Genomic DNA, 57,671 nt, shown 5'->3' with positions numbered 1-57,671 from the left:
GCCGGCCAACCAGGTCGAAACCCAGCTACAGCGTCTGCACGCGGCCATTGCCGCCGCACGCACCGAGATGCAGCAACTGCGCGACCGGCTGCATGGCGCGCTGGCCCGCGAAGTGGGCGAATTCCTCGAACTGCACGCGCTGTTACTGGACGACCCGGAACTGCTGCAGGGGCTAGACGATTTGATCCGCACGCACCGCTACAGCGCCGACTATGCGCTGCGTGTGCAACGCGATCGCCTGGCGGCCGTGTTCGACGGCATGGAAGATGCCTACCTGCGCAGCCGCATGGACGATCTGGACCATGTGATCGGCCGCATTCATGCGTTTTTGCACAAGCGCGCGCCCGACCTCAAGGGCGTGGCCGGCGAGATCCTGGTGTGCGACAACGTGGCACCGTCGGAGCTGGCGCAGCTGCAGGCGCAAGGCGTGGTCGGCATCGTCACCACCGCCGGCAGTGCGCTCTCGCATAGCGCGATCCTGGCGCGCAGCCTGCACCTGCCCTTGGTGGTCGGCGTGGCCGACGCGGTGCAGCGGGTCAACGATGGCGACGTGCTGATCGTCGATGCCGGCTCCGGCCAGGTCATCGTCGACCCCACGCCCGAGCATCTACGCGACTACCGCGAGCGGCTGCGCACGCTGGCCAAGGAACAACGCGAACTGGGCCGGTTGCGCTCCAAGCCGACCCGCACGCGCGACAACGTCGACATCACCCTGCTGGCCAATGCCGAGTCGCTGGAAGACGTGGCCAAGGCGCATGCGCTGGGCGCGAGCGGGCTGGGGCTGTACCGCACCGAATTCCTGTTCCTGCAGCGCAACGAGCTGCCGGACGAAGACGAGCAGTTCCACACTTACCGCGACACCGTGCTGGGCATGAGCGGCCGGCCGGTGACCATCCGTACGCTGGATCTGGGCGCGGACAAGGCCGACCGCACCGGGCTCACCCTGAGCGATGAGGACAACCCGGCGCTGGGCCTGCGCGGGGTGCGCCTGTCGCTTGCCCGGCCTGCGGTGGCCCAGGCACAGCTGCGCGCGATCCTGCGCGCGTCCGGCTACGGCCCGGTGCGCATCCTGGTGCCGATGGTCAGCGGGCGCGAGGAAATCCTGTTGGTGCGCAAACAGCTGAAAAAGCTCACCGCGCAGCTGCGCGACGAAGGCCACGAGATCGCGGAGCACATTCCGCTCGGCGCGATGATCGAGGTGCCGGCGGCGGCATTGGCGCTGGACTGCTTCATCGACGACATCGACTTTTTGTCGATCGGCACCAACGACCTGGTGCAGTACCTGCTGGCGGTGGACCGCAACAACGAGGCGCTGGGCGAGCTGTATTCGCCGTTGCATCCGGCGGTGCTGCGATTGATTGCGCAGGTCATCGCCACCGGGCGGACGCACAACAAGCCGGTGGCCGTATGTGGCGAAATCGCCGGCGACCCGCGCTTCGTGGCGATGCTGCTTGCGTTGGGCCTCACCGAGTTCAGCCTGCATCCGGCCACCTTGCTGGAAGTACGCCGCGCGGTGCGCGACCTGCATCTGGGCCAGTTGCGCGTGCACGGCGAAAAACTGCTGCGCGCGCGCGACCGCAAGGGCATCGAAAAATGGCTGGCAAGCGTGGCGCAAGGCCTGCTGCACTGAGTTGCGCCACACCCGCGCCCGCAGCGCGCGGGCACCGCTGCACCTGCACTGTATGTTTCGTCACCGTGCGCAAGCGATAATGCCCTGCTGATCCAGCACCGCGGCCTCTGAAGAGACGCGTTCACTCCACCAGGGAGCCGCGCATGGCCGAAGCCGTCCGCCACGACAAGACCGCGCGCCAGCTACGCCTGCTGTCCGACGCGCTGGACAGCGGGCGTCTCGGGCCGGTGCGCCGGTTGGTCAATACGTTGGCGCCGGCGGAGATCGGCAACCTGCTGGAATCACTGCCGCCGGGCAAGCGCGAGGTGGTGTGGGGGCTGGTCGACCCGGAAGACGATGGCGAGGTGCTGCTGCATGTGGGCGATGAAGTACGCGAGAGCCTGCTCGCCGACATGGACCCGGACGAAATCGTCGCCGCGGTCGAAGACCTGGACATCGACGACCTGGCCAACCTGGTCGAGGACCTGCCCGATACCGTCATCGACGAAGTGCTCAAGTCGATGGACCGCGAGAACCGCGAGCGGCTGGAGCAGGTGCTTTCGTATCCGGAAGACACCGCCGGGCGCCTGATGAACCCGGACGTGGTGACGGTACGCGCCGACGTCAACGTGGACGTGGTGCTGCGCTACCTGCGCCTGCGCGGCGAACTGCCTGACCACACCGATCACCTGTACGTGGTGAGCCGGCGCCACCAGTATCTGGGCCGGGTGCCGTTGGCGGCGCTGGTCACCCATGAAGACAGCACGCCGGTCAATCGGCTGATCGACGACGAGCAGCCGGCGATCGATGTCGGCGATGGGTCGGATGAAGTGGCGCGCCGCTTCTCCGACCATGACTGGATCTCCGCCCCGGTGGTGGACGACAACAACATCCTGCTCGGCCGCATCACCATCGATGACGTGGTCGACATCATCCGCGAGCAGGCCGAGCACCAGGCGTTGAGCGCCGCCGGCCTGGACGAGGACGAAGACATGTTCAGCCCGGCGCGGCGCGCGTTCCGCCGCCGCCTGATCTGGCTGGGTATCAACCTGTGCACCGCGTTCCTGGCCTCCAGCGTGGTCAGCCAGTTCGAAGGCACCATCGAAAAACTGGTCGCGCTGGCGGCGTTGATGCCGATCGTGGCCGGCATGGGCGGCAATGCCGGCACCCAGGTGCTGGCACTGATGGTGCGCGGCCTGGCGCTGGGGCAGATCGGCTCGTCCAACGTGATGACCTTGCTCAAGAAGGAACTGACCGTGGCGCTGATCAACGGCATGGTGCTGGGCATCGGGCTGGGCGTGATTGTGCTGGTGTGGTTCCGCCAACCGATGCTGTCGCTGGTGATCGGCACCGCATTGACCTTGAACATGCTCACCGCCGCGTTTGGTGGCGTGCTGGTGCCGGTGACACTGAAGCGGCTGGGCTTCGACCCCGCGCTGGCGGGCGGCGTGATCCTGACCACGCTGACCGATGTGATGGGCTTTTTGAGCTTCCTCGGCCTGGCCACCTTGATCCTGTTGCGCTGAGCCAATGACGCGCGCCGCGCCCTCGCCGCAACGCGACATGCCGCGACACGCGTTGGCGGCGATACTGCAGGCCTGTCTTTGCCAGGGAGTGCTGCGTGATGCGTCGTTGTCTTTTGCTGGTGGTGCTCGCGCTGCTGCTGGCCGGCTGTTCCAGCTTGGTTGACCGGCACCAGGACACCCGCCGCGGTCACTTCGTGACGCGCTCGCTGGAGATCGAAGGCCGGCACTACCAGTACCAGGTGTTCGTGCCGGTGGGCACGTCGCCGCAACCGCGGCCGATCCTGCTGTTCCTGCATGGCTCGGGCGAGCGTGGCGACAATGGCCGTAACCAGGCCGAGGTGGGCGTTGGCCCCTACCTGAGCGAACACACCGCCGACTTTCCCGCGCTGGTGGTGTTGCCGCAGGTGCCGGACGACGAGGAATGGCTGGGGATCAATGCGCGCATGGCGATTGCAGCGCTGGATGCCACCAGTGCCGAGTTTTCCGCCGACCCGCAGCGCACCTATCTCACCGGTATTTCGATGGGCGGCTATGGCGCCTGGGAAATCGGCCTGATGCAGCCGCAGCGCTTTGCCGCCATCGTGCCGATCTGCGGCGCGCTCAAGGCCCCCCGCGATGAGCGCCGCACCTTGTACGTGAGCCTGGTGGCGCAAGAAGCCGACCCGTATACCGCGGCCGTCACGCGCCTGAAGCACGTGCCGATCTGGATGTTCCATGGCGCCAAGGACGAGGCGGTCCCGCCGCACGACGACCGCGCGCTGTACCGCGCCGCCAAGGGCGTGGGCGCCAACGTGCGTTACAGCGAATACCCCAACGGCAACCACAACGCCTGGGACGCCACCTACGCCGATCCGGCGATGTGGGACTGGATGTTCAAGCAGCGCCTGCGCTAGCCGGCTGGGAGACATCGACCTGGCGAACGATGGCGCAGCGGCGAGGCCGGCACTTCTGCGTGGCCTTGCTGCCTTGGCTGCAGCTGCGGTTGTAGCGCAACAGCTCGCGCTGTGGCCCACTGATCACCACAGCGGCAAGGCCGTATGGCGCTTTAGCGCTGCATGCAACCGCCCTGCCCTGGCAGGCTCGCAGCCCTGCCGTCGCTGCTCGTGCTCGCAGCGCGCTACGCGCACACGGCGCGCTGCGCTGCGCACGCCTGCAGCCTTCAGTGGTGATAGCCGGTCTCGGCGGTGATCTTGCCGCGGAACACCCGGTACGACCACACCGTGTAGCCCAGGATCAGCGGGAGCAGCAGCACTAGGCCGACCAGCGCAAACAGCTGCGAAGACGGTGGCGCGGCGGCCTGCCAGATCGTGTAGACCGGCGGCACCAGGTAGGGCCACATGCCCAGCACCAGCCCGAGGAAGCCGAGCACGAACAAGGCCATCGCCAGCAGGAACGGCGGCGTGTCCGGCTGGCCGGCGTCGGTGGCGCGCCACAACGCCACGCCAACCACCGCCACCAGCACCGGGATCGGCATCAGCCACAGGTAGTGCGCGCCTTCGAACCAGCGCTCCATCACGTGCGATTGCAGCGAGGGCAGCCACGCACTGACCAGGCCGATGAACACCAGCACCGTCAACGCGAGCGGCCGCGATAGCTGGCGCGCCAATTGCTGCACGTGGCCGTCGGTCTTGAGGATCAGCCAGGTGCTGCCGAGCAGTGCGTAACCAGCGACCAGCGCCGCGCCAGTGAGCATCGCGAACGGGCTGAACCAGCCCCAGATGCCGCCGACGTACCGGTCGTTCTCGATCGGCAGACCCTGTACCAACGCCCCCAGGATCACGCCCTGCGCAAAGGTCGCCAGGATCGAACCGGCGGCGAACGCGTTACTCCACAGCCGCCGCGAGCGATGCGCCTTGAAGCGGAATTCAAACGCCACGCCGCGAAACACCAGCGCCATCACCATCAGCAGCACCGGCAGATACAGCGCCGAGAGGATCACCGCATACGCCTTGGGAAACGCGGCGAGCAGCCCTGCCCCGCCCAGCACCAGCCAGGTTTCGTTACCGTCCCAGATCGGCGCGGCGGTGTTCATCATCAGGTCCAGCTGCGCTTCGTCCTTGCGAAACGGCGCCAGGATGCCGATGCCGAGCACGAAGCCATCCAGCACCACGTACATCAACACGCCAAAGCCGATCACCGCGAACCACGCCACCGGCAGGAAGGTCGTCATGTCCATCAGGCAGCTCCATCGATCGGTTCGTCGGCGGCCGACAGCGGCCGTGCGGGCGTGTGTTCGCCGTGATCCAGTTGCGGCGCATCGTGCGGGGTGGGCCCGAGCTTGCCGATCTTGACCAGGTACCAAATGCCCCAGCCGAACACGAAGGCGTAGCCGGCCACATACACCGCCAGCGAGATGGCGGTCATCAACGTCGACTGCGGGCCCACCGCATCGGCGGTGCGCAGCAACCCATACACCACGTACGGCTGCCGGCCCATCTCGGTCACGAACCAGCCCGACACCAGCGCGATGAAGCCGCTCGGCAGCATCCAGCGCCAGGTGGCCAGCAACCAGCGCCACTGCACCAGCTTGCCGCGCCACCAGGCAAACGCCGACACCCAGGCCACCAGCAGCATCAGGCTGCCCAGCCCGACCATGATGCGGAACGCGAAGAACACCGGCAGCACGGGCGGGCGATCGGCGGCCGGCACCGTGGTCAGCGGCGCGATGCGGCCGTCCAGGCGATGGGTGAGGATCAGACTGCCCAGCCGCGGAATGGCGATCTCGTAATCGTTGCGCTCTTTCGCCGCGTTGGGCACCGCGAACACCACCAGCGGGAAGCCCTCCCCCGGCGCTTCGTCATGCCAGTGCGCTTCCACCGCGGCGATCTTCATCGGCTGGTGCTCAAGCGTGTTCAGGCCATGCATGTCGCCAACAAAGATCTGCAGCGGCACGGTGATCGCCGAAAACGCCACCGCCAGCTTGAGCATGCGCAGGCCTGCCTCGCGGTGCACGCCACGATGCAGATACCACGCACCCACCGCGCCCACTACGAAGCACGTGGTGATGAACGAGCCCAGCGCCATGTGCGCCAACCGGTACGGGAACGACGGGTTGAAAATGATCTTCAGCCAGTCCACCGGATGCACGATGCCGTTGACCACCTCGTAGCCGGCCGGCGTCTGCAGCCAGCTGTTGGACGACAGGATCCAGAACGTGGAAAACAGCGTGCCCAGCGCCACCATGCAGGTGGCGAAGAAATGCAGGCGCTCGGAAATCCGGCCCCAGCCGAACATCATCACGCCCAGGAAGCTGGCTTCCAGAAAGAACGCGGTGAGCACTTCATAGCTGAGCAACGGGCCGATCACGCTGCCTGCAATGCGGCTCAGCTCCGGCCAGTTCGCACCGAACTGGAAGGCCATGACGATGCCGCTGACCACGCCCATGCCGAAGGACACGGCGAAGATCTTCTGCCAGAAGAAATACAGCTCGCGCCAGACCGGCAGGCGGGTGCGCAACCAGCGCCATTCCAGAAATGCCAACAGGCTGGACAAGCCGATGGTGAACGCGGGAAACAACACGTGGAACGCGATGACGAACCCGAACTGGATCCGTGACAACAGCAGGGCGTCCATGGAGAAAGCTCCAGGAAAGTGGGGATGACCGCCAGCGCGCAGGCTGCGGATCGATCGCCGAGGAATCCCTGTGGTGTGCGAGCAGATCCTTCGTGCGACAGGATCATGATAGGGACGCGTGCGCCCGTTCCCGATGCGACACGGCGTCGCACTGCGTCAACGTGTCGCGTCGCAATTGCGTTGAATCAAGGCATCTGGTTGCGTTGCGGCGCCGTACCGCGCGACTGCGAACGCGCGGCATCGCGCTATTGCGCAGGTAGCACGCGTCTGCCATTGACTGCCAACGCATACGGCCACGTGAGCGCCGTTCGCCACGCTGCTGCTAGCGGCGCACGTGGGCGCCGCTAGCAGCCAATACGGTTTAGCGCTTGCGCATCCGCCGCGCCAGCTCGCTGACCAGCGCGATGCCGGCGGTGAGCCCCACCATCGACAGGAACTGCGCGCGGGTGTCGGCCGAAAATGCCAGCAGCACGAAGATCACCGCCAGGATCGCCAACGCCAGCAGCGTCAGCACCGGGTAGCCACGCATGCGGAACGGCAAGGCGATGCCGGCGCGGTCGGCGCGCGCACGCAGGATCAACTGCGACAGCAACGAGATCGTCCACACCAGCAAACAGGTGGCACCGACGATATTCAGCAGCATCGGCAGCACCTTGCCGGGATACAGCAACTCCAGCACCGCGGCGGCAAAGCCGAACAACACGCTGGCGATCACCGCCACCAGCGGCACCTGCTGGCGGCTGGTGTTGCCCAGCCAACGCGGCGCTTCACCGCGCTGCGCCAGCGAGAAGATCATGCGCGAGGCACCATAGAGATTGGCATTGAGCGCCGACAACAACGCCACCACCGCCACCAGCGTGATGCCGGTTGCCGCACCAGGAATGCGCGCGACTTCCAGCACAGCGGCAAACGGCGAACTCAGTGCATCACTGGTCCACGGCACCACCGCGACGATGACGCTGATCGAGCCGATATAGAACACCAGAATGCGCCAGGCCACCGTGCGGATGGTGCGCGCCAGGCTGCGCCCGGGGTCGGCGGTTTCCGCTGCCGCCACCGCCACGATCTCGGTACCGCCGAAGGCGAACACCACCACCAGCAATGCGGTGCCGATGCCGGCCAGGCCCTTGGGCGCGAACCCGCCGTGCTGGGTGAAATTGGAGAGACCCGGCGAGGCCACGCCTGGCAGCAACCCGGCCAGCAGCGCAACGCCAATCATCAGGAAGATCAGGATCGCCACCACCTTGAGGATGGCGAACCAGAATTCGAACTCGCCGAAATTGCGCACGCCCAGCAGGTTGATCACGGTGAAGGTGGCCATGAACACCGACGCCAGCATCGGCACCGGCAAGGCCGGCCACACCGTGGCCAGCAGGCTTGCCGCGCCCACTGCTTCGGCGGCGATCACCACCACGATCTGCAGCCACCATAACCAGCCGACGGTTGCGCCGGCGGTGGGCCCCATGGCATCGGCCGCGTAGACCGAAAACGCGCCGCTGGCCGGCTTGGCCGCGGCCATTTCACCGAGCGCGTTCATCACGATGATCACCAGCGCGCCGGCGATCAGATAGGACACCAGCACGGCCGGGCCGGCCGCGTGGATGCCGACCCCCGAGCCCAGGAACAGGCCTGCGCCGATCGCCGTGCCCAGGCCCATCATCATCAATTGCCGGGGTTTGAGCGCATGACGCAGCGCAGGCGCAGCGGACGAAGCAGTCTCAGCAACAGGATGGGTCGGAAGCGGCATGGACAGGATCGACGATGACGGGAACGCGACACGATACCGCGTCGCGGGCTCCGCCGCGCCTCTTGACGGCGTCACCGCCAGGGCACTCCGGTCGCGAGCACTTTAGCGGCGCGCGCGGTGCAACGGCGGCCGCGCACGTCCAGGCCCTGCGCTGCCCGTGCGCTCCTTGCTGCCGCCGTGCGGACATCGCCACGGACACGAATGACACGCTGAAACACGCGCCTGGCAGGCGGCGACGGAACAGCCCGCGCATCATGCGGTGAGCACCGCGCGTCGTCCTCGCCCCCTCGCCCACGCCGCATCGCCCGCGGTTAGCGCCTCGCAGGCCCAGCGATGCCTGTGGGTGCAATAGGCCAATCGCTCGGCAAACGCTTGCAAAAAGAAACCCCGACCAAGGCCGGGGTTTCAGTCACACAGGGTGGCGCCGCGCCCTTATTCGGCCAGGTTCTTGCCCGCCCCTGCGGTGGCGATCACCTTGGCCTTGACCTGCGCGGCCGGCGTGACCGTGTAGATGTAGCCCAGCGATTCGGGGAACACCTTGGTGCTGATCCAGTTGGTGGCATTGGCGTAGGGCTTGCTGCCGTCGGGCGTGCCCCAGGTGATGCCGCTGCCGACGTAGTTGTTGATCAGGTCCCAGTAGCCGATCTCGCTGCTGTCGCGCGAGGTCACCGGGTTCTTGATGTTCTCGAAGTAATTGGACTCGATCTTGGCAATGCCGCCCATGCGTACATTGATGCCGGAGGTGGTGACGTTGTTGAAGTAGTTGTTGTAGATGTGGCTCAAGCCACGGCGCTGCAGCGGCACGCGCGATTCCACGTTCTCGAAGCGGTTGTGGTGGTAGGTGGTACGCGCGGCCGAGTTCTTGGTGTCGCTGTCGCTGTAACCGTTCAACGCCACCTTCTGGTAGTTGTAAACGTAGTTGTAGGACACGGTGACATGGTGCACGCCCTTCTTCATGTCGATGCCGCCATCGAAGGAGGCATCACCGGCGCCGGAGCACTTGGTGAGCGAGGCGAACACCGTGTTGTGGTCGACCCAGATCTTGGACGGCTCGCCACTGGAGTTGCCTTCCAGCGAAATCGAATCGGCATCTTCGCCGCCTTGCAACAGACCGATGGTCATGTTCTGGATGATCACGTTGTGCGCATTGCCCACCACGCGAATACCGAAGTTGGCAGCCGAACCGTTGGCACCCTTGATGGTGACATCGCTCTTGTTCTTGATCTGCACGGTCTTGGCGGGCAGCTTCCACTGCGCGCACACATCCTTGATGGTGCCGAAGTCGAACTTGCCGGTGTAGTTCAGCACCAGGCCGCCGCTGCCGGAGTAGCTATCGATGGCCGACTGCATCGCCTCGAACGTGGCCACATTCACCGGAACCTTGTTGCCGCCGCCGGTGGTGGCGGCACCGTAGCCGACCGGACCTGCGATCGCGCCCGCAGCGCAAGCGGACAGTGCAAGCGCGAGTGCGCCCTGAAGCGTTTTGCTAATCATGCAGCCTCTCCCAATGAAATTCGAAAACGCTGCATGGCGTCAGCGAGTGCATGACGACGGCAACGCGGTGCGTGGGGGCGTGCATTCTTCGCGCGTCTTGAAACAGAAAACAATTATCCAGTTGTGGAAATTTGACAGACCGCGGCATTCGCGCAGAGGGACACGCAAAAGAGACAGCAATGGACAGCGGAGACAGGACACCGTGCCACTGCGCTGCAACATGTCTTGTGCGTGTGATTGCTGCATGCTGCGATGGCATGCCGTTGCGCATGCGCGATTGCGCGATGCAGCGCGCTGCGCCGCAATGCAGTGAAGCGAGCGACACTTCAACGCGACGCGTAGCGGACGCGCTTGATCACCGCGCAGCAACTTCGCGTTGATGATTCAACGGATGAGTTTGGCGGGAAGTTCAGGCCTAATGCGTGGCTGCCGCATCAATCACGCGCACGTGCATCACCGCTAGGAGATCCATCGCGTCGTGTCTGCAAGCTCTTCCAAATCGATCATCGATACAGGCTGCAGATGCGCGACTGCAGCAGCAGCGCGATCGCCCAGAGTCTTATGGATGGCGCATGGGTCAATGCTGCGCACGCGATGATCGGCTGAGTCGGCCAAGCGAAAGCAACTACGGCTGAGCATGCGCGAGTGGCGCGAACACGCGCATCGGGTGGTGCTATCGAGCGCGGCAAATGCTGCGCACAATTATGGGGGATGCAATGCAACGTAGTGCGCAGCACTACCAGACAAGGCCGCAGCACGATGCGGTACGCATGCTCGGCACGACGGTGTGGGCTTGGCCGGCCGGACCGGCGGCGGCGATCAAGACGGGTCGAAGGCGCGCATGGCTCGATGCCGCAACGTGCAGGGAGGAACCAAGGCAGAGCTGCGCATCATTCCGGTGTCATGTGCGTGGCCATGAACACGCTGCCACGCGCGCGCAGGACGCTGGTGTGGCTCGGCACCCGATGGCGTCTGGCTACGAGCGGCTATCAAAACGGCTGCGGAGCCGCCACGCGGGCGCGGCCGGTGTTCGAAATCGGCATGTATCCCCACACACTCCGGTTCCTCCGCGCCGTCCGCACTCACCTGACGACTGCTCGCTACGTTTTGTGAGCCGCTCAAAGTGCTCAAACGCGCCAGTCTGCGGAACCGCGCGGTCGTCGGCATGTCTACCAAGGCCAGCAACCCGCAGCCCTGCAGCGTGACACCCCGCTCAGACGGCGCGATTGGCCAGCGCCGAGGTGCGGGTCAGTTGCCCGCCTGACCAAGGGCTGTGGTCGTCGAGGAAGTTGCCGACCAGGCGCATGCAGGGCTCGCGCTCTTCCACATGCGGCATGTGGCTGGAGTTGGGGAAGACATGCCAGCGCGCATCGGGAATCAACCGTGCGTAAGGCTCCACGGTTTCCGGTGTGGCTTCATCGTATTTGCCGGACAGCACCAGCGTCGGCGCGGTGATGCGGTGCAGGCGTTCGATGATGCTCCAGTTGCGCAGGCTGCCCACCACATGGAATTCGGTCGGGCCGTTCATCGCATGGTAGACGGTGGGATCGGCATCGATCGCGGCAAAGGTGCGCGCCACCTCCGCAGGCCAGGGCAGCACCCGGCACACGTGCTGCGCGTAGAACGCCTGCGTGGCGGCGCGGTAGGCGGGCGAATCCAGGGTGCCGGCAGCTTCATGTTCGTCCAGGGCGGCCTGTACGGGCTCGGGCAGGCGCGCGCGCAGGCGTAGCGCGGCGGCCCGCCACAAGCCCATCGATGCGGGCGAGTTGGCGATGACCAGTGCGCGCAGTCCTGCAGGGCGGCGCACCGCGTGCTCGGCGGCCAGCATGCCGCCCCACGACTGGCCCAGCAGCGCGTACTGGGCCAGCCCGAGATGGCTGATCAGCGCGTGCAGCTCATCCAGGAACAGGCCCACCGTCCAGAAGCTGGGGTCGGCATTGGGCAGATGGGTGGAATGCCCGTTGCCCAATTGGTCGTAGTGAATGACCGCGCGGCCGCTGCCGGCCAGATCGGTAAAGCTGTCGACGTAGTCGTGCGTGCAGCCCGGGCCGCCATGCAGCACGATCAGCGGGCACGCATCGCTGTGCAGGTCGCCGGTGATGCGGTACCAGGTGCGATAGCCGCGAAATTCGACGAAACCCTCGGTGCACTGCATGACCTGCGCCCACTTACGGCAATGAGAGCGGCGAGCCTACCCAGCGCAGCGGGTCGGGATAACTGGCAAATTTGCCAGGTTAGCCATGCATATAGGGGCATAACAGATCCGCGGACGCCGTCTGCGCTGCGAATGCCCGCGCCCTTGGTGCCTGGGTCAAATAGGTTGGTGCGTGCTTGGTCAGTTGCACTGATTGCCTGCACCAATCGCATTCACCACGGATTGTTTCAACTGGCGATGGAGACCGTGTGTCGTCAGCATCCACGTTAAGTGCGATGACACCGGTCGGCAATCGCGAAACGCGCGAATTGCGACACCGGCGTGTGTGCGAGGTGCCATGAGGCCGGCATGCGAACACCGGTCTGCCACCGCTCCCCGAACATGAACAACCATGCCCGCGCCAACGACGCGGCCGACAAACCCGACCAACCGAGTCTTCCTACAATTCCAGCAGCCGGTAATGCATGCCGCGCACCACCGCTTCCACGCGATTGCGTGCGCCCAGTTTGCGGGCTGCCGAATTCAGATGCAGGTTCACGGTGGCCGTGGAGCGGTTGAGCGTGGCGGCAATGCTCTTGGCAGTCATGCCCTTGGCCGAGTACTGCAGGCATTCGCGCTCGCGGCGGGTCAAGGCGATGTGGTGGCAGCGGCGTTCCTGCGGATCGAGCAACTCCTGCGCGCGTGCCTGGAAGGCGTGCGCCAGCAGCAGGAATGGCGGCAGCTGGGCTTCGGCCAGACGTGGGGCCTCGGCCTGGGTGGCATTGACCGCCGCGCTGAAGGTCGCAAACGCGCCGCCGGGCAGGTGCAGTGGCACGGTGACACCGGTGCCCATATCGCTGTCGCACAGGTAGCGGGTGACCTGCCGGTGCTGGTCGCCCACGTATTCCACGCCCTCGGTGCGACCCTCGGTGCGGTACGACCATACGAACGGCGTGGTGCGGCGGGTGGCGCGCTGCTGCACCGGGTCGTTCTGGTAATAGCCGTGTTCGCACCAGACGTTGTGCATGTCGTCGGGCGCATTGCGCTGCAGGAACACCGAGGGGGTGATCAACGCGCCCTCCATGCTCAGCGGCACCGGGGCGTAGTCGTACACCAGCGACTGGAATCCCAGCGCGCAGACATCGCGAAACACCCGGTCCAGGCAGGCATTGAGCGTCTCGCGGGCCTGGAGATCACGGCCCAGGCTGGCCAATGTGTCAAACATGGTGCATGTCCTTCGGTGCCGGCGACTGCCACTGGATGACATCCAGCATGGAAAACCTAGCATTTTTACCAATGGATGGGCTCGCCGGGCGCTTTATGTTCACAATGCCGGGCAACACCCGCCCCCACGGCACTGGACGCGCGCCAGCGCCGCCAGGCATCGCCCGGCCCTCCCCTCAGCGGATATCTGCATGACCGACACCCCAGGCCGCAACGACGCGGCCACGCTGGAACGCTTCGGCTACGCCCAGGAACTCAAGCGGCAGCTCAGCCTGAAGGACCTGCTGATCTATGGCCTGGTGTTCATGGTGCCGACCGCGCCGTTCTCGATCTTCGGTGGGGTGTTCGACATCAGCGCGGGAATGGTGCCGCTGACCTATCTGGTGGGCTTCGTGGCGATGCTGTTCACTGCCCTCAGCTATCAGCAGATGTCGCAGGCGTTTCCGGTAGCTGGTTCGGTGTATGCGTATGTGGGGCGCGGTTTGAGCGGCGGCATGGGATTTCTGGCCGGCTGGGCCATCCTGCTGGACTATCTACTGGTACCCACCCTGCTCTACGTTGTAGGCGCCAACGCCATGCACAACGTGCTGCCACAGGTGCCGCAGCCCGCGTGGATCGCCTTCTTCGTGGTGCTCAACACGGCGGTCAATCTGCGCGGCATCGAGACCACTGCGCGTGCCAACCGCTTCTTCCTGTATGCGCAGCTCATCGTGCTGGCGCTGTTCGTGGTGCTGGCGACATTGGCCATCCAGCGCGGCGTCAACGGCGCACAGTGGACCCTGCGCCCGTTCTACAACCCGCAGGCGTTTTCGCCGCAGTTGATCTTCAGTGCGCTGTCGGTGGCGGTGGTGTCGTTCCTGGGCTTCGATGCGATCTCCACGCTGTCGGAGGAAACCCGCGGCGGCAACCGGGTGGTCGGACGCGCGACATTGTTGGCGTTGGTGCTGGTGGCCGGCCTGTTCGTGCTGCAGACCTGGCTGGCGGCGTTGCTGCAGCCGCACTTGCAGCGTTACCCCAACGCGCAAGCGTCCAACGATGCGTTCTTCGAGATCGGGCGGCTGATTGCCGGGCCGTGGATGCAGATTGTGATTGCGCTGACGGTGGCCATCAGTGCGGCGATTGCCAATTCGTTGGTGGCACAGGCGGCCACCTCGCGGCTACTGTTCGCAATGGCACGCGACCGCCAATTGCCCGCGTTCCTGCGCTATATCCATCCGCGCACTGGCGTGCCGCAGCGGGCGATCCTGCTGGTGGCGGCCCTGAGCATGGTGCTGGGAGAAGTGTTCGTCGGGCAGATCGCGTTGCTGTCCTCGCTATGCAATGTGGGCGCGCTTACGGCCTTCGTGCTGCTGCATGTGGCGGTGCTTTGGCACTTTCGCGCGCATGGCCGCAAGGTACTGCACGGGCTGGTACCAGTGATCGGCATCGTGATCCTGGCCTACGTACTGATCAATGCCGACCTGCATGCGCAGCTGGGCGGCAGCGCCTGGATGGTGGTTGGACTGGCCGTACTGGCCTTCCTCAAGTTCAGCGGACGCTCGACCGAATTCCGCGCTACTGACGCGTTGTAAATTCAGTACCGCGTGCGTGCCTGCGCGTGGGGCGTGCGCGTGCATGCGTACACGCGGTGAGCGCAAGTCCACAACACTGTCGCGCCCCATCTTCGGCGTTGAATGCAGCGCATGGACTTCGCCATGCGTCTCCATGCGGATGCTGCACGCAATGCGTATAGATGACGCCATGCGTGCTGCTCAGTGCGGCGCGCGCGCGCCAGCGCCTGCAGATGCCGCTACCCAGTCCTGCAGCATGGCGCCACTCAATGTTGCGTCGCGCAATTGCATGCGTTCGCGTGCCGCGCTGCACTCAAGCATTCAACAGAGCACCGATAAGGACTGTCGTTTGAAGCGGCAACCATCGATACAACGCGCCAGATCGCACATTTTCGTGAAAGTCACTTCATGAAAGAGATTTTCAGCACATATTCAGCGTTGAACTTTCGCTAGTCTCGTGACGCGCCATCGATGGCGCACGCGGACCACGGCCCCCGCCGTTGCCCAGCGTTCCCTGACGAGAAGGACTATCCATGAATCGCAAGAATGCGTTGTATCTCGCGTTGTTCTCCGCACTTTCCGGCACGGCGCTGGCAGCGCCGCCGACCGAAATGGACGCCGCGCCGGTGACCACGGCGCCGCAAGCTGCCAAGTTGGGCGCCGCACAGCTGCAGTCGGCCAGCCTGCGTGGTGGCGTGCTGCCAACCCGTGTTGCGCAATTGGCTGCACCCGGCAGCAGCGAACTGGCGCGCGTGCGCGAGCGTCGTATTGCGCAGGTCAAGCACGGGCTGCCATTGCAGATCGGTTTCTCGCGCGCGGTGACGCAACCACTGGTCAATCTGTCCAAGCTGGATTGGCAGATGACCAGCGATGGCGGCCGCGTGGCAACGCTGACGCTCAGCTCTGCGCAGGCCGCTGCATTGCGCGCCTCGCTGGTGCTGCGGGGGGCCGGCGCAACGCCGGGTGATCCGTCCAAGGTGACGCTGCGCTTTGCCGGCGACGATGGCCGCGTGTTCGAGCAATCCGGTACCAGCTTCAGCACTAGTGGCAGTGACATCGGCTGGTCGCCGACGGTCAACGGCGACACCTTGCTGGTCGAGCTGTCGCTGCCGGCTGGGCAATACCCGCAGAACTTCAGCCTGTCGGTGCCGCAGTTGTCGCACCTGGACATCAGCCCCACCGCCAGCCCGCGCGACATGATGACCATTGCCATTGGCGAGAGCGATTCCTGCCAGAACGACGTCGTTTGCCGCGCCAACCCCACCGCTGGTTTCACCAGTGCGTCCAAGGCCGTGGCGCGCATGGTGTTCACCACCAGCCAGGGCTCGTTCCTGTGCACGGGCACCTTGCTCAACAACACCAACACGCCCAAGCGCAATCTGTTTTGGACCGCCGCACACTGCATCAGCACGCAGACGGTGGCCAATTCGCTGCAGACCTATTGGTTCTACGATGCGGCCAGTTGCAACGGCAATACCGTCAGTGCGCAGGCCACCACGTTGACCGGCGGTGCGTTCCTGCGCCACGCCAACACCACGCGTGACACCGCATTGCTGGAGCTCAAGACCGCACCGCCCAGCGGCGCGTTCTACGCGGCGTGGAATAGCGCAGCCATCGGGGCCACCGGCACGTCGATCGTTGGCATCCATCACCCCTCTGGCGACGTGAAGAAGTACTCGCTGGGCTCGGTCACAGGGCTGAACACCTCCATCGATGGCAAGACCCCGCTCTACCGCGTGGTCTGGAACGATGGTGTGACCGAGGGCGGCTCGTCAGGCTCGGCCTTGTTCACCGTCGCCAGTGGTGGCGCCTACCAGCTGCGGGGCGGTCTATATGGTGGGTATTCGTACTGCACCGCGCAGAGCGACCCGGATTATTACTCGCGGTTCTCTGATGTGTATTCCACCATCTCCAGCTTCCTGGGCCCGTAAGGCCTGATGGAGAGTCAAGCGACTGTGTAGCAGTGCTGCGTGCGCGATCCTTGTGGTCGCGCACGCGTCTATTTGAAGCGTGCACCTTTGCGTGGCTCGGTATCTTGCCAAGCGATGTACAAGTGGTTGTTAGGCATGTCGTGCAACGCGACAGCCAAATGTTACCGCTAATGCGGGCTCACTCTGAGGGTTCCACCGCCGCAGCGAGCGGCGCTTTGCGCAGCAACGCCTTGCGCAAGGTGTCCGCATAGCCGCGGTATTCGTCCGCGCGATGGCGGTACATCGCTGCGGTATTCGGCTGCGCACGTGTGTTGGAATCGGCCATCCGCGCCACCGAGGTGGCCCGCTCGTCGATGATGCGCAAGGCAATGCGCAGCGCCTCGTCCACCGAACCTTCTGTAGCCGACAACAGACTCTCGCCTGTGTAGGCATGCCCGACCTGGCAGCGGAACCGCAGCACAGAACTCTCCGATATTTGCGACAGCACGCCGCCACAGGCCGGGCAACTCATCGCAACCGGCGTGGCGATCCGCGCGGTGTCGTCAGTCGTGGTCAATGCACCGCGTGCGATCGCCACTTCCAGACGCAATGCATCGGTGATCACCTGCGCCGGCCCTGCCGCTGTCTGCGCCAGTTCCGCAATCAGGCCGCCCAACTCGGCGCTGCTGCGAACGGCATCGGCGGGCACGCGCTGCAGTGCACTCAGCGGCATGTCGCTGGCCACCGCCTCGCCAGGATCCTGCACCAGTACCGTGCCGCCGCAGGCGTGAATCGCGTCAAGACCTGCGGTGCCATCGTTGAGCATCCCCGACAGCAGGACCCCCACTGTTCTAGGCCCGAAGGCCACCGCTGCCGAGCGGAACAAGGCGTCGATCGAAGGCCGCGACATGTTCTCGCGCGGGCCGGTACCCAGCACGATTCGCCCGTCGGCCACCATCAGGTGATGGTCGGCTACCGCGACATAGAGCGTGTGCGGTTCGATGCGCATGCCATCGGCGGCCTCGACCACGGTAATGCCGTTGGCACCGGCACTGACCGTGCGCATGATGCCGTGACCATGCGCCGACATGTGCAGCACCACCAGGATGGCGGCAGGCGTCTGCGCTGGCAGCGCACCCAACAAGCGCCGCAACGCCTCGCCGGCGCCAGCCGATCCACCGATCACGATGACATCGCGGTGCTGCTGGGAATGCAGGTCGTTGTCTACCATGGGCTACTCCAGTGATGTGCCGGTTTCACCATCGCGTGGACCGTGTTGGCGCAATGCGTAGAGCCATGTAAACGGCGACGAAAGAAGACGGTCTCTTCGCATCGGTGAAGCGGGCGCGGGCAGCGACCTCATGCAGCACGGTGCACACACTTGGCATCTGAATGCGTGATGTCACGCCTGCAGGCGCCCTTCGGTATCGGCGCCGATCCGCGGTGGTGCTAGGCTCAGCGCTCCATTCCGCGCGAGAGCCGGCATGACGGACACAACGGGTTGTCGAGACCTGGCACACGCGCTTGCCGAGCTCTGGCGTTTGAGCGAGCTGCATCGTGCAAACGAAAGCGCCTTCTGGGACGGCTTCGCCACCTTGATCAGCACGCTGGAGATCAGCGGCATGACCGCACGCGAAGTACGTACTGCGCTTTGCAGCGAAATCATGGCGTTACGCACGCTTGGCACGCGCACCTATCACCCTGGCATGCTGCGTTACGCGGTACCGGTCATCGTGCAGCGCTGAAGCGCGGCGCGATTCGTCACTGCGGCCTGTGGCGGCTGGCGAAGCAGCCATCACCCCACAACATCCCGCTTTCTTTTCCGCATGGTTGCGCTGCCGAGACAGCGCGTCCTAACCCATCGGCGGCACGGGGTAACTCCACCCGTGCCGCCGCCAGCAGTGCCGACTCAGCGGTTGCCGCCGCCGCTGTTCTCGCCACCCTTGCGGCCGATGTCGGCCATGTGCTCGCGGTCCTGGCTCACCGACTCACCGCCCTTGCGGCCGGCTTCCCTGGCTTCTTCGGAGTCGAACTCGTGTGCATTGCCGCTGGCGTGTGCGGCCTTGCCGCCCTTGCTCGCAATCTCGCGTTGCTTGTCTTCGTCCATCGATGCGAAACCACGGTTGCTGGTGTTTTGATCAGCCATTGGTGTACTCCTCAACTGTGTGGAACACGGCAGAAATACCGTAGGCGTAGTGTTGATCCGGGCCGATTAAACCCACGTCCAGCCGATGCCATGAGCACGTAGACGAGGCTGCCGCACACGGGCGGCACCATCGCGGCGTGCTAACGCGGTGTTGTGTTTCGGCCAGACTGCACACGCATGCAGCAGCCTGCGCGCACCACGTGCGCGTGCCGATCATGCACACTGTTGGCCCCGCTCAGCCAAGGACGCGTATGCGCCACTCTTCCCCTTTCTCTGCCGTTGCCACGCTGGTGCTGGTCTTGGGCGCAACCGCTGCGCCGGCCATGGCCGCAGCCAAGCCCGCCAACAGCGAGGACGTCAAGGCCTATGCCCTGCAGCTGTGCCTGGATGCCAATTACCAACGCGCAGGCAAATATGCCGAAGACCAGTTGCGCGACCGCTCGTTCCTGACCACCACTTACGCGCTCGACAACGCACGGGCCGGGGCCACTGCGCGCTTGCACGAGTTCGTCGCAAAACAGACGGCCGACTTCCACCGCGCCGAGGTGCCGATGAAGGATGAGCAGCGCCTGGGGCCGTACAACCGGATCTTTGCACAGTGCATGGCCTTCTATCGGTCGGCGCCGCTGAGCGAGTTTGTGCAACGCCTGCGTTGAGCATCCCGAGTAGACGCGACCGCGACAGCCTTGATCGGTGTTGCACCACCTGCCACTCGTTCGATGCACAGCTCGGTCAAGCGATCGTGATTACCGCACTTTCGAATGCACTGCGTGCGCGTTGAACACATGCGTCGGCTGCGCGCGTCGGCGTGTTTTCGGCGTGCTGGTCAGGCCACGGCCACGCCGTGACAACACGTCAGCACGCGCTCCTATGACTTTCCCCTGGCCACGCCACCGATGATGTTCCTGCTGCACGTTGTCCTGCTCATCGCAAGCCTGGTGATTGCGCCGTTACTGAGCCTGCTCGCTGTCCAGTCCGTAGGCGTCCTGTTGATGAAGGACTACCGGGCCGGGCGCGGTGTCACCGTTGCGATCGCCGACCGCTCCACCCGCCAGCGGTTACGCGGCCAGACCAAACGCACCCCTGCCCGGCAACGGGCACGGCAGGCGGTGCAGCACGCACGACGCACCCGAGCACTGGCAGCGTTACGCAATCAGCAGCGGATTGCGCCGCCGTTCTGGGTGGTGATCAGCCTGTGTGCGGCCGGTGCGACCGCGGTGTGGGTCGTCCTGGTGTTTCCTGACCCGGCGCAGCTGCGCCTGCGGGTGGACCAGCTGCTCACGTATCCGGCCACGCGGGTGCAGATCCGCCTGCGCGAGGACACCGCCGCATCGCGCCAGGCCATGCTGGAGACCTTCACCCCGTTCCTGCAGGCTGGCGCGCGACGCATCCGCTACCGCAGCGGTGGGAGCCGCGGCGGGAGCGGCCATACCGATACCGCCGATGTGCCGAGTTATTACCGTTTCGTCGACGGCCGCTTCGAGATGGTCGCCGGCGGAGAGATCTCTTCGCAGCGCCTGAGCATGGTGTCGCAGGGTCTGCAGGCTCTGGCTCGCTACCCGCGGCTGCACGACATTCCTGCGCGTGTACCCGCACAGTTGCGGCTGCCCGGTGCGACGCTCCCGGCCACCCTGTTGCTGCACAGCACCGTGCTGGTGCACACACCGCCCGCCGCTCTGCTGGGCGCGACAACGGAGATACGCGAGGGCTGCCATCTTGCTGTGCAGGCGCGCGTTCCGTTGCAGTCGCTTGATCAGCTGCGTGCGGCGGGCGTTGTGCCGGCACGTCCCGTCCCGGGTGCGTCGCTGCATGTCGCGGCACCGGAGCTATTCACGCACGGCGGCGATTACGCCGTGACCGGCATCGTGGTGCGCGAGGGGCCTATCGGCACCGACACCACCGCAACGGAACTGCGGGTGCGCCTACAGCTGCTGCCACCCGGCTTCACCGAAGGGGTCAGCGACTGCGCGCTGGCGCTTCCCAGGCTCACCGAGCCCGCCCTGCTGGCGGCATCGATGCTGACCACCTTCCCGCGCTTGCAGGCAACCGTGGCGCAGGCGCAGGTGAGGCGGTCTGCCCGCTTCTCGCCCTGGTATGGCCGTGGATGGATTGAAGTACCGCCGCACCTGTACCCGGATGCCGAGGCAAGTGCATGCGTGTATGAGCAGGACCGCGTCATGGACGCACGCTTGGCGACCGTCCACGCCGCATGCCAGACAGCCGCTGCCCGCACCCAGACCTGCGCCACCATCGCTGCGCGGCTGGCCGCTGCACGCGATGACCTGCGACGCTGCCTCAGCGAATAACCGAGACAGCGACAGCGGCGCTGGCTGGCCGCTCCGCTGCGTGACGGCTTTACAGCGTAACGATCCTGCTGTGCGTCAGCCCCAGGTGCTTTGATCCACCTTGCAGTAGCTGTCGATAAACGCCTGCTGGGTCGGCAGCTGTGTCACCACGTGCTGCAGTGGCTGGCGGATGCCATCCAGCAACTGCTGCAGATGCTGGTCGGGCAAGGCGCGCGTCAACGGATGATGTTGCGCGGGCGCAATGCCCTGGCCGAGCAGCACATGCGTCCAGGAATCGACACGGAACAGTTCGTCGCCATCCTGCCAGGCGTGCGCGCCCTCGCGCCATGCACGCAGGCGCAGCTGCAGCGATTCCGGCAATTCCATCGCGCGGCATTGCCGCCACAGCGCCTCCTGGCGCTGGGTGGCGTGGTAATGCAGGATCACGAAATCGCGCACGTGCTCGGCTTCGGCGCGGCTGATGCGGTTGAACAGGTCCACCTGCGGTTGCGCGATGCCATCGGCGGGGAACAGCGTGATCAGGCGCATCACCGCCACGATCGCCAGATGGATGCTGGTGGATTCCAGTGGCTCCACGAAACCGCTCGCCAGGCCCAGCGCTACCACGTTCTTGTTCCAGGTCTGCAGCCGGCGGCCGGTGACGAATGGCACCAGCATCGGGTCGCGCCGTGGCGTGCCTTGCACCGCTGCCAACAGCATGGCGCTGGCTTCATCGTCGGAGAGGTGCGCCCGTGCGTAGACCAGCCCGTTGCCCACGCGATGCTGCAGCGGAATCTGCCAGCGCCAGCCGGCCGCATGCGCAATGGCGCGTGTATACGGCACCGGCGGCTCCACCGATTCGGTCTGCACCGCAACTGCACGGTCGCAGGGCAGCCAATGGCTCCAGTCTTCATAGCCGGTGTGCAGGGTTTGCTCGATCAGCAGCCCGCGAAAACCGGTGCAATCGATGAACAGGTCGCCCTCGACCACCTGCCCGTCTTCCAGCACTAGCGCCTCGACGAAGCCACTGTCGGCATGTTGGCGCACCTGCTGGATCTTGCCCTCGATGCGGGTGGCACCATAGCGCTGCGCGTGGGTGCGCAGGAAGCGCGCATACAAGCCGGCATCCAGATGGTAGGCATAGTTCACCGCCGGCTGCTGCAGTACCGCGAAGCGGTCCGCACGCGCGGCCTGCGCTTCCAGGCAGTATTCGTCGAAGCCGCTGTGCATGCCACGCCGCTGCGCCTCCAACCAAAAGTGGTGGAACGCGCACACCAGCGTGCCCTGCCCGGTACTGCCAAACGGGTGGATGTAGCGATCACCCTGGCCTTGCCAGCCTTCAAAAGAGATGGCCAGCTTGAAGGTGCCGGCTACCGCACGCAGGAATTCCTGCTCGTCGATCTGCAGGAAGCGATGAAACGCGCGAATCGGCGGCACGGTAGATTCGCCCACGCCAATCGTGCCGATCTGCTCGGATTCCACCAGCACGATCTCCAGCAGCCCCCGAAACTGATGCGCCAGCGCCGCGGCGGCAACCCACCCGGCGGTGCCACCGCCGGCAATGACAACCTTGCGAATGCGTGACTGCGTCACTGCGCGTTCCTCGAAGAAGGGTGGAGGGTAAACCTGATCAGCGATTGAGCCGGGCGATCAGCAGTGCGCGCAGTTGCCGCGCAAGCGCCGGGTCGATGGTGCCCAGCACCTGCCGCGCGGCCTCGGGCAGATGTGCGCCAGCCTGCTCGGCCGGACCGAACACGTAGTAATCGAACACTGCGCGCCAGGCGGCTTTTTCCGCGGCGGGCCGGTCGCGGATGGCCCACAGCGCGTGATACAGCGCCGGCATCGGTGCGGGCACATGCGCGGGCATGCTGCCCCACCAGTAATTGACCAGCACGTTGAAGGGCTGCAGCGCCATCACGTGGTGCCACCACATGCTGGGAATGAACACCGCATCGCCCGGCTGCAACACGGCGGTGCGCGCATGCGGCAACGCCTGCGCAAAGCGCGGATAGCGCTGCAGATCGGGCGCGGCCAGGTCCACCATGCTCACCACCTGCCCGCCCGGCGTCGTCTCCAACGGCCCGGGATACAGGTTGGTAATCTGCTCTGGCGGAAACAGCGTGAAGCGCCGCTGCCCCACCGCGCAGCAGGCGAGATTATTCGGCACGTCGTAATGGCACGAGGCGACCACGCGGTTGCCGATCCAGATGCTCGGCTGCACGTTGCTGCCGCTGGCGCGCATGTCCAGGTCGTTGCCCGAGCGCAGCCCGGGCAGGTAGTCATCGACTGGCAGCGAGGCGAGGTAATAGGTGGGCGGCTGCGCATCGTTGCGATGCGCTTCAATCGCCTCCAGCACGCTGCCCAAGCTGCCACGGCGCACTTCGAAGTTGAGGTCGGTGCCGTCGTCGGTGTAGAACGGGCGCCCGGCAATCTCCGGGCCGCCATACGAATATTGCAGCGGCTGCGCACGGTCGAATCTGTGCAACACAGCCATTGCCTCGGCATCGTCACGCTGGCCGGCCTGCACCAGCTGCCAGTCGCGTGCCACCCCGCGCAACACCACCGGCTCCGCTGCGGCACAGAGCGCGGCCAGCGGCAGCGCATCGGCCGTGCAATCGCTGCGCTCGGCAATTGGTGCCATGGCGTCGAACGGCGTGGTCATCTGCGTGGGCTCACGCGTGCGCGGCGGCGGATGTGGCAGTGGCCTGCTGCAGACGACGCTGTTTTTCGGCCATCAAGCGGCGCAGATTGTGCTGCGAGGCCAGCATCAGGAAGGCACCTTCCAGATAGCCGGCCTGATGCAGCTGATGCAGTGCAGGCGCATCGAGTGCTGCCAGGCGTTCGCGGTCGATGGCATACAGCCCGTCAAGATGCGCGGCGTGGCTGGCGTCCAGCGTGATGTCCAGCCGCACCGGCTGGATCAGCCCGAGCGCATCGAACGCCGCGCACATCGGCTGCCCGGCATCCATGCCATCACGGATGCCGCGCAACACATCGATGATGTGCTGCAGATACGGGCTATGGCCGCCCTGCGGCAAGAACACCGGCTCGCCGTCCGTGCGGCTCAGGCGCGGATGCTCCAGGTCGACATGGATCACCGGCTCCTGCACCAGCGCGCCATCGATGCGCTGCTCCTGGAAGCCGATCAAAAATGGCCCTTTGGCAATGATTCCCGGCAGGTAGCTGGCATTCCAGCGCTGGTCCTGCAGGAAGAGGTTCTCGTCGTGCGCAAAGCCCAGCACCGCCACAGCCTGGTACGCGCCGCTGGCGGGATCCTTGCGAAAGAACAGCGGGTATTCGCGCTGCAACTCGGCGAATTCGGTGACGAAGGCCGGCACAAGGCCAACCGCATCGCCAAACTGCGCACCGAACTGCAGGATGACGCGCACATCGTGATGCGCCACATTGTTGAGCACTGCGTATCGCGTCATCGAAACTCCGGCGGGTAAGTGGCCTGCCCGGCCCTCTCCGCTGCAAGGCGGCGGCGGAGCGGCCGCTGCATCAAGCGTCTGCTGCGGGCGAGCATTGCGAAAAAGCGCGCCGCCGGCAAGCCGCACAGCACCATGCAACTGCAGACGAGCACGCAAGGCATCCGCGTGCGAAACGCGCAGCACGCTCGCCAGGCGAGGCGTATTGACGCACCGGCCTCAAGCGGTGCGTCAAGCGCAGTGCGCAGCTGCCGTAGACTGGCAACTGCGCCCCATCCGCGGTTAGAACGCGTAACGCACGCCCAGCGTATAGCGCGGTTGCTGGTCGATCAGGCGGATGATCTGCTTGTCCGATCGCCCGTGCCAGCGCACGTCCTCGCCCGTCAGGTTGATGGCTTCAAAGCCGATCGACAGCTGCTTGCTGAAGGCATAGCTGACACTGAGGTCCCACTGCTGATACGCCTCGACGTAGTACGGGTTGCGGTTGGAGTTGTCCTGGTTGGCGGCGATCAGATACTCGTCGCGCCAGTTCCATGCCAGACGTGCGCTGAAGCCGTACTTTTCGTACATCAGCATGGCATTGGCGGTGTCGCTCAAGCCCAGCAAGGCGAACTGGTCGCGGTCGATCACGGTGTTGTCGAAGCCGACATCGCCTTCCACGATGGTGTAGTTGGCGTAGATGCCAAAGCCGCTGCTGCCGAAGAAGTACTGCCCGCCCAGCTCCCAACCATGGATATTGGCCTTGTTCTGGTTGATCGGCCGCGACACATCGAACTGGTACAGCGGGTCGCTACTGTTGCCGGTGATGTCGTAGGCGTTCTCCAGCGCCAGGCTCTGCGCGGAGCTGCCGTTGTAGGCACCCAGGCCGCCGGTGGCTGCGGCGTTGCGCAACAACGCCATGGCCGCGAACAGCGAGGTGTCGTTGGCCGAGCACGCCGCGGCAACGTCATTGCCGGACGCACCCACCTGGGCTGCGCAGGCACCGCTTTGCAGGAAGGCCAAGGCCGCCTGCGCGTCCGGCCCGGAGGTGGGATCGGTCAGCCCGTACAGCGATTCGCGCGACACCGTGTTGCCGATGAAGTTGCTGACGCGCTTGTTCCAGAACGTGGCCGACACATAGCTGGCGTCGGCGAAGTACCACTCCAGCGCCAGGTCGAGGTTGTCCGATTCCAGCGGATCGAGCTGCGGGTTCTGCGAGTCGCCACCGGCACGGTTGGAGGGGTTGATCAGGATCGAACCGTTGGGCGTGTTGGGCGTGGGCCCTGCAATCAGGTTGTTGTAGGGTGCGCGCGCAATGGTCTGGCCGAACGAGGCACGCCCCTTCAGCTGGTCGGTGATGTCGATGCTGAAATCGAGATTGGGCAGGATGTAGTTGTAGCTGGTCTTTTCACTGAAGGGCTGCAGCTCTGCCGAACGGACCAGCTGGAAGTCGTTGTTGGACTGCCACAGCAAACCGGTTGGCGTGGCCACCTGCGACACCGATTCCACATCGGTGCGCTCGTAGCGCAGGCCCAGCCGCGTATTGGTGGTCATGCCGGCGATGTCGCCCTGCAATTCCAGCTGCACGTACGCCGCACGAGTCTTCTCTTCCACCTGGTTGTCGGCGCTGTATTGCGGGTTGTAGCGCGTGGTGGCGCCGTACTGGCTGCCACCCCACAACGCGAGCTGGTCGGCATCGCCACGCCAGGCGCTGGGCGCCGCGCCATTGGCATTGAAGTCCTTGAACATGCCGGTGATGCTCACCGGCTGCAGCAACGCCACCATGCCCGGCTCATTGCCGGCATTGGCCACGCTCCAGTCACCGAGCGTGGAGTTGGTGTCGCTGGTGAGCCGGTTCATCTTGGTATTGGCCGAGCTCACGCCGAACTGGAAGCGGCCGTCGTCGAAGTCGAACGTGCCGTCCACACGCCCTTCCTTGATCTCGGTCACCTGCGATTGGTAGTAGATGCGCAGCACCTGCGAGCCCAGGTTGCCCGCGGTGAAGTCCGGGTTGACCACGCCATTGGTGCCAGCCAGCGAATCGGCCGCAGTGGGATACCAGGTGCGTGCGCCGATCGGCAGCGAATTGTTGAACCACAGTTCCTGGCCCCACTGCCCGCCGCACAGCGGGCCGCTGGCGCAGTTGTTGGTGCCGGCAAGGCTGAAATAGGTGGCGCTGCCGCCGGTGACCGGGTCGTTGGGCAGGCTCTTGGTCTTGGAGTTGTGCGCATCGAAACTCAGCTGGAAGCGGTCGCTCACCTGCCAGTCCGCGTTGAAGCCGAGCGAGCCGAGCGTGTACTTCTGCTCGTTGCGCTGCTGCTCCATGCCGAAGTCCTTGGCACCACTGGGCACATCGCGCAGATACACCGGCGTGGCCACGGCCTGGCCGGTATCGAAGGTCAGGTCGGTGAAGCTGTTGGCGCGCTGCAGCCAGATGCCCTGCTCGCCACGCTCCTCGCGGATTTCATTGGACGAATAGGTGTAGTCCAGGGTCAAGGTCAGGCTGTCGGTCGGCGCAAACTGCATCACCGCCTGGCCATTCATGCGCTCGCGCTGGAAGTCGGCGAATGCGTAGCGGAGGTCGTTGGGCATGCCGTACAGCTGGCCGATCGCCGGTGCGTTGGTCACCACCGCATCCGGACGCAGCGCGGGGTCGGTGCCGGTCCAGCGCTGGATATTCCAGGTGTTTTCGGTGGCCTGCACCGAGCCGCCATGGCGCTTCTGGTAGCTGGCGCTCAGGCCGATACCGAAGGTCTTGTCGGGGTTGGTGTAGCTGAAGATGCCCGACACTTCCGGGGTGAGCGAATCGCCGAACGGCTGCGAGCGGTCGGACACCATCTTGGCGCCGGCATTGGCCACGACGCCGGAATGGTTGAACGGCTTGTCGGTCTGGATATTGATGGTGGCGCCGATGCCGCCGCTGGGCGCCGTGGCGCGGCTGGTCTTGTAGACCTCGATGCCGGTGATCGCTTCAGAGGCCAGCTGCGCGAAGTTAAACGCGCGCGTGCCCACGTCCACGCCGCCGATTGGCGTTTGCCCCGGCGCGCCAAAGGCATCCGCACCCGGGATCAAGCGCCCGTTGAGCGTGACCGTATTGAACTGCGGGCCGAAGCCACGCGCGGTGACCTGCGCACCCTCGCCATCGCGGCGTTCGATCGAGATGCCGGTGATGCGCTGCAGCGACTCGGCCAGATTGGTATCCGGAAACTTGCCGATGTCTTCAGCGCTGATCGCATCCACCACGCCGGCGGCGTCGCGCTTGATGCCCATCGACTGGTCCAGGCTACTGCGGATGCCGGTGACGTTGACGGTGTCGAGCGTGGTGGCAGCGTCGCTGCTGGATTGTGGCGGCGGTGCTTGCGGCGTCGTGTCCTGCGCAAAGGCGGGATTGATGACCAGCAAACCGCCAACGAAGGTGAACATGGCCTTCGACTTGAAGCTCTTCAACGTACGACGCATCGATGTGTCCTCGGGTGGTGTGCAACTGCCCACGGCCGTGCGCGCGACATGCGACACCGCCACTGTCTTTGCCGGCATCCCTGCGGATGTCTGGCGAACTGCCTGCAGCAAGTTCTGTGATCCCCTGCGGTGCAACTCAACGACGGATCCCCCGAGCCAGTCGTGTCCTGCCCGTCGCGTACGACGGCGACTTTCTCTTTGATCCGTTTCAGCTGATGACTGCGCCAGTGGCCCTGCTCTGCAACAGCCGCTGGCGTGATAGCGCTAACACGCGGCGCAGCCTAGTCACCGGCCACAGCGCTTGTCACCGTGCGTTGCAGCAAATCTTTAACAACCCAACCGGGCCTGCAAAAAGCGCTGCGCTTGAGCCCGCAGCGCAGCTTCAACAACGGCGTGGCTGTAAGCGTTACCAAGCATGCGTCGAAAACACACCGCCAAAACGCGCTGAAAACAGGCCGCATAACCGTTGCAGGCGTGACCATGCCGACACTTGCGCAAGCGCCCTGCCAACGCGGCCGGGTGTATAGATCGCTTATCGGAGAAACACGCAACGGTGCAAGCCGCAACCCGCGTGCGCGGCGCTGTGTGCAAACGGTGGCGTTGCTGCATGACGCACACGACAACGGCGCAATCGCTGCAATCGATTGCGCCGTTGTGGCCTTGCTCAACAGTGCGTGCCGTCAGGAAAAAGCGCGCAGCAATGCGCGCGACGGCGGTGGTGCTGGCGCCTAGCGGGCAAGCTCCAGCGTGTTGTCGGCACGTGCCGCATCCGGCAGTACGTGGTCCGGATCCAGACGCACGCGCACTACCTTCTGCGTAGTCGCCAGCGTGAGCTTGGGTGCGGTTTGCTGCAGCCAGGCTTCCACCGGTATCCGCCGGTCCAGGTGGCTGCCGTCTGCCAGGTCCGCGCGCAGCGTGACCGGCATCACCAGCCGCTGCCGGCTGCGCAGGGTGACCTGCAGGCCCTTCGCCGGGTCCTTGTCCACGTAGTGCGCCTCGCTGATGCCCATGTCCAGCTGCCAGTTGTTGAAGTACCAGCCCCGCCACCACCAGCTCAGGTCCTCGCCGCTTTCGCTTTCCATCAAACGAAAGAAATCCGAGGGCGTCGGATGCTTGAACGCCCAGGTGGCGATGTATTTGCGAAAGGCCGGATCAAAGCGCGCAGGCCCCAGGATTTGTTCGCGCAACAACACCAGGCCCAGCGCACCCTTGAAGTAGGTCAAGGGGTGGCGGTAGGTCTCGCTGGTGGCATCGGCGGTGTCCATCAAGGTCGGTGCGTTGGCGTCGGCCAGCAACGGCAAGATTTCGTCCACCGGATTACCGCCCTTGGGCGCATATTCCGAATCGCGCTTCGGTGCGTATTCGCCCTTGTTGAAGGCATCCGATGCGTAGACGTCGATAAAGGTGTTGAACCCTTCGTCCATGAAGGCATGCCGGCGCTCGTTGGAACCGACAATCATCGGGAACCAGGTGTGGCCGATCTCGTGTGCGGTGATCCAGAACAGGTCCTTGCCGCCATCGTCGAACCCATCGAACACGATGCCCGGATACTCCATGCCCGCGCCGTAGCCGCCCAGGTTGATCGCGGCCGGCCACGGGTATGGGTACCACTGCGAAAAATGTTCGATCGCACCTTTGACGTACTCGGTGGAGCGGTTCCATTTCGCCTCGCCCACGCCCTCCACCGGATACACCGACATCGCCAGCGACTGCTTGCCATCGGGCAGATTGATACGCGCGGCATCCCACACGAAGGCCGGCGACGCGGCGAAGGCCACATCGCGGGTGGCGTCCATGTGGAACCGCCAGGTGCGGGTGCGCGTGCTTGCCGGCGCCGCAGCACGCGCGGCCACCTCGGCGGGCGTCCGAATCAGCACGGTACGATCGCTGCCGCGTGCCTGGGCCAGGCGTTGCTGTTCGGTACGGCTGAGCACCTCATCGGGATTGGTCAGCGCGCCGGAGCCGGCCACCAGAAATCCGTCGGGCACCGTCACCGCGTAGTCGAAGCTGCCGTATTCCAGATAGAACTCCGAGCCCAGATACGGCTGCGTGTCCCAGCCACGCAGGTCGTCGTACACGGCCATGCGCGGGTACCACTGCGCAATCTCGTAGATCTCGCCCTGCTTGCTGTTGCTCACCGCCGTGCGCCCGCCCCAGGTGCCGGGAATGCGGTAGCGGTAGCGGAGATGCACGGTGAGCGCCTTGCCCTGCCCGGCCAAGGGCTGCGGCAGGTCCACGCGCAGGCGCGTGTCGTCCACCAAGAACGGCACCGCCTGTCGGCGCCCGCCGCTGTCCACCTCGACGCTGGCGATCTGCATGCCCTCGGTGGTCTGGGAGCGGCGCGATGGCCGGCTGACGGCAGCACGCGCGTCGGCACGGTAGCGGTTCTGGTCCAGCTGCAGCCACAGCACGTCGAGCGTGTCCGGGCTGTGGTTGGTGTAGCGGATCGTCGCTTCGCCGGTGAGCGTGTGGGTGGCCGGGTCGATCTGCGCACTGAGGTCGTAGTCCGCCCGGTTCTGCCAGAACAGCGGCCCCGGTTTGCCGCTGCCGCTGCGGTACGCGTTGGGTGCGTCGGGCAGCTGCAAGGGCGCGAACAGCGCCAGCGGATCGAACGGGCTGGCCGCTGCGGGAGTGGCCGCTGGCGGGGCCGCCAGTGCAGTGAACGGGAGACACGCGAGTGAAAGCGCAACAACCAGCGAGCGGCGCACGGTGGGGAACATGCGAAGTCCTGCGACGGGGGGGAACGACCATCCTACGGCGGCCCACCTCGTCCGGGCACTGCCATTGGTCCCGGTGCGCTCAGTCGCCGGCAGTGCCCGACAGGCGCACCGCGCCGTCGCCGCCCTCGCCCACTGTGTCGCCGGGATTGCTCAGGCGGCAGCGGCGCAGCGACAGGCAGCCGCAGCCGATGCAGTCGGTGAGCTGGTCGCGTAGCGCCTGCAGCTCGGCAATGCGTGCGTCCAGCTGGCCACGCCAACGTGCCGACATGCGCGCCCATTCCGCGCGCGTGGGTGTGCGTTGATCCGGCAGCACTGAGAACGCATCCAGCACCTGCTGCAACGGGACGCCGAGCCGCTGCGCCATGCGGATCACTGCGATCCGCCGCAGCACATCACGCGCATACCGGCGCTGATTGCCGGCAGTGCGCAGGCTACGGATCAACCCCTTGCGCTCGTAGAAATGCAGCGCCGACACCGCCACGCCACTGCGCTTGGCCACATCCCCCACGGACAACTCACGCTGCATTGCCTTGACCTCAACCTTGGTTGAGGCAGGATGCTGCGCGGCCATGGCGGGATGCAAGCCCTGCCCGCGCTGCCGTTTCACGCTTTGCTTTCTTGGATGTTCAATGACGACCCACACCACTCTGCCCACTGCATCGCCCACCGATGCGCGAGCCACCTCCATTCTCGCCGCGCCGTATCGCGCCACCACGCTGGGCATGGTGGCGTTGGTGGCGCTCAACGCGTTTGAATCGCTGGCAGTGGCCGCGGCCATGCCCACGGTGGCGCGCGAATTGAATGGCCTGCCGCTGTACGCACTGGCCTTCGGCGGCACCTTGGCGACCAGCGTGGTGGGCATGACCGCCGCCGGGCGCTGGAGCGACCGGCGCGGGCCGGCGGGCGCACTGGGCGCCGGGTTGCTGTGCTTCGTACTGGGGCTGGTCATCGCCGGGCTGGCACCGAACATGCCGCTGCTGATCGCTGGGCGGCTGCTGCAGGGCCTGGGTGCAGGCGCTTATTCGGTAGCGCTGTACGTCATCGTGGGCCGCCTGTATCCGGAGGCCCTGCGCCCGCGTGTGTTTGCCGCGTTCTCTGCGGGCTGGGTGGTGCCGTCATTGATCGGGCCCGGCATCAGTGGCCTGATCGTGCAGCACGCCGGCTGGCGCTGGGTATTCCTGTCGGTGCCGCTGCTGGCGATCCCGGCCGGCCTGATGCTGCTGCCGGCGCTGCGTGGACGCGACTGGAGCACGCAGGCCGCGCTGCCCGGCAAGGACGTGCTGGGCTGGGCGATTGGCGCGGCGCTGGGTGTGCTGGGCGTGTATGTCGGTGGCCAATTGCACGGCCTGCCCGCCGTGCTGGCAATGGCGCCGGCGTTGGCAGTCACCGGCGTGTGCGCCTGGCATCTGCTGCCGGCCGGCACCTTGCGGCTGGCACGCGGCCTGCCCAGCGTGATCGCGTTGCGCGGGATCGCGGCGGCAGCGTTCTTCGGCTTCGAAGCGTTTCTGCCGCTGCTGTTGTCGCGCGAACGTGGCCTCTCGCCGCTGCTGGCCGGCATTGCGCTGAGCGTGGGCGCCTTGGGCTGGTTCAGCGGTTCGTGGTACCAGGGCCACAGTACCGGCGGCTGGTCGCGGCCACGGCTGCTCAAGACCGGCGCGGTGCTGATGTCGGCGGGCATCGTGATCAGTGCGGGCGCAATCTGTCCGACCATGCCGGTGCCGGCCGCCATCGCCGGCTGGGCCGTGACCGGGTTGGGCATGGGCCTGTTGTATCCGAGCCTGTCGGTGCTGACCTTGTCGCTGTCACCGCCCGCCGAGCAAGGTGCCAACAGCTCGGCCTTGCAGCTCAGCGAGGCGATTGCGGTGGCGGGCGTCCTTGCGGTGGCCGGCGCGCTGTTTGCCGCGCTATTGGGCTCGGCCACGCCGCTGGCCTATGCCAGCGTCTTTGCGCTGGCGTGGGTGCTGGCGCTGAGCAGCTTCTGGGTGGCGCACCGGGTGTGAGGGTAGCGGTGGCGAACGTCACTGCGTCGCGTTGCTGCGAGCGCGTGGCCCAAGAGCCACTCCGCAGCGTGCTGCGCGCGCGTGGGCTGGCTGCTGGCCCGGTGCAATTGGACGGCGTGGTTGGCACGTCAGGATTCGTGGACGGCGCAGCGCGTGTGTCAGATAAGCACCCGACCGAACCAGTCCACAGCTGCACGATCACTTTGCCGAGTCTGCCGGGTTCGCGCCGATCACAGCGCTGGACACACACCTGCAACCGAGTGGTCATTTTTTCGCCACCCATCTTGACAGCGTGACGGGCCGCGGCCTGCGCCCACTTGTCCACAGCCTTGTGCAGTTTTCATCCACAGGGGGTGTGGAAAACCCGATCAACGCAGTGCGGGCGGCACGGCTTGCGTGCCGTTGCCGGTGTGTGCAAGGCGGTTTGACGCGATGTGCTGCATGCAGGGCTGCACGCTGCGATGGAGGCGCATGGCGACAGCAACCATCTAGTGCAGGTTCCAAAGGCGTGGAGTGCACGCCGAGATCGAGCCCAAGCGATTGGCGCGCAGCACCTCAGCAGAGAGCCGGCCGTCGCCGCGCGTCAGTACGCATGCCACTGATGTAGCTGCTCGAAACCGGACCCGCGCATGCAGCGCACACCGCCACCTCGCAGTGGCGGTGCACGCACAGCAGCGTCTTAGAGCGGCTAACAAAACGTAGCGAGCAGTCGTCAGGTGGGTGCGCACGGCGCGGAGGAACCGGAATGTACGTGGGTACATGAGGATTCCGAGCACCGGCCGCGCCCGCCTGACGGCTGCGCAGTAGTTTTGATAGCTGCTCTTAATCCACGATCACGTGCGGCACGAACCGCGAGGTATCGCGGGTGATCGGGCCGTCGTCGTCGCGCATGCCCAGGCCGGCCGGGCGATCGGCTACTACCCAGCTGCCGACCAGCGCGTGCCGGCCGTCGAACACCGGCAGCGGATGGTGCGCCTGCAGGATGGCCGGGCCATCCAGGTACGGCCCATCGGTGTGCGCCATCTCGCCCTGCGCGGTAACCAGCGCAATGTTGGCGCCCTCACGCGACAGCAACGGCTTGCGCACCCACCCGGCTGTGGGCGCCTCGCCGGCCTGTGCAAAGCGCGCGGCGAGCAGGTTGGGGTGGCCCTGATGGCGCTCCCACAGCAGCGGCAGGATGCCCTTGTTGCTCAGCACTGCCTTCCATGCCGGTTCGATCAGACGTACGCGGTTGGCGATCAACGCCGGGCCGAAGCGCTCTTCCATCATGAATTCCAGCGGGTACAGCTTGAATAGCGTGTGGATCACCCGGTCCTGCTCATCGGTGAACCAGCCATCGGCGCTGAGGCCGATGTCTTCGATCGCCACTTCCTCGGTGCTGATGCCCACCTGATGCGCGCAATCGCGCAGGTAGCGCACGGTGGCGCGGTCTTCCAACGAATCACGCACTGCAGAGAAATGCATCTGCGGGCCAATCGCTCCATCCACTGCCAGCGCACCCAGGGTTTCGCACAGCAAATCCTGTATCAGGTTGTACTGGTCGGTACCCTTGGGCAGCGCGCCGCTGGCGATCTGCTGTTCCAGCCACAGCCACTGGAAATACGCCGCCTCGTACAACGACGTCGGCGTGTCGTAATTGAGCTCGTACAACTTGGCCGGGCCGTTGCCGGCATAGGCCAGATCCATGCGGCCGTACAGATGCGGGTCGCGGTTCTTCCAAGAGGTGGCGATCCAGTCCCAGTAGAACGGCGGCAGTGCCAGCTGCGTCATCAACGCTTCGGAGCCGACGACCTCGTCGACCAACTGCATCGCCATGTCGTGCAGCTCCTGCGTCGGCGTCTCGATGTCGTCTTCGATCTGCCGCAACGAAAACGCGTAGTACGCGCTTTCGTCCCAATACGGTTCGCCGTCGATGGTGTGGAACTGGAAGCCGAGCGATTCGGCCTGGGTGCGCCAATCCGGGCGCTCGGCGATGGCAATGCGCTGCATGTCAGCCGCCAAACCCGGAGCTGCGCCCGCCACTGCCGAACGAGCTGCGCGCCGCGGCGCTGGAGCCAAAACCCGAGCGCGACACGGTAATGGCGCGGGTTGGCATGTCCACGCTGCCAGCGCGGCCGCGCACGGTGCCGATGCGGTTGCTGGCCAGATCGCCGTTGGGCTTGTAGTAGCCGCCACTACGGTAATCGCGGTACAGCGGCATCGCGCCGCCATAGCGATACCCGCCGCCGCTCATGTTGCCCAGCGCGTAACCGAGCAGGAAGCCGCCCATCGGCGGGATCCAGCTCTGCTGCCCCTGGGTCTGGCCAGGCACTTCGGTGCAGCTGCCAAATTGCGCATCGCACTCGTAGCGCGAAGGGAAGCGCGGCGCGGCCTGCTGGTGCTTGGCCACGGCCTCGTCGTAGGCCTTCAGACACTGCTGGATGTCGCCCTGTTCCTGCTTGATCTGGTAGCAGTCCGAGGCCGACTGCAACACCACGCCGGTTTCCGGCTCCGAGCCGCAACCGGTGACGAAGGCGGCCGGCAGCGCGGCCATCAGGGTGAGCTTGAGATTGCGTGATCGCTTCATGCCTGCGCTCCGTTACGGCGTGATCGCCGCGGCGTTGATCAGGCCAACCGCGATCGACACGCCGGCCGAAAAAATGCCGGCGGCGGCGACGTTGTCGGTGATCTGCCGCGAGATGCGCCCGGCCACCAGGTTGGCCAGCAGATACGCCACCACCTGGATACCGCAGGCCACCACGCCCCAGATCAAGGCATCCACCAGGCTCACCGAATGGGTGATGGCCGAATGCAGCGGCAGCGCCACACCGATCAGGTTGCCGGCCAGCGCGGTGGCGGCCGCCACGTTGCCCTGGCGCAGCAGGGTGAAGTCCTTGTGCGGGGTGACCAGGGTCACCAGCACCACCGCGACGATCAACACGCCCAGGCCGGTGCCGAAGTAGGAAAGAAACGCGAGGAAACTCTGCAGATTGATCGGGTTCATGACAGGACCAGGGTGGTGGAAGACGGGTAAGCGCTCAGGTGATGTCCAGATCGGCGACGGTGACGTCGATGCCGACCGCGTAGGTGACGCAGAATTCGTTGGGGCCGGAATCCTCGCCGGTGACCAGCAGAAATTCCTCGCGCTGCAACTCCGGCACCGGCCGGCTGTAGAGCATCGCGTAGTGGGTCAGGTCGCCATCGCGGCGCGGCGGCTGATAGCGGTACAGCACCTCGTCGTAGGCAATCGGCGGGATGCGCGCGGCATCGTCGGTGGATTGGGTGGCACGGTCCCAGCGCTTGCCGGCGTACTCGATCTGCGCCGCACCCAGGTGCGGATGCTGCATCACGAATTCCTGGAAGGCCTGCTTGCTCGGCGGATTCATCGTCTCGCAATACACGAAGGCCTTCATCGCCTCCAGATCGCCACCCACGGTGGTGACCTGCAGAAACGCGTCATCGTCCAGATAGAACCGGTGCAGCGCATAGCCATCGCCCAGATTGACGTGGCCATAGCACGGGATGCCCTGATGCCCGCCCGGCAATTCGGCGGTCATCGCCTCGGGCGCCATGCGGTACAACGTGGTGTCGATCTCGAGTTGGCCACCCACGCGCAGCCCCAACGGCAGCGCATGGCCGATCGCGCCGGTGCCGGCGGTCGGCAGCGGTGGCGGCTGGGATTGGCCGAACAACTTGCTGAAAAAACTCATCGTCATGCACCTCGTGGCGATGTGGAAGCGGAAGCGGCCGCAGCGCGCAGGGCCTGCCACGCGATGGACTGCGCAGGCACGCGCTGCTCGGCCAGGTAATACAGCATGGCACCGGCCGGGACAGCGGTCTGTGCGGGCGGGTTCAACCGCAACGCGCCATCGGGCGCGCGCAGGCCCAGCAACAAGGCACCGCGCTGGCTGAAATCAGCCGCCAGCAGGCTGTAGTCCAGCGCCTCCAGCTGTGCCGGCACGGCCAGGCTGAATTGGGTGGGGCCATCGTCCACCGACAACAGCTCGGCGGTGATCGCCGCACTGCCCGGATCCTGCGCGGCGCGGGCCAGGATCTCGGCAGTCATCGGGCGCGTGCATTCGATCGCCGGGTAATGGCAGGCCACCAGGCGCGCGGCGCTGGCCGAATCGAAATGCGCCACGATGTGCGCGCGCGGCGCATGCGCCATCAGTGCGAAGACTGCGGCCAGGGTCTGGTCGTCGGACGGCGGGTTGACGATCACCCGCGCCGCACCGGCGATGCCCGCACGCAGGTAGACATCGGTGTGGGTGTACGACTCGGCAGCCACGAAACGCATGTGATCGGGCATCGGGTTTTCAGCCACGCCCTCGGCCACCAGCACCACGCCTTCGTCGTCGGTGGCGGTGTCGGACAACAGTAATTCCAGCAAGCGTGCCGAGGCCGCGCCTTGCCAGCCGATCAGGATGGTGTGCCCGCTCAACTGCGCGTAGGCCATCTTGCCCATGTGGTGGCGCCTCCAGAAGGTGATGAGCACCGCGCTGGTCTTGGCCAGCACCGTGGCGAACAGCGCCACCGCGCCCGGCATCAGCACGCACGCGGCGATATAGCGCCCGGCCACCGAGCCCGGCGACAGGTCGCCGTAGCCGATGGTGGTGGCAGTGGTCATGTAGTAATACGGAAACGCGTCCAGGCCGACGAGCTTGTGCTCACCGGCCAGCACGAACAGCACCCAGCTCAACCCCATGTGCGCCAGCAGGGCCAGCGCCACCATGCCCCAGCTCACGCGGCGCACGTGGCGCCGCAAGACCCGGTACAGCCGTCCGACGATGATCATGGCGCGTCCTGTGCCGGGGGGGCGGTCAGCTGTCGCTGCGCGGAACCTGCTGCACGTCGCGGACCTGGCCGATCAGCGGCGCGGTGCCGCTGGCGGTGTCGTGCCCGAGCTGAGCGGCCGGCTTCTTGAAGCGCGCCAGCACCGCAGCGGCGTTGGATTCGCCTTCCATCAGGCCGGCCGCGGCCAGACGCCGATTCAGATCGCCATCACCGGTGGACGATTCGAGCTCCTCGGCCGATTCGATGCGTGCGGAGGTTTCGGCCTGGCGCGCCTTGATGCGCTCCAGCGATTCCAGTGCCGAGCCCATCTTGCTGCTCGCACCGGAATGCCGCGCGGCAATCGCGGCCTGCGCCTTCTGCACCGCATCGGTGGCCTTGACGGTGTCGATCTGCTGACGCATCCCGCGCAGCTGGTTTTCGGTTTTCTGGATGGTGGCCTTGAGCGTCACCACCGACTGATCCAGCGCGGTCTTGGAGGCCTTGTCGCCGGCGTCCTCGCTTTCCAGCGCCGCCAGCTTCACCGCCACATCGTGCGCCAGCGCCTCGTCGTTCTTGGCCAGCGCGCCTTCGATATAGCGCGTGTACTCGGCCATCTTGCCGGCGCGCGCGTCGATCTTCTGCTGCGCCAGCTTGCTCTGCGCCATCAGCTTGGTGAGCTCTTCGCGCGAACGCGTGAGCTGGGCGCCGGCATCGCGCATTTCCTGGTCCAGGATGCGCAGGGCGTTGGCGTCCACGGCCTTCTGGCCGGTTTCGTGTGCGGTGCCACGCAGCAGCGTGATCAGCTTGGAAAAGATACTCATGACAACACGCCTTTAGGAAAAGAACGGCTTGAGGGATTCGGCGGCATCCAGCGTATTGGCCGCCAGGGTCTGGATTTCCTCGTCGATCTGGTCGAGCGTCGAGGAGGCCGACAATTCGCCGAACACCACGTACGCGTCCTTGCCGTCGACCTGCACCAGACCGAGATTGGAGAGCGGATTGAGCGGGTTGAGCCGCAGGCACGCGTCGTTGAACGCGGCGCGGTCGCTGACCTGGTCGGCGTTGGCCAGCAGCGTGGACACAAACACCTGCGAACCGGACGCGGCCACCTGGATCTGCATGTCGCCGTGATCGGCCAGGGTGAGGTTGATGGCCGGCTCCAGCCCGTCGATCAGTTCGACCTCGATCGGCTGGTCGCGGTAGCGCTCGGCCAGCAGGCCGTGCAGTTCAACAGTGGTGTACTGCGTCATGGGATGTCCTGTCCTTTGGTCATTCGGCGGCGGAGTGCGGCGGCGGTGAGGCCGCAACGGTCAAGCAATGGGCGGACATACTACAGAGACTTGGTGAACAGCAGAACGGCCGCCAGGCAGGGGGCATTCAGGGCTACTTCGCTGCCATCAAGTACCGCCCGGCAGGGCCGTGGCCTTACGGATACAGCATCCGCTTGCTCCAGTGGCTGGCCGCGTCCGCCTCGTAGCGCCAGCGCTCGTGCAGGCGGAATTTGGCGCCGTACCAGAACTCGAACGCCTGCGGCACCACGCGGAATCCGCCCCAGCCATCCGGGCGCGGCACGTCGCGGCCGTCGAAGGTGGCTTCGACCTTGGCAATGGCCGCATCGAACTCCTCGCGCGAGCCCAGCGTCTGCGATTGCAGCGACGCCCAGGCACCGATCTGGCTCATGCGCGGCCGCGAGGCAAAATAGGCGTCCGATTCGTCGGCGCTCACCAGTTGCACGCCGCCTTCGATCCGCACCTGGATGCCGGCCTCGCGCAGGCTGCGCCACAGGAACAGCAGCGCCGCCTGCGGGTGGGTCTGCAGGTCGCGGCCCTTGGCGCTGTCCAGATGCGTGTAGAACACGAACCCGCGTGCGTCGAACGCCTTCAGCAACACGGTGCGTGCGCTCGGCCGGCCGTCCAGGTTGGCGGTGGCCACGGTCATGGCGCTGGCCTCGATCTCGGCACTGTTCTGCGCCTCGGCGTACAGCGTGGCGAAGGTGGCGAGGGCTTCTGCGTACAGATCGGTCATGGCAGGCAAGGGAAGCGAAACAGACGCCTATTGTGGGCGCATCGCCGCCGCTGCGCCTATGGCCCTAGTGTCGCAGTGGCGGCTGCGGCCAAGGCCGGCAGCGCAGGATCTGCAGCGACAGCCCACGCCGCCGGGAGGATCACGCATGCCGCACGCGGCCCAGGGCCGCAATGCCAATGTTACGATCCGGGCGCATGAACCCCGCTCCCAATCTCGTGATGATCGGCCCGATGGGCGCCGGTAAAAGCTGCATCGGCCGCCGCCTGGCCGAGCGCTTCGGGCTGGATTTCGTGGATGTGGACCAGGCCATCGTCGAGCAGGTCGGCAGCAGCATCCCCGCGATCTTCGAACAGCACGGCGAAGCGCGCTTTCGCCAGCACGAAGCCGAGGCCCTGCACGGCCTGCTCGCGCAGAGCAACAAACTGGTCTCCACCGGCGGCGGCGCGATCCTGGATGCGGGCAATCGCCAGCGCATCCGCGAGCGCGGCTTCGTGGTGTACCTGCATGTGAGCGTGCCGGCCCAGCTCACCCGGCTGGCGCGCGACCGCAATCGCCCGCTGCTGCAGCGCCCGGACCGCGAACAGGTGCTGCACGGCATGGCCGCGCTGCGCACCCCGCTGTACCAGGAAGTGGCCGACCTCACCCTGGAAACCGATCACCTTTCCCCCGCCGAGGCCACCGCGCAGCTGGTGCTGCGCCTGGCCGCGCAATGGCGCATGTCGAGTACCCCTGCATGACTCTTCCCCCCTCCTTGCGCAGCGTCGAAGTCGACGGCGCGCAGCCGTACACCATCTCCATTGCGCCGGGCCTGCTGGCCGACGGCGCGCGCCTGGCCCGCCACGTGCGCGGCCGCCACGTGCTGCTGCTCAGCGACACCCAGGTGGCGCCGCACTATGCCGCCGGCGTGCGCGCTGCACTGTTGCAGGCGCGGCCGGACCTGCAGCTTGGCGAACTGGTCATCGCCGCCGGCGAAGCCTCCAAGACCCTGGACAACTTCTCCCTGGCGATCACCGCACTGGCCGAACTGGGCGCCACCCGCGATGCCTGCGTGTTCGCGCTCGGCGGCGGCGTGGTCGGCGATCTGGCCGGCTTTGCTGCCGCCTGCTGGATGCGCGGGGTGGATTGCGTGCAACTGCCCACCAGCCTGCTGGCGATGGTGGATTCCTCGGTGGGTGGCAAGACCGCGGTGGACATCCCGCAGGGGAAGAACCTGGTGGGGGCATTCCACCCGCCACGCGCGGTGATTGCCGATACCGACACCTTGCGCACCCTGCCCACGCGCGAGCTGCGCGCCGGCCTGGCGGAGGTAATCAAGTACGGCGCCATCGGCGACCCGCTGTTCTTCCAGTGGCTGCATGCCGAACGCCGCGCGCTGCTGGACGGCGACCCGGCCGCGCTGGCGCAGGCGATTGCACGCAGCTGCGAGCACAAGGCCGACATCGTGGCGCGCGACCCGCTGGAAAAAGGCGAGCGCGCCCTGCTCAACCTGGGCCACACCTTCGGCCACGCCATCGAGACCGAACAGGGCTACGGCGCGCCGGGTAACGACAACCTCAACCATGGCGAAGCGGTGGCAGTGGGCATGGTGCTGGCGGCGCGGCTCTCGGCCACACTGGGCATGGCCGACGCCCAGGACACCGAGGCACTGCGCACCCTGCTGCACGAATTCGGTCTGCCCACCCAGATCCCGGCCGGCCTGACACCGGAAGCCCTGCTCGGCCGCATGCGGTTGGACAAGAAAAACATTGCAGGCCGCCTGCGCCTGGTGCTGTGGCGCGGGATCGGCAAGGCCGAAGTCGTCCCCGACGTGGACGAAGCTGCGGTGCTGGAGATTCTGGCGGGCTGAGGTTTGTGCCGGCCGGCTTGGGTTTGGCGCTGGTCAGGTGAGGTCGGGCGCCGGCCCGGTGCGCCCCGCGTGGAGCGCCGGCTGCGGTGGTCACGTGTAGCGGGCGCGGAATGCTGGGTGCCGCGTTACGCCCGCAAGTAGCCGCGTCGACATGCCCGCCCTCGTAGGAGCGCGCTTGCGCGCGAGACGCCTTCCCTGGGACGCCCATCGCGCGCGACGCCTTTCCGGGAACGCCCATCGCGCGCAAGCGCGCTCCTACACACGGCCATCGCCCTGGTCGACCACGTTGCCCAGGAACCTAACGAAGGTGCTTTGCCGGCCGCCAGACCGCCGCCACACATCTGCAGCAATAGCCAGACAACTCCAGCGCATACACCCCGAACCTGTAGGAGCGCGCTTGCGCGCGATAGGGCTTCCCCGGTAAAGCCCATCGCGCGCAAGCGCGCTCCTACGCGTAGCCATCGCCCTGATCGACCACGTTGCCCAGGCACCTAACGAATCTGCTCGCCGGCTGCACGCAGGCCACCACACATCTGCAGGCACCACTACGCAATCGCAGCGCCAATATCCCGTCTTTGTAGGAGCGCGCTTGCGCGCGATGGGGCTTTCGCCGGTAACGCCCCTCGCGCGCAAGCGCGCTCCTACAGAGCACCATCGATCTGATGGGTCATGCCCTGCCTGGCCTGCCAGGCAACTCAACAGACGCTGCACGTTCACTGCATGCGCTCGCAAAGGCACTGCCATTACGCGGCGCCGTCCCCCTGTCTCTGTCGCTGACAACCCGCCGCTCATCCGCAAGCCGCCCCTTCCAGCCGCCCGGCGCCCCACACGCAAGGCCTTCGCGATCACGGCAATCGCCCCGCACCCAGCCAACGCAGCCTTCAGCAGCGCCCGGCTACAATTGGCCCATGCGCATCCTCCTGCAACACGATCCGGGCGGCAACGAGCCGCTTCGCTACGTCCAGCTGACCCTGCAACCGGATCTGTTCGGTGGCTGGGAACTGCTGCGCGAGAGCGGCCAGATTGGCGGGCGCACGCAACTGCGACGCGACCAATACCTGCTGCAGGACGAGGCGGACCGGGCCTTCGAAAAGGCCCGCGACACCCAGCTCAAACGCGGCTTCCATGTCATCACCGGCGGCGCCGACGCGCCGCGCTGAGGAATCACCTCCATGCTCAAGAACGACCGTCTGTTGCGTGCCCTGCGCCGCCAGCCCGTGGACCGCACCCCCGTCTGGCTGATGCGCCAGGCCGGCCGCTATTTGCCGGAATACCGTGCCACCCGCGCGCGCGCCGGCAGTTTCCTGGGCATGGCCAAGAATCCGGACATCGCCTGCGAAGTCACCCTGCAGCCGCTGGAGCGCTTTCCGCTGGATGCGGCGATCTTGTTCTCCGACATCCTGACCATCCCCGATGCGATGGGGCTGGAGCTGTATTTCGTCGAAGGCGAAGGCCCCAAATTCCGCCACCCGGTGCGTGATGCCGACGCCATCCATCGCCTCGGCGTGCCGGACATGGAAACCGAGCTGCGCTACGTGATGGACGCGGTGCGCTTGATCCGCCGCGAGCTAGATGGCGCGGTACCGTTGATCGGCTTCTCCGGCAGCCCGTGGACGCTGGCCTGCTACATGATCGAAGGCGGCGGCAGCAAGGAATACGCGCGCATCAAGGCCATGGCCTTCAACGCGCCGCAGCTGCTGCACCACCTGCTCAGCACCGTCACCGATGCGGTGATCGCCTACCTGTCCGCACAGCGCGCGGCCGGTGCGCAGGCGCTGCAGGTGTTCGATACCTGGGGCGGCGTGTTGTCGCCGGCGATGTACCGCGAATTCTCCTTGCCCTACCTCACGCGCATCGCCCGGGAACTGGAGCGCGGCAGCGGTGAAGAGCGCACCCCGCTGGTGCTGTTCGGCAAGGGCAATGGCGCCTATGTGTCCGAGCTGGCCGCCAGCGGTGCCGAGGCGGTGGGTGTGGACTGGACGATCTCGCTGGCCGACGCCGCCGAGCGCGCCGGCGGCCGTGTCGCCCTGCAAGGCAACCTGGACCCGGCCACGCTGTACGGCTCGCCAGAGGCGATCCGCAGCGAAGTCGGCAAGACCCTGGACAGCTACGCGTACGGCAACGGCGGCTCGCGCGAAGGTCATGTCTTCAACCTCGGCCACGGCATGTCGCCGGACATGAATCCGGATCACGTTGGCGTGCTGGTGGAAGCGGTGCAGACGCTGAGCAAGCGGTGAGGTAGCAAGCGATCGACAGCCACTGCTGTCGATCGTGCACGACGTCGGTCTGGCCCATGGTGACGACCGATGTCGTGCGATGGGATGCTGTCCGCGCGATGCGACAGCGACTGACAAGGCACGCCCTAACTCATCGACCTCATGGACGTGGTGCTCAAGCAAGCCTTCTGACATGCGCCAAGCTGGCGGCGAACGTGCCGCCCTGCGTTTGCCATCCCAGCCGCAATCCAGCGCCAGCCGCACGCGTGTGCTACCAGGGCCGCCAGGCGTGCCAACTGGTTAGTATCGGGCCCCGACAATGCCACTGCGGGTACCGGGGTCAAGCCTTGATCGAAACGGGTGATCCCAGTGTGCGGTGCGACCGGATCACGCGCCTGCGGACAGGCGTGCGCGGCTTGCAACAGATCCATCGTGGACACGGCTGGGCGCAAAAGCACCGGCGTAAACGCCGAACGCTTGGCCTCGGTGCAGCGTTCAACAGCACAACCAAGCCATCAATCGATGCAGTCCCGCACGACCGTTGGGAACACCAAGATACTGGCAAATGCCGAACGTCGGCGCGGCACCGCGCGATCGGCAGCACCACCCACTCATCGATTGGTCACGCTCCGCACAAACGTTGAGCACGCAAGGTTGAGGCGCAGACGCCGAACACCTGGACTGCCCGCCGCGATGGACGGCACAACCAAGACGCCGATCAATGAAGCCCTGCGCAACCGTTGAGCGCATAAGGCAACGACGCAGACGCCAAAACGTTTGCTACCACACGGCACTGCGTGATCGGCGGCAAGTTAAGTCGACGATCAATGCAGCCTTGCGCAACCGCTGGGCCCACCAGACAGGGAGATAGACACCGAATACCGGCCCCGGTGCGGCGCAGTCGAGAGCACAACCAACCCATCGCTGGATAAAGCCCCGCAAATGCGCACACCCTTCTGAGTTCCTGCACAGCGCGGCGGGGATAATGCTTCGTCCTCTCGACGGAGCTCCCATGTCTCAGCCCGTTCCCGTCATGCGCGCCTATGACACCATCAAGCCGCTGTTGTGGTTGGTGTCGCTGGCCATCTTCATGCAGATGCTGGATGCGACCATCGTCAATACGGCGCTGCCGTCGATGGCGCGCAGCTTGCGCGAGAGTCCGCTGCAGATGCAGTCGGTGGTCTTCAGCTATGCGTTGGCGGTGGCGATGTTCATCCCGGCCTCGGGCTGGATCGCCGACCGTTTCGGCACGCGCCGCACCTTCCTCGCCGCGATCATCGTGTTCACGCTGGGCTCGCTGCTGTGCGCCGCCGCGCAGCAGTTGCCGCAGCTGGTGGCCGCACGCGTGGTGCAAGGCATTGGCGGTGCGATGTTGCTGCCGGTCGGCCGGCTGGCGGTGCTGAAGACCGTGGCGCGCGCCGACTTCCTGCGGGCGATGAGCTTCATCGCGATCCCGGCGCTGATCGGGCCGCTGATCGGGCCGACGCTGGGCGGCTGGCTGGTGGAGATCGCCTCCTGGCACTGGGTGTTTCTGATCAATCTGCCGATCGGCGTGATCGGATTCATCGCCGCACTGAAGATCATGCCGGACCATTACGGCGACGCACGCAAGCGCTTCGATCTGGTCGGCTATCTGATGCTGGCGTTCGGCATGGTGGCGCTCTCGCTGGCGTTGGACGGCATTGCCGAGCTTGGCCTGCGGCATGCGTTCGTGATGTTACTGGCGATCGGCGGGCTGGCCGCGCTGGCCGGCTATTGGCTGCATGCGGCCAGCGCGCCGGCGGCGCTGTTCCCCTTGGCGTTGTTCAAGGTGGCCAGTTACCGCATCGGCATTCTGGGCAATCTGTTCGCGCGCGTCGGCAGCGGCTCGATGCCGTTCCTGATCCCGCTGCTGCTGCAGGTGGGCCTGGGCATGAGCCCGATGAATGCCGGGCTGATGATGGTGCCGGTGGCGCTGGCCGGCATGGCTGCCAAGCGCGCTGCGGTGAAGCTGGTCGGCCGCTTCGGCTACCGCCGCATCCTGATGCTCAACACCGTGCTGGTGGGCCTGGCGATGGCCAGCTTCGCGCTGATCAGTGCGGGCCAGCCGCTGTGGCTGCGGGTGCTGCAGCTGGCCTGCTTCGGCGCAGTGAACTCACTGCAATTTACCGTCATGAACACGGTGACCTTGCGCGACCTGGACCGTGACCAGGCCAGCCCTGGCAACAGCCTGCTGTCGATGGTGATGATGCTGGCTACCGGGTTCGGCGCGGCAGCGGCAGGTAGCTTGCTGGCGGCGTTCAACACGCATCTTGGCGACAGCCACGGCGCTACTGCGGCGTTGCACGCCACCTTCCTGTGCGTCGGCGCGATCACCTTGTCGTCGACGCTGATCTTCTGGCAGCTGGCCGAAACGCTGCCGCATCCCAAGCAAGTGGAGGAAGTTGCCGAGTGAGCAGGCTTGGGTGATGCGGGTGGTGCCGCGCTCATGGCAGTTGATTGCTGCCGCGGCATGCGCGTGCGGTGCTCGTTACGGCGGCTACGTGACTGCAGTGGGCGCCCACAATTTCGGCGCGTTTGCGCATCCCGCCATCACGCCGCCAGCTATCAGTCACGCTGGCGCGTTCTGATGCGCGTGGCATCGCGGACACGTGCACTTACGCCTCACCACCTAATGCATAGCCGGCCACGCTCCCCAGCCGAAACGCACCGGCAACGGATGCAGGCGGCATGCTGCTTCAGCACTTGGACAAGCGAACGACGCTCTCGCTTTTTTCGTGGATGGCATGCCCTGCGAAGCCGAGGGCAATCTCTGCATCGCGCACCAAGCCCGCGCTACAACTCCTCGCGCGGACGCACTCGCCGTAACGCGTCGGCAATCGTATCGGCCAGCATGTCGCCGGTGAGCGGTTTGCGCAGGAAACTGTCGAAGCCTGCCTGCTGCGCGGTGGGTTCGGCGGCTTCGTCGGAGCGTGCGGTCACCGCAATCAGCGGCATGTCATAGCCAAACACGCGCAACTGCCGCGCCAGTGCGAACCCGTCCAGCCCGGGCAGATCCAGATCCAGCAGTGCCAGATCGAATGCGTTATCCGCGGCCTCGGTGAGGGCGGCCAACCCGTGCGGTGCGTGCACCACCGAGTGCCCTTGCGCACGCAACAGGCCCACGATGACCTCGGCGATGGTGGGTTCGTCTTCCACCAGCAGGATGCGCAAGGGCGCCACGTTTGCGCTGTCGCGTGCCACCTCGCCGGCCAGCACGGCATTGGAGGCAACCCAGCGCAGCGGCAGGTCGACGACAAAGCGCGTACCTGCGCCCAGGCGGCTGATCACTTCGATATGCCCGCCCATCGCCATCGCCAGCTCCTGGCAGATGGCCAGGCCCAGGCCGCTGCCGCCGTAGCGCGAGGTGGTCTTGGCGCCATCGCCCTGCTCGAAGCGCTGGAACAGGCGCGCCTTCTGGTCGGCATTGATGCCCGGCCCGGTATCGGCCACCTCGAAGCGCAGCCCCTGGTAGGAACCGAGCGTGCTGAGCTTGAGCCCGACCACGCCGCGCTCGGTGAACTTGATCGCGTTGCTGAGCAGGTTGAGCAGGATCTGGCGAATACGGGTGGGGTCGCCGCTGGCGGTAATGTCGCCAAGCAATCCGACTTCCAGGCTGAAACGCAGCCCACGCTCCTGCGCCAGCGGCGCCATCAGCGCTTCCACTTCGGCCACCAGCTGGCGCACCGAAAACGGCTGCAGATCCAGCTCCAGGCGACCGGACTCGATGCGCGCCAGATCCAGCGCATCGTTGACCAGCCGCAGCAGATGCGAGCCGGCGCGCCGGATCGATTCGGTATAGCTGCGCTGCTTGTGGTCCAGCTGGGTCTTCAGCAATAGCTCGCTCATGCCCAGCACACCGGTCATCGGCGTGCGGACCTCATGGCCGAGCGTGGCCAGGAAGCGTGTCTTGGCCAGCGACGCCTGCTCGGCCAGCTCCTGCTTGTGCACGGCCAGCTGCCAGGCATTGAGGCGGCGCAGGCGGCGGCGATACAGCAGCACCACCGCCACCACGACACACAGCGCCAGCAGGGTGAGCAGCACCAACCCCCACGGACTACGCCACCACGGCGGCAGCACCTGGAACGTCAGCGTCTGGCTGGCCGACCAGATGCCGTCGGCAGTGCGGCCCTGCACTTCCAGCGTGTAGTCGCCCGGTGGCAGGCGCGAGAACAGGCGCTCGCCGCTGGGGCCGACATCGATCCAATCCGGGTCGTAGCCACTGAGGCGGAAGCGGTAACTGGACGAATCTGGATGCGTAAAGGTGGGCATGCGCGCAACGATGTGCAGGTCGCGGTCGTCGTCAAGAATGGTGAGCGGCTCCTGCCCGGTGATGTCGAGACCACGCTCGCCACGCCGTACCCCAACGCGCTCGATGAGCAGTGGTGGCCTGCGGGTATTGGGATGCATCGCGGTGGGATCGAACACCACCACCCCATCCGGCGCCGCACCGACAATCTGCCCGCCAGTGGCCTGCACCAGTGTCCGGTTGATCATCAGCGGGTTGGGCAGGCCGTCGTGCACGCCGTACACGCGCACCAATTTGCTGCCGGGGTCGATCCGGATCAGCCCACGCTGGCTCGACACCCACGCCACCCCACCGGCATGGACCACCAACCCGTTGGGCGCCACCATCGGGAATTCCTGGTCCTTGCCGATGCTGTCCAGCAGCTTGAGCTGGGTGCCGTCCCACAGATACCGGCGTATTTCGCCGACCACGCCCAGCCAGACCACGCCGCCTTCGGCGAACCGAAACACATAGGTGGCCTGGGACGGCGCACCGGGAACCGGCACAAACCGATCCGCACGCGGGTCCCAGCGCCGCAGACCGGCATTGTTGGACAGCCAGACCTGGCCGTCCGGGCCGGTGCCGATGTCCAGAATGGTCAGCGGCTCCAGCCCATGCGTGCCGTTGACGATGGTCCGCACCAGGGTGCCCTGTGCATCGCGCAGCTGCAGGCCGTATTCGAGCACCGACACCCACAGCTGCCCCTGCCCATCCTCTGCCATCCACAAGGGGCGATCGGCGGCCCCCTCGGCATCAGGTGCCACATCTGCACGGATGGGCAACCGTTTGACCTGCCGGGTCCGCGGGTCGTAGCGCACCAGCGTGCCTTCCACGCCAATCCAGACCACCCCACGTGTGTCCTCGAAGACCGAGTCGGGCGGATGCAGCGGGTCGATGTGCTCCAGATGCGTCTGCAAGCGGCCGGTGGCAGGGTCGAGCCGTTCCAGCACACCTTTGCTGCCGACCAGCCACACCCCGCCCGAGGCCGAGGCGACAGTCGCCAGAACTGACGTATTGGCCAGCGAGTGAGGCTCCTTGGGGCGATGCGCCAACACCGCAAAAGTGTCCCAATGCGGCAGCAGGTGCCACAGGCCGCCTTCCAGCGCGGCAAACCACAGCCCGCCTTCCCGATCCTCGTAGGAGTCGATCCAATTGCGATTCACCAAACTGTGCGCAGTGAAACTGTAGATCGGCACGCGGACCACGTCGGTGCCGGTCTCAGACAGCGCCATGCCGGCGTTGGTATCGAGCCAATAGCGCCCACGACGATCGCGCAACAAGACGTTGTAGACACGCTGGTTCGCGGGCAGGTTTTGCCACGGATGGGGACTGAAACGCCCCTCGGCATCCAGGCGAAACAGCTCGCCTGCTCCATCGGTCACCCACAACGTATTGCCATCGCGCTCCAGACGCAGCCGGCCCACCGTCTGACTGCTTCCCGGCAGCGCCACACGCGTGAACTGCTTGCCGTCCCAGCGCACCAGCCCGCCCGGGGTTGCAATCCACAGCGTCCCGTTGGGCGCCACCCGGAGTGCGTTCACCGCGTCGGCGGGCAGGCTGGCCGAGTCGCCGGGCACATTCAAGAATTGCTGCATGCTGCCATCGGGGCGGCGGCGATACAGCCCGTTCGCTGCAGTGCCAAGCCAGATGTCGCCGTTCGGGGTCTGCGCCAGGGACCACACCGTGATCTGGCGCAATTCGGGGAACTGCGCATTCTCCAGGGGCTTGAAGGTGCGTGTCTTGGCTTCGAGAAAACCGGCACCGCCATTTTCAAAGCCCATCCAGACCCGGTTGTCCTGATCGACGCAGATGGTCCAGATCGCGTTACCGGTCAGGCCTTCTTCCATCCGCCAGATGCGGTAATTACGCCCATCGAAGCGGGCCAGCCCGTCGTCGCTGGCCAGCCATAGGTAGCCCTGCTTGTCTTCGGCCAGTTCACCAATGACGTCCGATGGCAACCCGTCTGCAACCGTGACCTGATTGGGCACCGGCATCACCGGCGCACGCGTGGCCAGTGCCGGTGACACGGTCACGCACAGGCCCAGCAGCAATAAGGCGACAACCCAATGGAGAACAGACGGAAAAAGGCGCACTGGACACGTTTCACGACAAGTCGCCGCATAGTGCGGGCCACGCGCTGCGCCGGCAAGCGCGAGCAACCTCAAGCGTTCACGCTGGCAATCCGCGACGGGTTGCGCACCGCACTGCTCCGCTGGGCCATCGGCTGCGTGCGTGCAGTGTCTTACCGAGCCGCGCCAGCAGCGAGGCATCTGTACTTGCAAACGCATAGCGCTGCGTTAGTAGCGTCACCGGCTTGCCCGGATCAGGCCGGCAGCCCGCGGCCAAGCAGCGCGCATGTCGTTACCGACGCGGGACGCATCACGTGGGTCCTAGTCGAGTGGCAGCTCTACCGCCACAGGATCGACTACTGCCGAGTGCGATCGTCGCCACGCATTGCTGGGCGAATCGAAGCGTTGCACTACCGCTCGGCGCCGCGTTGACCAGCGCTGCGCCGGGTTTCACATCCGCTCGCCAGTAGAAGATCGCCAGTGACCGACGTCGACAAGTCACCCAAGCAGCGGCGTTGCCCGGTCACGCTCGCGTGCCACCGCCTGCACGGCGGCGATCGCTTCGACCAGCATGTCGGCAGTGACCGGCTTGCGCAGGAACCCATCGAATCCGGCGGCCTGTGCCTGGGTTTGTGCGTCGCCATCGGCGCGTGCGGTCACCGCCAGCAGTGGGAATGCGTGCCCGAGCCGACGCAGTTGCGCCGCCAGCGCGAAGCCGTCCAGCCCGGGCAGATCCAGGTCCAGCAGCGCCACATCGAACTCGCCGTCGACCGCTTCGGACAAGGCCGCCAAACCGTGTGCGGCATGCACCACCCGATGGCCGCGCCCGGCCAACAGGCCGCTGATCACCTCGGCCACAGTGGGGTCGTCTTCCACCAGCAGGATGCGCAGCGGTGCGCCGGCTGGCGTTCGCGCCTCACCGGCGACCGGACGCAGGGGCGAGCGGTCGATCGGCAACGGCAGATCCACCGTGAACTGGGTGCCGACCCCGAGCCGGCTGCGCACGCGAATCTTGCCCTTCATCGCCACGGTGAGTTCCTGCGAAATGGCCAGGCCCAATCCGCTGCCCCCGTAGCGCGCATTGGTGCGCGCGCCCTCGCCCTGTTCGAAGCGCTGGAATAGGCGTTTTTGTTGCTCCGGTCCGATGCCCGGCCCGGAATCGCGCACCTTGAAACGCAGGCAGTCGCCATGCTGGCTGACGGTGAGCCCCACCTCGCCGCGCTCGGCGAACTTGATCGCATTACCCAGCAGGTTGATCAGGATCTGGCGCACGCGCGTGGCATCGCCCACCACCACCAGCGCGGCGGGCAGCTGATTGCGATAGTGAAAGCGCAGGCCGCGTGCCTCAACGATGGGATGCATGAAATCGGCCAGTTCCTGGGCTAGCTGCGACGGCTCGAACGGCTGTTGCACCAGTTCCAGCTTGCCGGCCTCGATGCGCGCCAGATCCAGCGCGTCGTTGACCAGCCGCAGCAGATGCGCACCCGCCTTGCGGATCGCATCGACATGGCCGCGCTGTTTTGCGTCTAGCGGCGTGGCCAGCAGCAACTCGCTCATGCCCAGCACGCCGGTCATGGGCGTGCGCACTTCATGCCCCAGCGTTGCCAGGAAGTTCGACTTGGCAATCGATGCCTGCTCGGCTAGCTGCTGACGCTGCCGCGCCAGCACCCATTCCTGCTGACGCCGCACCCGCCGCCGCCACGCCCACACACCCAGACCGAACAACAACAAGCACACCGCCGCCGCGACCATCTGCGCCGCCGGACTCAGCCACCACGGTGGCTGCACCTGCAGCGTCAACGCTGGTGCGGCGACCCAGTCGCCGGTGCCTGCGCGTGCCTGTACCTGCACCTGGTAGTCGCCCGGCGGCAACCGCGAGATGACACGCTCGCCGGTTGCGCCCTGCTCCACCCAACGCTCGTCGTAGCCGTCCACGCGATAGCGATAACGGGCAAGCCCCGGATCCACGAACGACAGGAGCCGTGCGCTGATGCGCAGGTCGCGGTCACGGGCCTGCAGCACGATCGGCCGCTTGTGTGGCACCTGCTGCGGGCGTTCGGCATCGTTGCGGCGTACCTGTACCGACTGGATCACCAACTGCGCCTGCGGCACCGGGGCGAACGGCCGCGTGGGATCGAACAACACGATGCCGCTGGTGGTCAGCGCCAACACCTGCCCGCTGGGGCCGGTCACTGGCGGACGCATCGAAAATTCGCTGTCCGGCAGGCCGTCGCGTTGACCGAACATGCGCACCTGCGGTTGGCCGCGTCGGTAGGCGAACAAGCCACGCGAGGTGGTGGCCCACACAGTGTCCGTGCCCCCTAGCGCTAGGCCACGGATCTCGGTGGCCGGCATCCCCTGCGCATGGCCCACGCGCTCAAGCAGCGTGGCTTTGTGACCATCCCAACCATATCGCTCAAGCGCCCCGGGGCGCCCGGCCCAGAACTCGCGTGGCGACACGAATGCCAGTGCATAGACCTCATGCTCGGCATCGTCGATCACCCGGCGGAAGCGCTCGCCCTGCCAGACCCATAGGCCATCGCCAGCCGCTACCCAGGCCGAGCCGTCTGGCCGGATGGTGAGCTGCTGCACCATGCCCCCGACTTCGCTGAGATCGGTCCCGAAGCGGAACTCCGCCAGCAGGCGCCCGTCTGCGGCACGCCGTTGCACGCCGCCTTCCACGATCGACAGCCAGAACTCGCCATCGATCCCGCGCGCCATCAACTCCGGTCGCTGGCTCTTGTCCTGGTTAACTTGCAGCCCAAGCCGGCGCTTTTTGCCGGTCGCAGGGACGTAGTGGGTGACGTCATCCCGCAGCGCAATCCACAGGCTGCCGTCGGCGTTGGGCAACACCGATTGCACAGTGCCACCCCCGAGCGCCGCGCTGTGTACCACCGGCACCACGTCGCCCTGTGCACCAAGCCGATACACCCCGTCGCCGGTGGTCACCAGAAAACTGTCGCCATCGGCAGCGGCATTGACCAGGTACAGGCTTTCCAGCGGTTTGCCCTGGGTCTGCAAGATGGTGGAAAAGCGCTGCCAGTCCGGCGGCAGATAGGCCAGGCCCTGCGAAATCAGCCCCAGCCACAGCCCGCCCTGGCGATCCTGCAGCAGATCGAGCACGCCACTTTCTGCGGTGAGAAATCCGCTGCCACGGTCGCCCTCCATGACCCGCAACGCGGTCTCTCCGGGGGCCACGCGAAAGAACCCGTCGGCGGCAGCGACCCAGTAGCCCCCGTGGACGTCGTGCACCACGGTCCCGGCGCGCACGTTCTCCGCGCCCTTCCACGGCGCAGGCTCCAGCACGCCAGCGGGCGTGACCCGGTACTGGCCCTTGCTGCTGCCGACCCACAACGTGCCATCCGGATCCTTGCTGAGCTTGAAGACCGTGGCACTCAGGCGCTCGGGCGCAATGCGCACGAAACGCTCGCCATCGCGCACCACCAGCCCGCTGCCGGTGCCGATCCACAACCGGCCGCGTGCGTCGGTCAGCATGCTCATGATGGTGTCGCTTGGCAGCCCGTCCGGCGCATTGGGCGTGGCACGGAACACCGTGAGCCGGCCGTCTTCTTCGCGCCTGCACAGGCCACCGTTGCTGGTTCCGATCCAGAGTGCGCCCTGCGCCTGTGCCAGCGCCCACACCTGACCGGCGCAGGCGTTGCTGACGGCGGGAAAGCTGACAAAGCCCTCGCGCTCGGCATCGAACATGGCCAGCGGCGAGCCATTGATGCCCAGCCAAACCCTGTCGCGGTCATCGACCAGCAGCGTTTCCACTTCGTTGCCGGGGATCGAGCGCGCGCTCAGTGGGTCGTGCTGCCACACCTGCAAGCCGATGCCGTCATAGCGCGCCAGCCCATCGCTGGTCGCGGCCCAGACATAGCCTTGCCGGTCCTGTGCCAAGGCCAGCACCATGCGAGAGGGCAAGCCATCGCCCGGACCGAACCGGCGCATGCGTGGTGTTTCGATCTGCTCTGCCGCCAGCGCACTCGCGCCCATCAGCAGCAGCACCGCCGCCAGCACCCAGCTGGCATGTTTCCGCATCTGCACTGTGATCCCCATCGTCCCTGCATTCCCCAATGCCATCCGCCAGTCGCACTGTACCCGCACGCTGGCGTTCAGGACTCAGACCGGCGTCTCCGGCGGCGCCTGGTCCATCGCATCGTCGGCCAGGACCTGGGCCAAGGCCTGTGCCAGCAGGTCACCGGTGAGCGGCTTGCGCAAGAACCCATTGCATCCGGCGGCCAGCGCCTGCGGTTCGGCATCGGCATCGGCGCGCGCGGTTACCGCCACGATCGGGAAGCGCACGCCGCGTGCGCGCAGCTGCGCCACCAGCGCCGCGCCATCAAGCCCAGGCAGGTCCAGGTCGCACAGGCCCGCGTCGAAGCTGCGCGCGCTCACCTCGGCCAATGCCGCAAGGCCATGCAACACGTGCGTGACGTGATGCCCGCGCCCCTGCAGCAGGCCAACAATCACCTGCGCCACGGTCACGTCGTCTTCGACCAGCAACAACTGCAGCGGCGCCTGGTGCACCGGCGGAACCGCACGTGCCACCGCGGCGGTCGAAGGCGCCGGCGTGCTCACCCAGCGCAGCGGCAGCTCCACCACGAAACAGGCGCCCTGGCCCAACGCGCTACTGACGCCCACCGACCCGCCCATCGCCGCTGCCAACTCACGACAGATCGCCAAGCCCAGCCCGCTGCCCCCATGCCGCGTGGTCGTGCGCCCTCCTTCGGCTTGTTCGAAACGCTGGAACAGCCGCCCACGCTGCTCTTCACTCATGCCTGGCCCGGTGTCGCTGACCTCCACGCGGATGCCGTCGCCAGCCTGCAGGGGTAACACGCGCAGGCGCACCTGCCCGCGCTCGGTGAACTTGACCGCGTTGAACAACAGGTTGAGCAGGATCTGCTGGACCCGGTTCGCATCGCCATGCAGCGCGCGCGGCAGGCTCTCATCCAGGTGGCACTCGAACACAAGCTGCTTCTGTTCGGCACTGGGCCGCACCAGGTCGACCACCTGCCGGATCAACTGACGCAGATCGAAATCGCGATCGTCCAACGCCAGCTTGCCCGCCTCGATACGCGCCAGATCCAGCGCATCGTTGACCAGCCGCAGCAAGTGCTTGCCCGCCGACTGGATCGCACTGGCATAGCCCTGCTGGCGCCCATCCAACGGCGTTTGCAGCAACAACTCACTCATGCCCAGCACGCCGGTCATGGGGGTGCGCACTTCATGCCCAAGCGTCGCCAGAAAACGCGTCTTCGCCTGCGAGGCCTGTTCGGCGAGCTCACGCTTGTGCTGCGCCAGTTGCCATTGCGCACGCATACGCACGCGCCGGCGATAAGCGGCGGCGAGCAAGACACCCAACATCATGCCGACCAAGACCATCACGGCGATGCCGAGACGGCTACGCCACCAGGGCGGGTTGACGGTGAATCGCAGCGATCGCACCTGCGAGCGGTTGCCCAGCGGATCAACGCCTTGCAAAGCAAGTTCGTAGGTGCCCGCAGGCAGGCTGGCAAATTCTCGGAGACCTGCATTGCCCGATGCTTGCCATTCCGTATCGAAGCCTTTCAAGAAGCTCCAGTAACGGTTGGACAGCGGATCGTTATAGGACAGCAGCCGCGTCACAACTTGTAGCTGCCGATCGTCAGGGCCAAGCTGGAAGGGACGATCGGCCGGCAGCACCTTACGCGCGCCGTTGCGCAGCACACTCACCTGTTCCAGCTGCAATGCCGGAACGAAAGGTGGGACATCCGGCATTGCGGTATCCAGCAAGAGCGTCGAGCCATCGCTGGTGGCGCCGATCAACGTGTCGTCCACCATCACGAGACAGTGCTGGATGAATTCCTGACTGGTCAATCCATCCCGGGTGCCGATATTACGCACCCGCGCTGGTGTGACAGAGGGATCGATCCGCCAAAGACCGCGCAAACTGGAAATCCAGATCCTGCCACGTGGATCCATCTGCATCGCCGATGCATCGAATCCCGTCATCCCATCGGCTTGGCCCACTTGGCGAACACGCGTCCAGCGCGTTGCAGTCTGGCGCCACTCTTCTGCACCGGTCGATCGGTACACCCAAACAGCCTTGGGCGACTGACTGGCAAACGCCTGTATGGCCGGCCCCTCAAAGCCCGTAACCGGCACGAACCGGTTGGAAGGGGCGTCCCAGGCAAACATTCCACCTTCGCCGGCCACCCAGACGCGTCCATCAGGCCCCTTCTCAAGCTGCAGCACGGTGATGTCACGCAAGCCATGTGGATCCTGCGCCGTAATTTGTTGCAGGACACGGCCGGTGCGCAGATCGCGCTGCTGAATCATGTCGATGAAGGTCACCCACACCGTATCGCCATCTTCGGTCAGCCATTCCGCGCCAGAAAACGCAGATGCCGGGTCCGTACCGTCCGATGGCCAGTGCGTGAATTCACCGGTACGCAGATCCATCCGTGACAGACCAAAACTCAGGTTGCCCATCCACACGCGCTGCAGGCGATCCTCCAGGGTCGAGACCAATTCCATCCCTTTCAGATGCTTCGACTGAATTCCCGTCTGAAAGACGTCCCCATTACTTGGATCGACACGCAGCAGCCGGCCTTCCGTATCCACCTGCCACAAACCACCGGAACGCTTGGCCGGAGCAAGGTTGCAATAAATGGCATCGCCATTGGGCGCAACCGCCTTCAGTACCGCGCTCCGTTTCCAGTCGGCCGGCAGATATCCAAGGCCAGTCCCGTGCATCGGCACCCAGAGACCGCCATCGGCGGCGCCGAACAACCCGATAACGTTGCGCCGCGACAGCTGGCCTTCTCCGTTGAAGACAGGCACGGGTGGGCGCTCGCCACGCGTCCGCCACAGACCGCGTCCGCTTCCCAGCCAGAATTCACCGTCAGGCGCAGCAACAGCGCCCCAAAATTCGTTGCCGTTTCCGAACATGCTCGACCATGGAAGCGGCAACCATCGGTCGCCCGGGCCCATGACATGCAAACCCGACTCGCTCCCCAGCCACAGCCGGTCCCCGGTCCATTGCAGGCCAAAGATGGCCGACTGACGACTTGGCTCACCTGGGACGTATTCGCGATGCAGCCGCTTGCCATCGTAATAGGCAAGGCCATGACTGGTTCCGATCCACAACCGATGCCGCGTGTCCGTGGTCAGATTCATGACGATGGACTCACCCAGGCCGCCTTCGACCGCGTCCAGGTCCACCGACGACATCTTTCCGCGGGAATCGACACGGACCAATGCGCCCGTCGTCGTGCCGGCCCAGATGGCATGATCGAAGCTGGCGATGCTGTAAATCTCGCCGCCCTTTAGCGCCGGGTGATCTGCAGCGTGGTAATGCCGAAAGCTGGTGCGAGCGGCGTCCATGACGCTGAGGGTCTTGCCGCAGCCAATCCAGACCCTGTCCAGCGCATCAATGTGGAGCGCCTGGACGGCATTGCAGGACAGCGATCCCGGGTCAGTCGGATTGTTTCTCCACGTCTTGAACCCGGCGCCGTCATACCGCACCAGACCGTCCAGCGTGCCAAGCCATAGATACCCCGCGCGGTCCTGGCCGATCGCAATCACCATGGTGGACGGCAGCCCGTCGCTGGGACCTACAGTCCGGAAGCGAGGGATCTCGGGAATCTTCGCCGCACACGGAAAGGCGCCCAGCAGCGCGACCAGCACGA

General features: G+C 65.9%; 40 protein-coding genes, 2 other RNA genes and 1 pseudogene (2 of these 43 running past the window's edge). 16 read left to right on the top strand and 27 right to left on the bottom strand.

Going from position 1 to position 57,671, the window contains the following annotated elements; translation table 11 throughout:
• From ptsP to QRM60_RS11905, 3 genes are all read left to right on the top strand, one after another.
• Positions 1 to 1,630 carry the 3' portion of a phosphoenolpyruvate--protein phosphotransferase gene (gene ptsP, locus QRM60_RS11915; RefSeq protein ID WP_228418896.1) on the top strand. Its footprint begins 101 nt before the window's first position, so 1,630 of the gene's 1,731 nt are visible here — the last part of the coding sequence; its start codon lies beyond the left edge, outside the window; its stop codon occupies positions 1,628 to 1,630.
• A 143-nt stretch (positions 1,631 to 1,773) separates the two neighbouring features.
• Complete coding sequence (mgtE, locus tag QRM60_RS11910; protein ID WP_011037936.1) at positions 1,774 to 3,135, top strand: magnesium transporter; 1,362 nt, start codon at positions 1,774 to 1,776, stop codon at positions 3,133 to 3,135.
• A 98-nt stretch (positions 3,136 to 3,233) separates the two neighbouring features.
• Positions 3,234 to 4,028 (top strand): prolyl oligopeptidase family serine peptidase, encoded by a 795-nt coding sequence (locus tag QRM60_RS11905; RefSeq protein ID WP_228418894.1) that lies wholly within the window; start codon positions 3,234 to 3,236, stop codon positions 4,026 to 4,028.
• A 266-nt stretch (positions 4,029 to 4,294) separates the two neighbouring features.
• Here QRM60_RS11905 and cydB read toward each other — a convergent pair whose 3' ends face one another.
• The 4 genes from cydB to QRM60_RS11885 all read right to left on the bottom strand — a co-directional run bounded on the left by cydB (position 4,295) and on the right by QRM60_RS11885 (position 9,949).
• The gene (gene cydB / locus QRM60_RS11900) at positions 4,295 to 5,311 is read right to left on the bottom strand and encodes a cytochrome d ubiquinol oxidase subunit II (protein ID WP_011269599.1); all 1,017 of its coding nucleotides are present in this window, start codon (positions 5,309 to 5,311) and stop codon (positions 4,295 to 4,297) included.
• Complete coding sequence (locus tag QRM60_RS11895; RefSeq protein WP_070690287.1) at positions 5,311 to 6,708, bottom strand: cytochrome ubiquinol oxidase subunit I; 1,398 nt, start codon at positions 6,706 to 6,708, stop codon at positions 5,311 to 5,313. The genes cydB and QRM60_RS11895 overlap by 1 nt, the downstream gene beginning before the upstream one ends.
• A gap of 361 nt (positions 6,709 to 7,069) precedes the next feature.
• A complete protein-coding gene (locus QRM60_RS11890; protein ID WP_285446261.1) occupies positions 7,070 to 8,455 on the bottom strand; it encodes an amino acid permease in 1,386 nt (461 codons plus the stop codon).
• 432 nt (positions 8,456 to 8,887) lie between these two features.
• Complete coding sequence (locus tag QRM60_RS11885) at positions 8,888 to 9,949, bottom strand: pectate lyase (protein ID WP_014508484.1); 1,062 nt, start codon at positions 9,947 to 9,949, stop codon at positions 8,888 to 8,890.
• A gap of 1,041 nt (positions 9,950 to 10,990) precedes the next feature.
• Here QRM60_RS11885 and QRM60_RS11880 point away from each other — a divergent pair.
• Positions 10,991 to 11,065, top strand: a non-coding RNA gene (locus QRM60_RS11880) — sX9 sRNA.
• Positions 11,066 to 11,162: 97 nt separating this feature from the next.
• Here the strand turns inward: QRM60_RS11880 and QRM60_RS11875 are convergent.
• Together QRM60_RS11875 and QRM60_RS11870 are read right to left on the bottom strand one after the other, a co-directional pair.
• Positions 11,163 to 12,104, bottom strand: coding sequence for a proline iminopeptidase-family hydrolase (locus QRM60_RS11875; protein ID WP_103700734.1), 942 nt, complete (start codon positions 12,102 to 12,104; stop codon positions 11,163 to 11,165).
• 439 nt (positions 12,105 to 12,543) lie between these two features.
• Entirely contained in the window at positions 12,544 to 13,308 is a 765-nt protein-coding gene (locus QRM60_RS11870) for a LuxR family transcriptional regulator (protein WP_014508487.1), read from the bottom strand.
• 190 nt (positions 13,309 to 13,498) lie between these two features.
• Here QRM60_RS11870 and QRM60_RS11865 point away from each other — a divergent pair, with 190 nt between their 5' ends.
• Together QRM60_RS11865 and QRM60_RS11860 are read left to right on the top strand one after the other, a co-directional pair.
• Positions 13,499 to 14,878 (top strand): APC family permease, encoded by a 1,380-nt coding sequence (locus tag QRM60_RS11865; protein ID WP_285446260.1) that lies wholly within the window; start codon positions 13,499 to 13,501, stop codon positions 14,876 to 14,878.
• 512 nt (positions 14,879 to 15,390) lie between these two features.
• Positions 15,391 to 16,788 (top strand): trypsin-like peptidase domain-containing protein, encoded by a 1,398-nt coding sequence (locus tag QRM60_RS11860; RefSeq protein WP_139327973.1) that lies wholly within the window; start codon positions 15,391 to 15,393, stop codon positions 16,786 to 16,788.
• Positions 16,789 to 16,966: 178 nt separating this feature from the next.
• Here the strand turns inward: QRM60_RS11860 and QRM60_RS11855 are convergent, their stop codons facing one another.
• Positions 16,967 to 17,998: a chemotaxis protein CheB gene (locus QRM60_RS11855; protein ID WP_285446259.1), complete on the bottom strand. Its 1,032-nt coding sequence runs from the start codon at positions 17,996 to 17,998 to the stop codon at positions 16,967 to 16,969.
• Between the two features lie 253 nt (positions 17,999 to 18,251).
• Here QRM60_RS11855 and QRM60_RS11850 point away from each other — a divergent pair, with 253 nt between their 5' ends.
• On the top strand, positions 18,252 to 18,512 hold the full coding sequence (locus tag QRM60_RS11850; RefSeq protein ID WP_238152346.1) for a hypothetical protein: 261 nt from the start codon (positions 18,252 to 18,254) through the stop codon (positions 18,510 to 18,512).
• Positions 18,513 to 18,676: 164 nt separating this feature from the next.
• Here QRM60_RS11850 and QRM60_RS11845 read toward each other — a convergent pair whose 3' ends face one another.
• Positions 18,677 to 18,913, bottom strand: a complete 237-nt coding sequence (locus tag QRM60_RS11845; RefSeq protein ID WP_012437768.1) for a KGG domain-containing protein — start codon at positions 18,911 to 18,913, stop codon at positions 18,677 to 18,679.
• Positions 18,914 to 19,236: 323 nt separating this feature from the next.
• Between QRM60_RS11845 and QRM60_RS11840 the strand changes: the two genes are divergently transcribed.
• Positions 19,237 to 19,569, top strand: a complete 333-nt coding sequence (locus QRM60_RS11840) for a hypothetical protein (protein ID WP_225042213.1) — start codon at positions 19,237 to 19,239, stop codon at positions 19,567 to 19,569.
• A 243-nt stretch (positions 19,570 to 19,812) separates the two neighbouring features.
• The gene (locus QRM60_RS11835; protein ID WP_285446258.1) at positions 19,813 to 21,219 is read left to right on the top strand and encodes a hypothetical protein; all 1,407 of its coding nucleotides are present in this window, start codon (positions 19,813 to 19,815) and stop codon (positions 21,217 to 21,219) included.
• A 75-nt stretch (positions 21,220 to 21,294) separates the two neighbouring features.
• Here the strand turns inward: QRM60_RS11835 and QRM60_RS11830 are convergent, their stop codons facing one another.
• From QRM60_RS11830 to QRM60_RS11815, 4 genes are all read right to left on the bottom strand, one after another.
• A complete protein-coding gene (locus tag QRM60_RS11830) occupies positions 21,295 to 22,791 on the bottom strand; it encodes a tryptophan halogenase family protein (RefSeq protein WP_285446257.1) in 1,497 nt (498 codons plus the stop codon).
• A gap of 37 nt (positions 22,792 to 22,828) precedes the next feature.
• Positions 22,829 to 23,860, bottom strand: a complete 1,032-nt coding sequence (locus QRM60_RS11825; protein ID WP_285446256.1) for a cupin-like domain-containing protein — start codon at positions 23,858 to 23,860, stop codon at positions 22,829 to 22,831.
• Positions 23,861 to 23,870: 10 nt separating this feature from the next.
• On the bottom strand, positions 23,871 to 24,629 hold the full coding sequence (locus tag QRM60_RS11820) for a SapC family protein (RefSeq protein ID WP_161960545.1): 759 nt from the start codon (positions 24,627 to 24,629) through the stop codon (positions 23,871 to 23,873).
• A 279-nt stretch (positions 24,630 to 24,908) separates the two neighbouring features.
• Positions 24,909 to 28,064 (bottom strand): TonB-dependent receptor, encoded by a 3,156-nt coding sequence (locus tag QRM60_RS11815; RefSeq protein WP_050912110.1) that lies wholly within the window; start codon positions 28,062 to 28,064, stop codon positions 24,909 to 24,911.
• A gap of 309 nt (positions 28,065 to 28,373) precedes the next feature.
• Here QRM60_RS11815 and QRM60_RS11810 point away from each other — a divergent pair, with 309 nt between their 5' ends.
• Positions 28,374 to 28,796 (top strand): hypothetical protein, encoded by a 423-nt coding sequence (locus tag QRM60_RS11810; RefSeq protein WP_285446255.1) that lies wholly within the window; start codon positions 28,374 to 28,376, stop codon positions 28,794 to 28,796.
• Here QRM60_RS11810 and QRM60_RS11805 read toward each other — a convergent pair.
• Both QRM60_RS11805 and soxR read right to left on the bottom strand, forming a co-directional pair.
• Positions 28,793 to 30,784, bottom strand: a complete 1,992-nt coding sequence (locus QRM60_RS11805) for a M1 family metallopeptidase (RefSeq protein WP_285446254.1) — start codon at positions 30,782 to 30,784, stop codon at positions 28,793 to 28,795. The two genes, QRM60_RS11810 and QRM60_RS11805, sit on opposite strands and share 4 nt — an antisense overlap.
• 79 nt (positions 30,785 to 30,863) lie before the next feature.
• Positions 30,864 to 31,310, bottom strand: coding sequence for a redox-sensitive transcriptional activator SoxR (gene soxR / locus QRM60_RS11800; protein ID WP_285446269.1), 447 nt, complete (start codon positions 31,308 to 31,310; stop codon positions 30,864 to 30,866).
• Between the two features lie 103 nt (positions 31,311 to 31,413).
• Between soxR and QRM60_RS11795 the strand changes: the two genes are divergently transcribed.
• Entirely contained in the window at positions 31,414 to 32,784 is a 1,371-nt protein-coding gene (locus tag QRM60_RS11795) for an MFS transporter (protein WP_285446253.1), read from the top strand.
• A 686-nt stretch (positions 32,785 to 33,470) separates the two neighbouring features.
• Here QRM60_RS11795 and QRM60_RS11790 read toward each other — a convergent pair.
• From QRM60_RS11790 to pdxH, 9 genes are all read right to left on the bottom strand, one after another.
• Positions 33,471 to 33,545, bottom strand: a non-coding RNA gene (locus QRM60_RS11790) — sX9 sRNA.
• A 61-nt stretch (positions 33,546 to 33,606) separates the two neighbouring features.
• The gene (locus QRM60_RS11785) at positions 33,607 to 34,773 is read right to left on the bottom strand and encodes a glutathionylspermidine synthase family protein (protein ID WP_070690256.1); all 1,167 of its coding nucleotides are present in this window, start codon (positions 34,771 to 34,773) and stop codon (positions 33,607 to 33,609) included.
• A gap of 1 nt (position 34,774) precedes the next feature.
• Positions 34,775 to 35,350, bottom strand: coding sequence for a DUF1190 domain-containing protein (locus QRM60_RS11780; RefSeq protein WP_012437758.1), 576 nt, complete (start codon positions 35,348 to 35,350; stop codon positions 34,775 to 34,777).
• Between the two features lie 12 nt (positions 35,351 to 35,362).
• Positions 35,363 to 35,767 (bottom strand): DUF350 domain-containing protein, encoded by a 405-nt coding sequence (locus QRM60_RS11775; RefSeq protein WP_011037960.1) that lies wholly within the window; start codon positions 35,765 to 35,767, stop codon positions 35,363 to 35,365.
• A gap of 34 nt (positions 35,768 to 35,801) precedes the next feature.
• Positions 35,802 to 36,479, bottom strand: coding sequence for a YjfK family protein (locus QRM60_RS11770; protein WP_285446252.1), 678 nt, complete (start codon positions 36,477 to 36,479; stop codon positions 35,802 to 35,804).
• Positions 36,476 to 37,558: an ion channel gene (locus QRM60_RS11765; protein WP_285446251.1), complete on the bottom strand. Its 1,083-nt coding sequence runs from the start codon at positions 37,556 to 37,558 to the stop codon at positions 36,476 to 36,478. The genes QRM60_RS11770 and QRM60_RS11765 overlap by 4 nt, the downstream gene beginning before the upstream one ends.
• A gap of 25 nt (positions 37,559 to 37,583) precedes the next feature.
• Positions 37,584 to 38,357 carry a PspA/IM30 family protein gene (locus QRM60_RS11760; RefSeq protein ID WP_011037963.1) on the bottom strand — a complete coding sequence of 258 codons (774 nt, stop codon included), beginning with the start codon at positions 38,355 to 38,357 and terminating at the stop codon, positions 37,584 to 37,586.
• A 12-nt stretch (positions 38,358 to 38,369) separates the two neighbouring features.
• Positions 38,370 to 38,786 carry a YjfI family protein gene (locus QRM60_RS11755; RefSeq protein ID WP_014508507.1) on the bottom strand — a complete coding sequence of 139 codons (417 nt, stop codon included), beginning with the start codon at positions 38,784 to 38,786 and terminating at the stop codon, positions 38,370 to 38,372.
• Positions 38,787 to 38,961: 175 nt separating this feature from the next.
• Positions 38,962 to 39,561 (bottom strand): pyridoxamine 5'-phosphate oxidase, encoded by a 600-nt coding sequence (pdxH, locus tag QRM60_RS11750; RefSeq protein WP_076036606.1) that lies wholly within the window; start codon positions 39,559 to 39,561, stop codon positions 38,962 to 38,964.
• Positions 39,562 to 39,755: 194 nt separating this feature from the next.
• On the opposite strand from pdxH, the gene QRM60_RS11745 reads away from it, so the two are divergent.
• From QRM60_RS11745 to hemE, 4 genes are all read left to right on the top strand, one after another.
• Positions 39,756 to 40,298, top strand: a complete 543-nt coding sequence (locus QRM60_RS11745; protein WP_011037966.1) for a shikimate kinase — start codon at positions 39,756 to 39,758, stop codon at positions 40,296 to 40,298.
• Entirely contained in the window at positions 40,295 to 41,407 is a 1,113-nt protein-coding gene (gene aroB, locus QRM60_RS11740) for a 3-dehydroquinate synthase (RefSeq protein WP_285446250.1), read from the top strand. Before QRM60_RS11745 ends, aroB begins: the two co-directional genes overlap by 4 nt.
• Positions 41,408 to 42,315: 908 nt before the next feature.
• Entirely contained in the window at positions 42,316 to 42,567 is a 252-nt protein-coding gene (locus tag QRM60_RS11735; RefSeq protein ID WP_011037968.1) for a WGR domain-containing protein, read from the top strand.
• A 12-nt stretch (positions 42,568 to 42,579) separates the two neighbouring features.
• Entirely contained in the window at positions 42,580 to 43,644 is a 1,065-nt protein-coding gene (gene hemE, locus QRM60_RS11730) for a uroporphyrinogen decarboxylase (RefSeq protein ID WP_285446249.1), read from the top strand.
• 210 nt (positions 43,645 to 43,854) lie between these two features.
• On the opposite strand, the pseudogene QRM60_RS11725 reads toward hemE, so the two are convergent.
• Positions 43,855 to 44,000, bottom strand: a pseudogene (locus tag QRM60_RS11725) (peptidase M28 family protein); the annotation flags it as partial.
• A gap of 635 nt (positions 44,001 to 44,635) precedes the next feature.
• Between QRM60_RS11725 and mdtD the strand changes: the two are divergent.
• Positions 44,636 to 46,057: a multidrug transporter subunit MdtD gene (gene mdtD / locus QRM60_RS11720; protein WP_042594675.1), complete on the top strand. Its 1,422-nt coding sequence runs from the start codon at positions 44,636 to 44,638 to the stop codon at positions 46,055 to 46,057.
• 380 nt (positions 46,058 to 46,437) lie between these two features.
• On the opposite strand, the gene QRM60_RS11715 is transcribed toward mdtD, so the two are convergent.
• The 3 genes from QRM60_RS11715 to QRM60_RS11705 form a co-directional block, all read right to left on the bottom strand.
• Positions 46,438 to 49,923: an ATP-binding protein gene (locus tag QRM60_RS11715; RefSeq protein ID WP_285446268.1), complete on the bottom strand. Its 3,486-nt coding sequence runs from the start codon at positions 49,921 to 49,923 to the stop codon at positions 46,438 to 46,440.
• 573 nt (positions 49,924 to 50,496) lie between these two features.
• Positions 50,497 to 54,039: a hybrid sensor histidine kinase/response regulator gene (locus QRM60_RS11710; RefSeq protein ID WP_193589183.1), complete on the bottom strand. Its 3,543-nt coding sequence runs from the start codon at positions 54,037 to 54,039 to the stop codon at positions 50,497 to 50,499.
• A gap of 81 nt (positions 54,040 to 54,120) precedes the next feature.
• A protein-coding gene (locus QRM60_RS11705; RefSeq protein ID WP_115556498.1) for an ATP-binding protein crosses the window boundary here: on the bottom strand, positions 54,121 to 57,671 show its 3' portion. The gene runs 19 nt beyond the window's last position; only the last 3,551 of its 3,570 coding nucleotides appear in the window; its start codon lies off the right edge, out of view — the gene reads right to left on this strand; the stop codon is at positions 54,121 to 54,123.

It is taken from the genome of Xanthomonas sp. fls2-241-TYG-148 (assembly GCF_030208815.1).
Classification (GTDB): Bacteria; Pseudomonadota; Gammaproteobacteria; order Xanthomonadales; family Xanthomonadaceae; genus Xanthomonas; species Xanthomonas campestris.
This window is presented reverse-complemented; position numbering and strand designations above follow the sequence as displayed.

What these genes read in the sequence shown, in the direction of transcription:
- mgtE (WP_011037936.1), top strand. Translation starts at nt 1,774, where the DNA reads ATGGCCGAAGCCGTCCGCCACGACAAGACCGCGCGCCAGCTACGCCTG.
- QRM60_RS11905 (WP_228418894.1), top strand. Translation starts at nt 3,234, where the DNA reads ATGCGTCGTTGTCTTTTGCTGGTGGTGCTCGCGCTGCTGCTGGCCGGC.
- cydB (WP_011269599.1), bottom strand. Translation starts at nt 5,311, where the DNA reads ATGGACATGACGACCTTCCTGCCGGTGGCGTGGTTCGCGGTGATCGGC.
- QRM60_RS11895 (WP_070690287.1), bottom strand. Translation starts at nt 6,708, where the DNA reads ATGGACGCCCTGCTGTTGTCACGGATCCAGTTCGGGTTCGTCATCGCG.
- QRM60_RS11890 (WP_285446261.1), bottom strand. Translation starts at nt 8,455, where the DNA reads ATGCCGCTTCCGACCCATCCTGTTGCTGAGACTGCTTCGTCCGCTGCG.
- QRM60_RS11885 (WP_014508484.1), bottom strand. Translation starts at nt 9,949, where the DNA reads ATGATTAGCAAAACGCTTCAGGGCGCACTCGCGCTTGCACTGTCCGCT.
- QRM60_RS11875 (WP_103700734.1), bottom strand. Translation starts at nt 12,104, where the DNA reads ATGCAGTGCACCGAGGGTTTCGTCGAATTTCGCGGCTATCGCACCTGG.
- QRM60_RS11870 (WP_014508487.1), bottom strand. Translation starts at nt 13,308, where the DNA reads ATGTTTGACACATTGGCCAGCCTGGGCCGTGATCTCCAGGCCCGCGAG.
- QRM60_RS11865 (WP_285446260.1), top strand. Translation starts at nt 13,499, where the DNA reads ATGACCGACACCCCAGGCCGCAACGACGCGGCCACGCTGGAACGCTTC.
- QRM60_RS11860 (WP_139327973.1), top strand. Translation starts at nt 15,391, where the DNA reads ATGAATCGCAAGAATGCGTTGTATCTCGCGTTGTTCTCCGCACTTTCC.
- QRM60_RS11855 (WP_285446259.1), bottom strand. Translation starts at nt 17,998, where the DNA reads ATGGTAGACAACGACCTGCATTCCCAGCAGCACCGCGATGTCATCGTG.
- QRM60_RS11850 (WP_238152346.1), top strand. Translation starts at nt 18,252, where the DNA reads ATGACGGACACAACGGGTTGTCGAGACCTGGCACACGCGCTTGCCGAG.
- QRM60_RS11845 (WP_012437768.1), bottom strand. Translation starts at nt 18,913, where the DNA reads ATGGCTGATCAAAACACCAGCAACCGTGGTTTCGCATCGATGGACGAA.
- QRM60_RS11840 (WP_225042213.1), top strand. Translation starts at nt 19,237, where the DNA reads ATGGCCGCAGCCAAGCCCGCCAACAGCGAGGACGTCAAGGCCTATGCC.
- QRM60_RS11835 (WP_285446258.1), top strand. Translation starts at nt 19,813, where the DNA reads ATGTTCCTGCTGCACGTTGTCCTGCTCATCGCAAGCCTGGTGATTGCG.
- QRM60_RS11825 (WP_285446256.1), bottom strand. Translation starts at nt 23,860, where the DNA reads ATGACCACGCCGTTCGACGCCATGGCACCAATTGCCGAGCGCAGCGAT.
- QRM60_RS11820 (WP_161960545.1), bottom strand. Translation starts at nt 24,629, where the DNA reads ATGACGCGATACGCAGTGCTCAACAATGTGGCGCATCACGATGTGCGC.
- QRM60_RS11815 (WP_050912110.1), bottom strand. Translation starts at nt 28,064, where the DNA reads ATGCGTCGTACGTTGAAGAGCTTCAAGTCGAAGGCCATGTTCACCTTC.
- QRM60_RS11805 (WP_285446254.1), bottom strand. Translation starts at nt 30,784, where the DNA reads ATGTTCCCCACCGTGCGCCGCTCGCTGGTTGTTGCGCTTTCACTCGCG.
- soxR (WP_285446269.1), bottom strand. Translation starts at nt 31,310, where the DNA reads ATGCAGCGTGAGTTGTCCGTGGGGGATGTGGCCAAGCGCAGTGGCGTG.
- QRM60_RS11795 (WP_285446253.1), top strand. Translation starts at nt 31,414, where the DNA reads ATGACGACCCACACCACTCTGCCCACTGCATCGCCCACCGATGCGCGA.
- QRM60_RS11785 (WP_070690256.1), bottom strand. Translation starts at nt 34,773, where the DNA reads ATGCAGCGCATTGCCATCGCCGAGCGCCCGGATTGGCGCACCCAGGCC.
- QRM60_RS11780 (WP_012437758.1), bottom strand. Translation starts at nt 35,350, where the DNA reads ATGAAGCGATCACGCAATCTCAAGCTCACCCTGATGGCCGCGCTGCCG.
- QRM60_RS11775 (WP_011037960.1), bottom strand. Translation starts at nt 35,767, where the DNA reads ATGAACCCGATCAATCTGCAGAGTTTCCTCGCGTTTCTTTCCTACTTC.
- QRM60_RS11770 (WP_285446252.1), bottom strand. Translation starts at nt 36,479, where the DNA reads ATGACGATGAGTTTTTTCAGCAAGTTGTTCGGCCAATCCCAGCCGCCA.
- QRM60_RS11765 (WP_285446251.1), bottom strand. Translation starts at nt 37,558, where the DNA reads ATGATCATCGTCGGACGGCTGTACCGGGTCTTGCGGCGCCACGTGCGC.
- QRM60_RS11760 (WP_011037963.1), bottom strand. Translation starts at nt 38,357, where the DNA reads ATGAGTATCTTTTCCAAGCTGATCACGCTGCTGCGTGGCACCGCACAC.
- QRM60_RS11755 (WP_014508507.1), bottom strand. Translation starts at nt 38,786, where the DNA reads ATGACGCAGTACACCACTGTTGAACTGCACGGCCTGCTGGCCGAGCGC.
- pdxH (WP_076036606.1), bottom strand. Translation starts at nt 39,561, where the DNA reads ATGACCGATCTGTACGCAGAAGCCCTCGCCACCTTCGCCACGCTGTAC.
- QRM60_RS11745 (WP_011037966.1), top strand. Translation starts at nt 39,756, where the DNA reads ATGAACCCCGCTCCCAATCTCGTGATGATCGGCCCGATGGGCGCCGGT.
- aroB (WP_285446250.1), top strand. Translation starts at nt 40,295, where the DNA reads ATGACTCTTCCCCCCTCCTTGCGCAGCGTCGAAGTCGACGGCGCGCAG.
- QRM60_RS11735 (WP_011037968.1), top strand. Translation starts at nt 42,316, where the DNA reads ATGCGCATCCTCCTGCAACACGATCCGGGCGGCAACGAGCCGCTTCGC.
- hemE (WP_285446249.1), top strand. Translation starts at nt 42,580, where the DNA reads ATGCTCAAGAACGACCGTCTGTTGCGTGCCCTGCGCCGCCAGCCCGTG.
- mdtD (WP_042594675.1), top strand. Translation starts at nt 44,636, where the DNA reads ATGTCTCAGCCCGTTCCCGTCATGCGCGCCTATGACACCATCAAGCCG.
- QRM60_RS11715 (WP_285446268.1), bottom strand. Translation starts at nt 49,923, where the DNA reads ATGCCGGTGCCCAATCAGGTCACGGTTGCAGACGGGTTGCCATCGGAC.
- QRM60_RS11710 (WP_193589183.1), bottom strand. Translation starts at nt 54,039, where the DNA reads ATGCGGAAACATGCCAGCTGGGTGCTGGCGGCGGTGCTGCTGCTGATG.